Raw genomic sequence first — 57,671 nt, 5'->3', positions numbered from 1 at the left:
CAGCCTTGCCATGCTGTACATAAACAAATTCGACCTCCGGGTGCCAGTGCCAGTCGATACAGTGAAAATCGAAATCCCAGATGTCCTCATAATAGTAACTGAACGGATATTCTTCGCTGCCGTGACTTGCAGTTTCACGTAAGGTTTCGTCCGTTGTGATCCTGTCCTTTTTGATTTCATTTCCCATGTTCTCACCCGATTTACGATATTGTGTAATAAAAATGTGATTTTGTGTATTGAAATATTACGATATTTACTATATAATCTGATTATATCATTTGTAAAGGAGTTTGTCAATATGGCTGTGAATTACAGAAAAACACTTATATCCTGCTATCTTGGATTCATCACACAGGCAATAGCGGCTAATTTCGCTCCGCTTCTATTTCTCACATTTCACAATGGCTATGGTATTCCGTTTGGAAAAATTGCCCTTATCTCGTCGGTATTCTTTGTTACTCAGCTTATCATAGATGTGCTGTGCGCACGTTTCGCCGACAAGATCGGCTATCGGAAATGCGTTATCGGTTCGCAGGTGTTTTCTGCGCTTGGACTTATCGGGCTTGCTTTTCTGCCAGAACTGCTTCCCGATCCGTTTTCAGGAATAATTATAAGCACGGTCATATATGCAATGGGAAGCGGTCTGACCGAGGTACTTGTAAGTCCGATAGTTGAAGCCTGCCCGTTTGAGCACAAAGAAGCTGCAATGAGCCTGCTGCATTCATTCTACTGCTGGGGTTCGGTCGGAGTCATACTCATTTCAACACTGTTTTTTACTGCTTTCGGCATAGAAAACTGGAAGTGGCTCTCTTGTATCTGGGCGATAATTCCGCTGGTGAATGTTTACAATTTTTCAGTATGTCCCATTGCACACCCCGTCGAGGACGGCGAGGGAATGCGTATCTGTGACCTGCTCAGAGTACCGCTGTTCTGGCTTGCGATACTGCTTATGGTTTGTGCGGGAGCCTCGGAGCTTTCAATGGCACAGTGGGCGTCGGCATTTGCAGAATCCGCTCTCGGACTGACTAAATCAGTCGGAGATATTGCAGGACCGTGTATGTTTGCGGTGACGATGGGCATAAGCCGTACACTTTACGGGAAGTACGGCGAAAAGCTCGATCTTATGAAATTCATGATAGGTTCGGCGCTGCTGTGTCTGATCTGTTACACCACTGCATCCCTGTCGGGAATACCTGTAATCGGACTTCTAGGCTGCATAGTGTGCGGATTCTCGGTAGGTATCATGTGGCCCGGTTCTATAAGCATCTGTTCGGGGAAAATACCCACCGGCGGAACTGCAATGTTTGCACTCCTCGCCATGGCTGGTGACCTTGGCGGAGCACTCGGTCCTGCTATTGTAGGAAATATCACCCAGAGTGCAGGCGATGATATGCAGAAAGGTATGCTCGCAGGCTGCGCATTTCCCTTGATACTTATGATATCGCTCCTGCTGCTGAACAGAGTCAGACGCAGGAATAACTGATCGTATCCGGCAGGTTTATGCAAAGCTACAATAGGAAAAAAGGGGCTGTAAAAAAAGTTCCCAAGAAAAAAGGCTGCGATCTTGCCAAAAAGCAAGACAGCAGTCTTTTTTTGTGGTATAATTAAAGAATCATGAATAACCAACCACAAGAATATTATACACCATATCAATTAAAATTTCCAGTAGAAATTGAAAAAATAATTGAAACAACTGACCCGGTATATACATTTTGTGAAGTGATGAATCATATTGACCTAAGTAAATACCTGACGACTGAGGATCGCAGGACAGGCCGTCCAAGATATGAAGAAGAAATTTTGCTGAAAGTAATACTGTTTGCATTTATGGAAAACGGATACGAATCATTGCGAAAAATAGAAAAACTCTGCAAAACCGATATTCGCTTTATGTGGCTGCTGCAGGATAATCCTCCGCCAAGCCACTCGACAATAGGCAATTTTATGAACAATGTCCTAAATAGAAAAATAGATGAGATCTTTGCGGATATCAACAGTTACATTTTTACGGTGGAAAATGTTGACCTCAACCACGTTTACATAGACGGAACAAAGATAGAAGCCAACGCAAACAAATACAGCTGGGTATGGAAAAAGAGCTGTGAGAAAAACCGTCTGAAGGTATTTGCAAGGATAACAGAATTGCTTGGTGAAATGAATGATAAGATCTCTTCATTCTGCGTAAAATTCGGCATTCGTGAAGAATATGCTATTGAGTATTTAGAGCAAATACAGCAGCAATATGTAAAGCTTTGCGGCTTTGACCCGGAAACTGCAATTCGGGGACGGGGACATCATAAAACAATTGAACAGAGGCATTATGACAAGCTTTCGGAATACATTTCAAGGCTAAAAAAGTATGCAGAACACATAAAGATATGCGGAGATGAACGCAATAGTTACTCCAAGACCGATCATGACGCAACATTTATGCGTATGAAAAAGGACTATATGGGTAACGATCAGCTTCTTCCGGGCTACAATATCCAATTAGGTGTCTGTGATGAATATATCGCAGTATTCGACGTAAAACAATATGCGTCTGATATGGAATGTTTCAAGCCTTTGATAGAAAAGTTCAATCAGATATACGAAAAATATCCTGAATATCCGGTAGCAGACGCAGGATACGGCAGCTTTAATAATTATCTGTATTGTGAAGAACACGGCATGAAAAAATACATGAAATTTACTATGTATGAAAAGGAAAGCAAGGACAAAAAATATCGAGATGATCCGTACAGAGCAGTAAATTTTCCGATAGATACAGATGGCGATCCAATATGTCCTAACGGAAAAAAGTTTCATTATCTTTACAGCAGACCTGTAAGAGGAAACAAATATGGCAGAACAGAAGAATTTTATCAATGTGAAGATTGCAGTAATTGTTTGCAAAAAGAAAAATGCTGTAAGTGCAAAGGGAACCGTAAAATTCGCTTGAATGAAGAACTGACAAAGTTTCACAAGGAAGTTCTCTGCAACCTGAACAGCATTCACGGAGCACTGCTGCGTATGAACCGAAGTATCCAGTCGGAAGGTGCAAACGGCATTATCAAGTGGAACAGGTCATATACCAGAGCTCGCAGAAGAGGATCAAAAGCCTTGAATTTAGAAATTGCGATGATTTGCTGTGGTTTTAATCTTCATAAATTCCATTTGAAAAAGCCTGCAATAAAAAAAGCGGCATAAATTTAAAATATTTTCCACATTTTCAACACGGCAAAAACGCAGTTTTTTGTGCCGCTGTGTTTGCTATACCCAAAATTCAGCCAAAATAGTTATTTTTGCGATCTGGCATAAAAAAAGAGTCGAGATTTCCAAAAAGCAGGAAATCTCGACTCTTTGAGCGCTGTTTTTTTACAACGCCTTGCTTATATTTGGGTATATTACTTCTCCTCAGACTTGCCGTGGATAGCCTCGAACTTTTCTGTTCTCGCCTTGAGCTTCTTCTCAGCGTAGCCCTCTTTGATAGTTTCTCTGCCACGCTCGATAGCAAGTGCGTTGTCAGGGATATCAGTTGTGATAGTAGAGCCTGCCGCTGTGTATGCGCCCTTGCCGACTCTTACAGGTGCAACAAGGTTTGTGTTACAGCCGATGAAAGCATTGTCCTCGATAACAGTTCTGAACTTTTTGTCACCGTTGTAGTTTACTGTTACAACGCCACAGCCGAAGTTTACATTTGAGCCGACGTCAGAATCGCCGATGTATGTAAGATGTGCCACCGCTGTGTATTCGCCGATAGTTGAGTTCTTTATCTCCACAAAGTCGCCTATCTTCGCACCCTTCTTGATGTGTGAATTAGGTCTGAGCTGAACATAAGGTCCTATCTTAACGTCGTCCTCGATAACGGACTCGTAAGCCTGAACATTGTTGAGGTTTACGCCGTTTCCTACAGTTGTGTTCTCTATTATGCAGTTGTTGCCGATATTGCAGTTCTCACCGATAGTGGTGTTTCCTCTGAGGATAACTCCGCTGTGTATCTTTGTTCCATGACCGATAGTAACATTGTTTCCGATAGAAACACCGTCTGTGCAGCAGAACTCGATACCCTCGTCAAGCCACTTTCCTATTATCTCATATCTTGCGATATCATTGAGTGCAAGCAGACCACGTCTGTCATTTGCACCAAGCGCAACATGAGGATTTGCAGAAATAAATGCGTCAGCCTTTTTGCCCTTTGCAATAAGCAGCTCGATGCAGTCTGTAAGATAATACTCGCCCTGAGCGTTCTCTGGCTTGATGTCGAAAAGAACTTCCAGCAGATCAGCCGTCTTGAACCAGTAACAACCTGAGTTTATCTCAGTGATAGCAAGCTGCATAGGTGTGCAGTCCTTGTGCTCAACTATTCCTGAAATGCCATTCTCAGTGCGGATTATTCTGCCGTAGCCTGTAGGGTTCTCAACTCTTGATGTAACAACAGTTACGCCGCAGTCCTTTTCAGTATGAAGCTCCAGCGCACCCTTGATAGTTTCTGCGTCGATAAAAGGAGCGTCGCCGTAAAGTATAAGTGTGTTTCCCTCAGCGTGAGCTTTAAGGAAATCAGCCGCCTGCATAACAGCATGACCTGTGCCAAGTCGCTCTTCCTGCATAACAGTGCAGATATCAGCCTTTGACTTTCTCTGTGCAAGATAATCCTCTATCTGCTGACCCTCGTAGCCTTTTACAACGCAGATATCGTCAAGCTCTGCATTCTCGCAGGCTGTCAGCACCCACTCAAGCATAGGCTCGCCGATAACATTGCACAAAGCCTTTGGCATATTGGTCTTCATTCTCTTGCCCTGTCCGCCGGCAAGAATAATAACATTGTTCTCCATAATACAAATTCCTTTCAGATACGTCCCCACAAAATAAGACTTGGCACTTTCGCACCATTTCCTTATTATTATAATACGGTTGGGATAAAAAGTCAACAGTTGGTTCATATTTTATCGCAATTTATTCTTTTGCTTGACAACATATTGCGACACTGCTATAATAAAATGTGTAGTTATCATGTTAATATATTGCAGTTTTTTTCTGCTTCAGATATGGGGGAAAATATATGCAGAAACAATTCTATCCTGTCATAGGAACTGAAAAAGCTCTGCCATTTTATATCATCGGCATAGGCGTGAGCTGCTGGCAGTTTCCTGTCAGCAGACCGGAGGGCTATGATTATCCTCAGCTTTTCGTCTGTCTTGATGGCGAGGGTGAGGTAACGGTAGACGGCAAGACCGTAAAAATAATGCCTGACAGCATTTTCTATATACCACCGCACTGTCCCCACGAATATAGAGCCATGACTCATTCATGGTATCTTGACTGGGTGTGCTTTGACGGCAAACAGGCTCTCGAGCTGCTGAAAGAATGGGATCTTAACAAATTTCATGTTTTCTTAAACTGTGGTGCAGATCGTATGCACAAGCTTTTTGACAGCGCATATTACACCATAAAAAGCGACAAGGCATACGGCAACTATTATGCCTCAGCACAGCTTTACGATATGCTTCTTGAATACCGCAAGCTTTCAGACGATAAGTTCCCATACAAGAGCCGTGTAAATTCCGAAGCCGTCGCAAAGGTCATGAAATATACCGAGGAGAATTATTCAAAGCCTATAAAGCTCGCCGACATGGCGGCTGTAGCAGGGGTGTCAGAACAGCACCTTTGCAGACTTTTCAAGAAAAATTTCAGCATAAGACCAATGGAATATTTAAACACAGTGCGCATAAGCCACGCAAAGGAGCTTCTTACCTACTCATCAAAGACAGTTGCGGAGATAGCTTCGGAAACAGGCTTCAGCGACAGCTCGTATTTTTATGTTGTATTCAAAAAGCACGAGAACATCTCTCCGGCGGAATACAGGAAGATAAAGGCATAAGGTGGCAATAAATATGGAACAAAAATATATCTATTCCTTTTCTCAGATAGAAGATAAGGTCAAAGCTTTGCATGAAACCAACACTGAGGCTGCAGCAGCCGTTGCCCTTTCATGGCTGGGTCTGAGCCGTGATGAGCTTAAAACACTCAGGGTATCAGACTACAACAGCACAATGCGAATGCTCCACTCTGCAGGCAGAGTGGTGTACGTCCGTGAAGATCTTATAGCAGATATGCTTAAAGCTATATGCGAGGAGGCTCCTGAATACAGCATGGGCTTTTTCATAACAGACGTGAACTCTGCATACGAAGCCGCAGAAAAGCAGGAGCTTTCCCCTATCAGCGTGCTTAAAATGAGATACTTCTATGAAAAGCACAGTGCAAAGCTTTCAGGAGAGCCTGAGGACAGAGTATTTCTCAAAGAGATACTGTGCTCAGTTGGCGAAAGCGAAGCTGATATGGAAAAGCAATTCGCCGAATACGAAAAGGACGCACCTGAAAAAATATAGGGCATTAAATAAATTAGATACTGTAAAATCACATCATAAAAACGGGCGAACGCTGTTCGCCCCTACGATTTGCGTAAATACGCTGTTTATATGTAGGGGCGACCTGAGGTCGCCCGTTGATTTTTTATACACCAACAAAAAAGAGCAAAACCGAAGTTCTGCTCTTTTGTAAACTATTCTGTTAGTCTATCAGATCGAAATTAGATAGAAGAATGGCTCTTTACATAGTCAACAACAGCGTCAACAGTTGTGTAAGCAAGACCTACGCAAGTGTCAGCACAGCCGTAGTAAATAGCAATTCTGCCTGTCTCAGCGTCGCAAAGTGTTGCGCATGGGAATGTTACGTTCTGAACATCGCCTACGCACTCATAGATCTCTCTTGGGTTGATGAGATACTCGCCGCATCTGTACTTAACCTTCCATGGCTGCTCCTTGTCAAGGATGCAAGCTGAGAAGCTGTATACAAAGCCGTTGCAAGACTCAAGAACACCGTGATAGAAGCAGAGCCAGCCCTCGTCTGTCTCTATTGGAATAGGACCTGCACCGATCTTCTTGGACTCCCAGCCCTTGAGAGGTCCCATAACGTGTCTGTGCTCGCCCCAGTACTTCATGTCAGGTGACTGTGAAATGTACATATCACCGAATGGTGTGTGACCTGAGTCAGAAGGTCTTGAGAACATTACATACTTGCCGTCGATCTTTCTTGGGAAGAGTACGCCGTTTCTGTTGAATGGGAGGAATGCGTTCTCGCACTGATAGAATGTCTTGAAATCATATGTATAGCCTACGCCGATAGTTGGCTTCCAGCCGTATGCATTACACCATGTTACCCAATATCTGTCTTCGATGAAGCATACTCTTGGGTCATAGCCGTAGCCCCACTGATTTACTTCTTCTGTAGACTTTTCAGCCTGCTCGAACATGATCCTTGTAGGGTTGATGTTCCAGTGAATACCGTCCTCAGAGAAACCAGCATGGAGAGCCATGTTTCTTTCCTTATCGTCAACACGGAATACACCTGCGAACTTACCCTCGAAAGGAACTACCGCACTGTTGAAGATAGAGTTTGATGTAGGAAGAAGATTTCTAGGAATGATAGGGTTTCTGTTATCTCTCCAGATCACTTCATTGCAGTCAGCCGGCTTATCCTGCCAAGGCATATTTGGGATAGCCTGTCCGTTGATTACTTTAACGCTCATGTTAAAATCCACCTTTCATAATATAAAAATTGATTACTTTTTATTTTTCCCCCGAATACATATGCGAATATATCCTCCGCTTATTCAAGGCGATGTCATTCGGCTTGCCATTTTGGTAAAACGCCGTTGTTACTATTAAAGCATACTTTAAGAAAAATTTCAAGTCCCTATTTTTGCTGAAAACGTTTAGAATTTGAATGTAAACGTATTCTTCTTAAATTTAACATTTTATTAACACTTTGCATGGTTTCATATTTTTGCATCACACTAAAAAACTGCGGTTTTCTGTATCTGCAAGCTCAGTTAGGTCTAGCAAAACAAAAAATGGATCATTAATAAGCGTTTTGAATGTAAATTATAAAAGTTGCCCATAATGGCCATATTCGCATAAGCATATTCGTGCAAGTTTCTGATTTTTTGCAGGAACAGCAAAAAGCACTTGCAAAAACAGCAAAAAGGGTATACAATATAAGTAAGGATATCGGATACGTTCGGCAGAGTGCGGCGAAAGTCGGGATTTGCCGAATTGTTCTGTATAGTAGTGTACTATAATTTATAATTTACAAGTGGAGGACATTGATATGAAACTAACAGAAATGTCTGCAGAGGAACTGGCAGCATTCAAGGCGGAAGTCCAGAAAGAATATGACGATTTCAAGGCTCAGGGATTGTCGCTGAACATGGCAAGAGGAAAGCCGTCTGCCGAACAGCTCGACCTGACAGAGGGTCTGCTCACAGCAGTAAAGAGCAGCGAGGATTGTTTCGCTGAGGACGGCACTGACTGTAGAAACTACGGCGGTCTTGACGGTCTGCCTGAAGCTAAGGCGCTTTTCGCACCAATGCTTGGCGTAACGCCTGACGAACTTATCATTTGCGGAAACTCAAGCCTTAACATCATGTATGACACTATCGCAAAGTTCATGCTTTTTGGCACAGGCGACGGTGAGAAACCTTGGAAGGATACAAAAGTCAAGTGGCTCTGCCCTGTTCCGGGATATGACAGACATTTTCTTATAACAGAAAAAATGGGCTTTGAGCTTGTAAACATTCCAATGGACAAAAACGGTCCTGACATGGATATGGTAGAAAAGCTCGTTGCCGAGGACGATACTATCAAGGGTATATGGTGTGTTCCAATGTACGCTAACCCTACAGGCACAACATACTCTGACGAAGTAGTAAAGCGTCTTGCAGCCATGAAGACAAAGGCTAAGGATTTCAAGATATTCTGGGATAACGCATATTGTATCCACCACCTTTCTGATACGCCTGACACACTGCTCAACATTCTTGACGAGTGTGAAAAGGCAGGCAACCCTGACAGAGTTTATATGCTCGCATCAACATCAAAGGTAACATTCCCTGGTGCAGGCGTTGCAATGATAGCGTCATCTGAAAAGAACATCAAGTACCTCAAATCCATGATGACAGTTCAGACTATCGGCTATGACAAGATAAATCAGCTCCGCCACGTTAAGTTCTTCGGCACATATGAAAACCTTGTGGAGCATATGAAGAAGCACAGAGCTATAATCGAGCCTAAGTTCAAGATAGTTCTTGACACTCTCGAAAAGGAGATAGCACCTCTGGGAATCGGAAGCTGGGAGAAGCCAAACGGCGGTTACTTTATAAGCTTCAACGCTCTTAACGGCTGTGCAAAGAGAATTTGTCAGCTTTGCAAAGAGGCAGGCGTAGTCCTCACAGGTGCAGGTGCAACATACCCTTACGGAAAGGACCCTGACGATTCAAACATCAGAATTGCTCCTACATTCCCGCCTGAGAACGAGCTTAAAATTGCAGCCGACGTGTTCGCTACAGCAGTTAAGCTTGCAAGTGCAGAAAAGCTTCTTGCAGAATAATTCAACAAAGTCAAGATAACAATACTCTCTATATAAAAAAAGCGATGACCTTGCAAAAGGCTCATCGCTTTTTTGTTTGCCTATAAAGCAAAAGCGGTATCGACCTCCTAAAAGGTCATACCGCCTGCTATGGTAAGGAAATTAAAGGCAACACCGCACAAGGCACGCCTGTCGGCTTTGCACGCAATCTGCTTGCAGATTTTCCGTCATATAGCACAGAAATTTCTTGACATACGTCAGTATGCCTGCAAAATTTCTGCACTATCTGACAAAAAATCTGACTGCGCATCTTACGCACAATCCTTGTGCGGTGCTGCCTTAAAATAGAAATAAAGCTTATTCTTTTACAGCTCCCGAAACAAGTCCGCTGTAAATGTACTTTTGCAGTAAGAGGAATATAATAAGAGTCGGAATGATACAAATTACGATTCCCGCAAAAACTACCTCCCACTGTACAGAAGTGGCATTCATAAGATTGTAAAGCACAGTTGAGATAACAACGTGGTCATCATCAGGCATATAAAGCTTTGGAGTGTAGAAATCGTTGTAGATACCAACGAACTTGATGATAAGCACTGTTGCTATTGCAGGCTTAAGGTTAGGGAGAATTATGCTGAAATATACCCTTGGATAAGAAGCGCCGTCCATAATAGCACTTTCGTCCAGGGAATATGATATCTGCCCCAAAAACTGAATGAAAATATAGATAGAAATAATATCAGTACCGATATTCAAAATGATAGGTGCAAGCATAGATCTGTAAAGACCAAGCTTGTAAACTATCTGGAATACCGTTACCTGCATTGTGATATTAGGCAGAAGCGTTGCAATAAGAAACGCTGTCTTTACTACTCTTGAAAAATAGGTGTTGAAGCGCTGAACGACATAAGCCGTCATCGTACCTGTTATTATCGAACCAACGCAGGATACAACAATGATTATAGCCGTGTTTTTGAATGCAAGAAGAATGTTCTGTGTAAAAAATGCTGTCTGGAAGTTCTCCCACTGAGGCACTTCTGGAAGAGTGAACACCGTGGTGTTTGAAAGCTCTTTGTAGGTTTTCAGCGAGCCTATGAGCACAACAAGTATCGGTACTATTACTATAAGACAGCAGAGTATAAGAAAAGCATACTTTAAAATGTTCAGTACCCTTGAGCCGATATAAAGCGGCTTTGAATCTTTGTTTTCATTCTGTGCCATTATTTCACAGCCCCCTTTCTGCTCCTTTTGTTCTCCTTAGGGGTCTTGTCGTCCTCACGGAAGAAGTATTTTTGTATAAACGTTACGATTATCGTTATGATAAGCAGCACGATACCCATTGCCGAAGCAAGACCCACCTTTTTCAGCGAGAACGCTGTGTTGATAGTCTTGATAACGAATGTGGTAGTGCCCATCATGCCCTTTGTTGTGATATATGGTATCTCGAATACTGAGATAGCACCCTTTACAGCAAGGATAAGCTGCAATGAGATGATAGGCTTTATGCTTGGAAATACGATATATCTGAAGTTCTGCCATGGATTAGCACCGTCAAGGTCAGCCGCCTCGTAAAGGTCAGGGCTGATAGACTGGATAGCACCGATATACATGATGATATCAAAGCCTATGTATTTCCATATGGAAATGAACACCAAGCAGCAGTTTGCAAGAAACGGCTTGTCAACATCGAACCACAGTATCGGGTCAAGACCCAGTGTTGTAAGGATAGTGTTGAGCGTTCCGTCAGGGGTAAGACCCTTTTGACCTTTGAGGAAAAATCTTTGGAATATGATAGATACCGCAACGCCGTTCATAAGATAAGGGAAGAAAAGTATTCCCTTGAAAAGCCCCTTTGCTCTTATCTTTGAGCAGAGGATAGACGCCAGCAGCAAAGCCAGTGCCTGCTGAATGAATGAACCAACAAGATAATAAAGGCTGTTCTTGAAAGTTTCAAGATAGTCCTTGTCGGTGAATATCGTTACATAATTTGAAAAGCCTGCATATGTAGGGTTAGTGCCGTATGGATCTCTGTTCTGAAAACTGAATATGACCATATCCAGAGCAGGGATAAAGGTAAACGTTACAAGCAGGATTATCGGCAGTGCAAGAAACAGTATAGAAGTATAGAACTTTTTACCCGCATAAGTCTTTGACCACTGTGCAATGCCTTTTCTATTGCCGTTTTGCATTTGAGGTCCTCCTGAACACAATTATCAGGCACAGGAACAATGCCTGTACCTGATAAGGGATTTATCTTAAGTCTTAGCCGAGAACTTTATCTCTTGCAGCAGCCCACTTCTTGTTTACATCAGCGATGATCTCGTTGAAACCGTCGTCGCCCTTGCCTGCGAATGCTGCCTCAGCAAGCTTGATCTTGAAGTTGTCCTCGTCGCCCTGCCATACGCCAACGCCTGACTCCTTGTCGATCTCGTCGAACTTACCAACGAGGTCATCAGGACAAACAGCCTTCTCGAAGAATACAGCGTCCTTGAATCCTGACAGTGTGCTTGGAAGCTCCTTGTTCTGAACTGTTGAGATCATACCCTCCTGCTCAGAGAAACCTGAATCAGAAACGAACCACTCAACATATGCCTTTGCAAGATCCTGATTCTTAGAGTTTGCACTTACGCCGAGAGTATAGTCAGGGCCTTCCTCTGCGTATACCTTTCCGTCAGCCGCAGTGATAGGAACGGGCATATAACCGATATCGTCAGGGTTCTCAGCCTTTTCCATGAACTGTGAAACTGCCCATGAACCCATTACCATTGTAGCGATCTTGCCCTCACCGAACCATACCTTTGATGACTCCCACTCTGTGTTAGCGTGGTCTTCTTCAAGAAGGTCAGGCTTTGAGAACAGATCATACATCAGCTTGTATACTTCATAATAGCCGTTGCCCTCTACAAAGAGGTCGCTCTTATCCTGAAGGAGCTTGTTTTCAGCTTCAGCACCGCCTGCTGCTGAAATAACAAGGTTCTGCCACTGAGTAATAGTCCAGCTTGCATCCTTGAAGTTTGTGTAGTAAGGGATAGCGTCTGTGTTATCCTTGATGAGCTGAAGATCTGCAAGGAACTCGTCAGGAGTCTTAGGAGTTTCTGTGATACCAGCCTGCTCCCATATCTTCTTGTTGTAAAGAACGCCTGTAGCTGTTCCGCCTACCGCAAGTCCGTAAACATTGCCGTCAGCCGTCATCTTCTTGTCTGACCAGCGATATGTGTCCTTGAACTCGTCATAAGTTCCGAGAGATACGAAATATGTAGGAAGTTCCTCAAGCTTAAGGCTTGAAGGGATACAAAGAACATCGCCGTAATCATCTGTACCCATTCTTGTTGCTACATCTGTATCGTAGTCCTTGTATGCAGTGTATTCAACTGTGCAGTTGTAAGCTTCCTCAAACTTGTCTGTGAGAGCGTCGAGCTTGCCGTCCTCTTTTCTGTCAGTTCTGTTTGTAAGAACTTCCAGTTTTGCACCCTTTGCGTCGAATGAGTCTTTGATATCAGCCTGTGATACTTCAGGTGTAACAGCCTTGCTGCTTGAATCTGTAGAGCTTCCGCAGCCTGTGAACGCACTCATTGTTCCCATTGACAAAACCAGTGCCATTGCACCGGCACATATCTTCTTTGCTTTCATACTTGATAACCTCCGAATTAGCTTAATTTTATTAAGTAAATTAATTTGTCTTTAGCGACAATATTAAGTATACAGCTTAAATAAAATTAAGTCAATATCTTTTTAGAAATTAATATCTTTTTAATCTCAATTTTGTAAACAAACATAAACTTAAAGGCCTGAATTTTAGCAATATGCACAAAAAAGTGGCGACAGCCTTAACAAAGACTGTCGCCAAGATCAGACAACCGACACAACCGACGGGGTCATGTCGCAAACAATAGAAAATCATAGATTAGAAAGGTGCACTTAATAAGTACAGTTATATTATAACTTAAAATTACTCATTTGTCAATAGCAAAATAAAAAAAGATCAGCAACCGCCATGCTGATCCTTTTGTTATATTCGCTAATAAAACACCTATATTCTCTTTACAGAGTCCTTTATAACGAGGTCGCCCTCGATAGTTATTATCCTTGGCTTGCCGTCAGGTTCTTCCATTCTATCCATAAGTGTCATTACCGCAAGGTCTGCCATATAATCTGCGTCAACGTTTATAGTCGTGATAGTCGGGTCTGAAACTTCGGAGATCAAATAGTTATCATATCCCACAATGGAAATATCCTCAGGCACGTTATATCCCATGCCACGGAGCTGTCTTATTGCACGGTAAGCCACCTCGTCGCAGTTGCACACGAAAGCCGTTGGCATATCGTCCTCAGGGAAAGTCATAGTGATAAAATCACGCTTGTCACGATCGTCGATACACCACTTTTCGTTGACCTCATAGCCATGCTCTATCATGGCCTTTACATAGCCCATATATCTGTCAAAAATACTCGTTGTGGCAAATTTACTTCCTATGTATCCTATCTTTTTGTGACCCATTTTTATAAGATATGAAGTAAGCTTGTAGCCTCCGCTGTAGCCATTTGTCACAACAGCGTCCAAGTCTAAGGACGGCACATAATAATCAAGCAGTACAAGATCTTTCACATTGTCATTAAGAAGCTTTGCATAATTCTTTGAAAGCTGTCCCAGTGAAATAAGTGCTGAAACCTGCTTGTCCTCGATACAATGCGGGAGCATGAGCCTGTCCTCGTCCTCCTGATCTAAATTTTCCATTATGCAGAACATATTCTCTTTTTTGAGCCTTGTTACAAGAGCGTTATACAATGCCCAATAAAATGAACCGTTAGGATTGATAAATTTTGATGGGATAAGCACACCGATAGTATTTCCTCCCCTGTTCTGAGTGCTTTTCACGCCCACATAACCCATTTCGTCAGCGACCTGCTTTATCTTCTCTCTGAGAGCATCGCTAACTCCGCTTTTTCCTGCAAGGGCTTTTGACACAGTGACATTACTTGTGTCACAGGCTTTGGCTATATCTATAAGTGTAACTGCTTTCTTCAAAATTCTCACCGCTTTTTCTTCTTAATGAACTCCTTAAAATAAACTCTGATAACATTCTCATTCAATTATATCATTTTATGACATAAAGTCAATAGAATATTGCAAAATCTCACATTTACACAAAAACGCAGACCAAAATCAGTTGATAATGCTCTCAACAGGAGCGTTATCCCTCTCTCTTTGCAGTCTTTTTCGCTCAATGAGTTTTCTTATTATAGTGCAGATGAGCAGAGCCGCTGATATGACAGCAACACCTATTATAGGATAAAATCTCCACATATATTCCTTATCCATATTCTGCAAAGACTGATCTACAGCCGAATTGCTCAGCTTGTCCTGTATCCTTTTTATAAGATATCCGCCCGCTTTAAGAAACGATATCATGCCCCCAAGGCTAAGTATAAAGGAAACGATATATTTTTTGAAAAACGCAAACAATATTCCTGCAAACATAACAACAACGCCTGCCGCCATTGCCCACAGCACCCACTTTGGCGGAACGGGCTCTATATACTTGCCCATGATGCCCACGATAGTTACACCGCCGTAGAAAAATCCCGAATACGCAAACGGCACTATCATAAGAAGCTTCAAAATAAGATAATAAACAGGCTCACCGTTCGGTTTTGTGTGTTTCGCCTTTTTCATCATCTTTTTCGCCGAGCGGCTCTGCCTTTCTCTGGCTTCCTCACGCTCTCTCTGTTCTTCAAGCTCCGCTTCTTTCCTGAGCCTGTCCTGCTTTTCTTTCTGTGCTTTAAGTCTGTCTTTTTTTGACATAATGTACCTCTTTTATGTATTAAAATATTATCGTATCATAGTGTTCTCATCAGATATTTTATTATATCATAGTATGCCACGAAATTCAACACATACAAATGAAATTTTCTTCCTTTGCACTGTTAAGAAGGCAGAATAAAATTGAAAAAGGCTTTCCAAGACAAATAATACTTGTGCCGACGGCTGAATTAAATTTCTCAGCAGGTCAACAATAAAAGCGAAAAGAAAAACAGAAAGGAACGTGAAAAAAATGTCGTCATTTTTCAAAAAAACAGCCTGCGTCACAGGGATAATACTGCTGGGGCTGTTTGGTCTTATAGGATTTTATTCCACAACGCTCCCCGATTTCTACCTTGTTTCAAAGGGCAGCGAGCTTAGCGTGAACTCCTTTTTCACCATATCCTCAAAGCCCTGCGAAAGCAAGGTGACAGTGGCGGTGTCAGGCGGTTCGTCAGGAGCGTCACGATACACAAAAAATATGCTCATGCTTTTTGGGGCAGTGCCGGTCAAGGAGGTTGAATCAAAGACAATGGAAAGACCAATGCTTTATCCTTGCGGACAGCCATTCGGCATAAAGCTTCTCACAGAGGGCGTAATGGTAGTCGATCTGCAAAAGGTGGATTCTTCAAGCCCTGCCAAAGATTGCGGTATCAGAGAGGGCGATGTTATAGTATCTATCGACGGAGAAAAAGTCAAAAGCAACGCAGACGTTGCAAAGATAATAAGAAGCTCAAACGGTGAAGCCTGCTCAGTGCGCATAAAGCGTGGAAGCAACGACCTGACCTTCAAACTCTGCCCACGCCTTGAGAGCGGAAGCTATAAAGCGGGAATGTGGGTGCGTGACTCCTCCGCAGGCATAGGCACTCTCACATTCTATGACCCTGAAAACGGAACTTTCGGAGGTCTTGGTCACCCCGTATGCGACGCAGACACAAAAGAACCCCTCCCCCTCTCCGCAGGCACAGTTGGCGAAATAAACCTCACCGGTTTCAACAAATCACGCTCAGGCTGTCCGGGACAGCTTTTAGGCGAGTTTGCGAACTCCGCCTCCACAGGTGATATCCTGAAAAACTGCGAAAGCGGCGTGTTCGGCACACTGAATGCAAATCCTTGCACAAATGCAAAAGAGTTTCCTCTCGGCTTCCGTCAGGAGATACACCCCGGCAAAGCCAAAATACTCTCCTCTATTGACAATGACGGGCCAAAAGAATATGAGATATCTATCGAGCAGATAAATCTCTCAGATTCTGCCGAGCATGACCTTGTTATCAAAATAACTGACAAGACGCTTCTTGAAAAAACAGGGGGCATTTTGCAGGGCATGAGCGGCTCGCCTATCATTCAGGACGGAAGACTCGTGGGCGCAGTGACCCATGTTTTTATCGAGGACACCGCCAAAGGCTACGGTATCTTCGCTGACGAAATGTATTCAAAGACCTCAGAGCTTGCCGAAAGCACCATAGAAAACGCAGGTTAGCGACCTTTGCCGATCGCTGTCGATTTATGAAAAGGCTTTGCATAGAGAAAAATATCATCTACAGTCGAACAATGCTTAATTATCTTGTTTTGGCATATTCACGCACTGATATTTGTACACTTTGCATTAATAAGTCGATAATTTGTTGACGATTTTTCTAAAAAACTATTGCATTTAACAAATAAATGTGTTATCATTTATCTTGTGAAAGGGAGTTAAAACAAACGCTCTCAAACAAAAATGACAGATTATACGACGGAGGAAATGACAATGACAAACAAGATCAAAATTCTTATTGGCGACGATTCGGCACAGTACGGGGTAGCATGTGCTTCCTCACTGAGAGCAATGGGCTTTTTCGTGATAACACGTCCCAAGGACGGACTTACTATCTATGACGCTATCAAAAACGAACAGCCGGACGTTGTTATCGCAGACGCAGTGATGCCGAGTCTTGACGCAATCGAGCTTATCAGAAAGATACAGAACTCGTCCTATCAAAAACCGCTTTTTATAATCACAAGCGCCTATGAGAACTCATTTATAGAAACACAGGTCATGAACGCAGGAGCATCATATTTCATGCTCAAACCATTCGACATAAAGATACTTGGCGAGAGGATAAAGTCCATGCTGGATATCGACACCGATATATCCTCCGACTCAAGCTATACGAAAAACAAACAGAGCATAAACCTTGAGATAATCGTCACAGACATAATCCATCAGATAGGTGTCCCTGCCCACATCAAGGGCTATCACTATCTCAGGGAAGCTATCATACAGTCCGTGAACGATAAGGAAATGCTTGAAAGCGTTACAAAGCTATTATATCCTGCAGTGGCAAAAAAATTCGCAACTACGCCCTCCAGAGTGGAAAGAGCCATACGCCATGCCATTGAGATAGCATGGGACAGAGGAGATATCGACACCCTCAACAGCTTTTTCGGCTACACAATAAACACAGGCAAGGGCAAGCCCACAAACAGCGAATTTATCGCACTTATCGCAGACAAAATAAGCCTTAAATTCAAGACCACCATGGCGGTCTAGGGGTCATAAGTCATATATGCAAAAAGAGCAGAACGCATTTTCACGTTCTGCTCTTTTGCCGTTTATTAATAAATGTAGGGGCGAACAGTGTTCGTCCGTCTTTGTTCGCCTGCTAAATTTGCAATAAGACAAACTTTTTCACTTTGGGTGTTACGTTGCATTTCCGAACACAGGCGACCTCAGGTCGCCCCTACACACAAAATACAAAAAAAGAGGGCGAAAATGATCCGCCCTCTGCATTTTCATATTATCACAGCTTTATCTCTTCGCTGTTCTTTTCGTCCTTGCTGTTGTCATGCTCTATCCTGTCACGGTGAGTTTCAAGAGGAGCCGAATCCTTTACGCCCTCTGTGGCTTCCGGTATAAAGCAGGTCTTTACCGTCATAAAGAATATTCTAAGATCAAGCATAAGCGACTGATGCTCTATGTACATAAGGTCAAGCTTCAGCTTGTCATAAGGCGTAGTGTTATACTTTCCCATTACCTGCGCATAGCCCGTAAGTCCAGCCTTGACTTTCAGCCTGTATTTAAACTCAGGCATTGTTTTTTCATACTTCTGCGCGATCTCAGGCCGCTCAGGTCTAGGCCCTACAAACGACATATCGCCCTTTAGTATGTTTATAAGCTGCGGAAGCTCGTCTATCCTTACTTTTCTTATAAACTTTCCTATAGGAGTGATACGGCTGTCATTTTTCTTTGCAAGGGTCGCGCCGCTTTTCTTTTCAGCGTCAACTATCATGCTTCTGAACTTGTATACCTTGAACACCCTGCCCCCTGTTGTGAGCCTTTTCTGAGAATAAAGCACAGGACCGCCATCATAAGCTTTTATTGCAATAGCCGTCACTAGCATGAACGGCGAAGCGATAACAAGCGCCGCTGCTGACAACAAAATATCGAGCGTTCTCTTTACCGCACGCTGTTCCCAGCGCAAGCCGTCATTTCTCGCCAGCAAAAGGGGCGTATCGAAAAGGTGGAAATCCTCCGCACCCCTTACGATAATATCTGACAGCTTAGGGTTTATATAAGTCCTGATAGAGTTTTCAAAAGTAAATTTCAAAAGCTTGTTTCTCAGGTCATTTGGAATATCTGAGATTATAACAGCCTCGTGTTTTAATATCTCACGCTCGATATCCTCAAGGCTCTCCTCACAGCTTATAGAAGCGCATATCCTGTATTTGTCATTTCTCACGCTCATTTTTGAAACAAGGTACTTAGCGTTCTTGTTTCCATAAACGATTATCATTCGCCGTGGAGGGTATACCGCCTGATATATCCAAGTGAAAACATAGCTCCACGCAAAGGCTATGGCCACCTGAATTACCGTCATAACAAGTATGGGCGCTATGTTGAGCCTGCCTCGTCCAATAAGAGAAACGAGTATAAATTCTATAAAATTCGCACCCAACAATCCCAGCACCTGCGAACCAAAAAGCCCCGTGAATTTATCATATCCAAGACGGAAGCCGTTAAAGGTCTTTGCCATGGATATATAGAGCACCGCATAGATAGCCACCATAAGTATGTTACCATTATGCCAGAACGGGTCACGCATCGCCTTGTTGTAAAAGTTGTTCCAAACCGTGTCGAAGCACTTCATAAAGGCACAGATTATAACAAGTGCGCTGAGATAGTTAAGTATCTTTTTGAACTGATCTCTGTTATTCAACAAAAAACCGCCTTTCTCTGCTGTTTTTGTTATCTGCTCAATGAGTAAAGTATAGCATACTTTTCGCCAATAATCAAGCATTACACACAATTTTCACCGACTGCCACCTTTTTTAGCCTGATTTTTCAAGATAATACCTGTATCTTCATTCGATATAGTTTTAAACTATGGCAGACCATAGAATAAAAATTATTGATTTACTAGGAATTTTGTGTTATAATGTACTTTACAGAAAAATAAAAAATATATTTTTATATAGATAACAGAAAAGAGGAAAATAAATGAAGACCTGCGAGCTTTTCAAGAAAAAGACAACATTATCCTTTGAGGTATTCCCACCAAAGAGTTCAACGCCTGTTGAGAGCATATACAGCACCATATCACAGCTCCAGCCACTTAACCCTGATTTTATCAGCGTAACATACGGAGCAGGCGGAAGCACGAACAATGCGACTATCGACATATGCTCGGCTATAAAAAATCACCACAAGATAGAGTCGGTGGCACATCTTCCATGCCTTTATCAGACAAAGGAGCGAGTATTAGAGCAGCTTGAAGAGATGAAGTCTGCGAATATCGAGAACATACTTGCTTTGAGAGGTGACAGAAACCCTGATTTTGAGCCGGCAGGTGATTTTCACTACGCTTCCGACCTTGTATCTTTCATAAAAGAACACAGCGACATGAACGTAATAGGCGCATGCTATCCTGAATGTCACCCGGAGTGCGACAGCATAGTAGATGATATAAAGCACCTGAAGGATAAAGTAGACGCAGGCTGTTCACAGCTTATCACCCAGCTTTTCTTTGACAACAGCACATTTTACGATTTCAGAGAAAAAACAGCCATAGCAGGTATAAACGTGCCTATCGAAGCAGGAATAATGCCTGTGACCAACAAAAAGCAGATACTTAGAATGACCACCCTTTGTCATGCGACCCTGCCGAAGAAGTTTCTGAAGATAATGGACAAATACGAGAACGACCCAATAGCAATGAGAGATGCAGGCATAGCCTATGCGGTATCGCAGATAGTAGATCTCATCGCCAATGATGTAGACGGCATACACCTTTACACCATGAACAATCCATATATAGCAGAGAAGATATGTGAAGCGGTGAAGTCGCTTTTCTGATTTACACAAACGCAAGCAGGCGGAGAATTGATCTCCGCCTGCTTTTTTGTTTTCCGCACAGACCAACTGTAGGGGCGAACAGTGTTCGCCCGTTTCATTTTTTCACGATCCTACTGATTATTACATTGTATAAACACTGCACCCAAATGTAGGGGACGGCGCCCCGACGTCCCCACATCGAAGCGTTAAGGTTTGATTTATCATAAAGCTGTGTAGGCAAACAAAAGCGGGTCAGAGCTTTATACTCCGACACCGCTTTATTATAGCTTATTATTCATATCTCAAAGCGTCGATAGGATTGAGCTTCGCCGCCTTTATGGACGGAATAAGTCCAAATACTATTCCAACTACCATTGAAAATACCACCGACACTACTATTGACGCCGAGGATATCGCCACAGGCACTTCTGCTACCTTCGCTATTACCTGTGAAAGCCCTATACCCGTCAGCACACCGATTATTCCGCCTATGCTCGTAAGCACTGCCGCTTCTGTCAAAAACTGTGCAAGAATTCTCTTTTTCCTTGCTCCAAGTGCTTTTTTCAGTCCTATCTCTCTCGTTCTCTCTGTTACCGACACGAGCATAATGTTCATTACGCCTATACCGCCTACCAACAGCGAGATGCTAGCTATCCATATAAGCATCTTATTAGTGGATGAACTCAGATCCTGCAATGACTTCGCCTGCTCCAGCAGGCTATCGCTCTTGTATTCCACAGAAGCGCTGGTTTCCTCACTTCCGCCCTTTACAGCCGAAACGTTCTCGTTAAGAATATCCGCCGACTTTTTGCCCGCATTCGTCATGGAGTCTGTGTCCACAGCCTTTACGATACAGTTTTCCGGTTCGTCATAGCGGAAAACTATCCCCCAATCGTTTGTGGGGATAAAGATAAGTCCGCTTGATGTCTGATTGTATGTGTAGTAGTCCTCCACGGAGCTTATAACAGGCTCAAAGCTTGAATTTTTCACAGCCACGCCTATTACAGTGAACGGCTCGCCACTTATATCTATGACCTTTCCCACAGGGCTTTCACCCTGGAAAAGACCCTCTGCAAGCGTCTTGTCTACCACTGCCACCTTGTCAAATTTGGTAAAGTTTCTCTCCGCAAAGCCCTTTCCCTCAACTATCTCGTATCCAACAGTGTCAAAATAATCCTTGTCTACTCCGTATATAGTTGACGAATCCATTTTGTTGTTAAGATAAAACAGATTGTCAGGATTGTTTCTTGTGCGGTAAAAAGTGCTTGACTCCACCTCTTTAAGCTCGTTGATACGTTTTTTAGTGTCCGATGTGAACATTGCCACATTAGACGGTGGCGCTTCATAAGAAAAGTCGCAAACAGTGTCGCCATTTGAAAGCTGGATCTTCACAGTGTTGTTTCCTGCGCCGATAAGATTGTTCTTTATCTGCTCATTTGTACCCTTGATAGTGGAAACTATAGCAATGATAGCCGCAATACCGATAATGATACCAAGCATAGTAAGAAACGAGCGTATCTTATGTGAAAGTATTCCCTTAAATGAAAGTCTGATATTTTCTATCATATTATCCGCCCCCTTTTAATACTCAGGATAAAGGACTTTGTCGGTCTCCTTTGTCCTTACGCCCTCTTTGACGTCCTTGCCGTATGGGAAGCATATCTTATCTTTCATAGAAAGTCCGCCCTTGACCTCGATATTAGTGCCATACATTATCTTGCCTGTTTTTATGTAGCTTTTCACAAGTCTGCCGTCCTTGTTGGCCTTCATTATATAGTAGTTTCCGTTTTCCTGCCTTACATAATGTATAGGCAGATAAACGCTGTCACTGGTCGTGGTGTCATTCACAAATGAAACGCCTACCCAGTCGCCCACGTTGAAATCCGTGCTGTCGCTGAGCTTAGCTTCTACAGTGTAGGTGGAGCTGTTAGGATTGTCACCCCAGTTGTTTGACGAGTATGACGTAGGCTCGCTGCTTATCTTTGTTATCTCAGCGTCAATGCTCATTCCCGTGTTGTATGAGTTCACCATAACAGTGTTTCCCACAGCCGCTCTGTCAAGATTAAGCTCGCCCACACTAAAAGTAACGGAAACTCCGCCCTCGCCCTCGATTATAGCGAAAGCGTCATCATCTGAGCTGTCACCGCTGTAGTCCATGCTGCTGTCCATAATGTCCACATCGTCCTTGCCGTCAACATCGTCCGAATTATTGTCCTCTGCGGCAGCGTCGCCTACAGTGCCTATCTTTTTAACGACTCCGTCGATATTAGCCACTACCTTGCCGTCTGTCTTTTTCTTCAAAGCGTCATTGTAGTCAAGCTTTGCAGACTTAAGGTTAAGCTTTAAGCTCTTTATCTCGTCCTCTTTTTCTGATATCATTTTCTTTATCTCTGCACGGCTGTACATATAGTCCTCAGAGCCTGAATTTGTATCGTCCGTCTGTGACGGGTCAGCAGGAGTGACATCTATGCCGGCATCATTATCATCATAATCACCGTCATCAGGTATATCCGCATCACCGCCATTGTCGGTATCATCAGTATCATCGCTATCGTCAGCACTGTCATCACTGCTGTCTGAGCCTACAGGCACAACGATAGAGAACTTGCCGAACTGCTCCACAGAAGTGTCAAGAGAAAGCGTACCGCTTTCCTTGTCCTCAGTTATCCCCTGTGAAACTGTCCAGTCTGCAAGAGCCTTTTTGCCCATTGTTTCACGGTTGACTATCCACTTGTATATAAAGTTTGAGTTATCATCATAAACGCAAAGCTCCGCATACGCCCCCGTTGTCTTTATCCTTTCAAGAAACGCTCTGGATACCTTTGTGTTAATGTTGCAGTTTATAATATAAGGATCGTCCTTTGTGCCTGCATTTTTCGTCTGGAAAACAGCCTTTACAACGTCCACAGTTTCCACAGGCTCAGGAGTTGGCTCAGGATCTGGAGTTGGCTCTGGTTCCGGTTCCGGCTCTGGTTCCGGCTCAGGCTCCGGATCGTCAGGCTCTTGCGGTGCGTCCTCAGAAGGCTTTAAAAGCTTGTATTTAGCAAGCTCCTTTTCAGCCATTTTGATGTTCTGCTCGCAGACCTTTACCTGATTTTCTTTCTGTGAAAGCTCCAGCTCAACCACCGTCATGTCATATTCAAGTATAGTGTCACCCTTTTTAACAGTGTCGCCCTTTTTCACAAGCACCTTTTTAACAAGCTTCTCGTTGTCAAGAGTAACTCTCTGAGTATTGGCAGAAACTATCTGCCCGTCCATGTTTGCCGAGTTGTCCCACTCGTACATATCCGCAGTTTCCGCCATAAGGTCAACAGGAACTACCGCCACAACAGTTTTCTTGTCCTGATTTTTCTTATATTTCATTGCTCCCGCATATCCGCCTCCGCCGAGGATAGCTATGCACAGGAGCGTTATTATTACCTTTTTCATTCCTGCTCACCTGCCTTTTCTCCATGAAGCTCGCCGTCACGGATATACATTATCCTCTTTGCACATCTTGCAATGTCAGGCTCGTGTGTTATCATAACGATAGTAACACCATCGTCATTAAGCTCCTTGAAAAGCTCCATTACCTGATCGCCAGACTTTGTGTCAAGAGCGCCTGTGGGTTCGTCTGCAAGAAGGAGCTTTGGATTGTTGACTATCGCCCTTGCAATAGCCACCCTCTGCTTCTGACCGCCTGAAAGCTGAGTAGGCTTGAACATCATTCTCTGTGCAAGCCCCACCTTTTCAAGAGCCGCCTTTGCTCTCTGACGTCTTTCTCTTTTGCCTACCCCCGCATAAAGCAGCGGAAGCTCCACATTTTCAAGTGCTGATTGTCTAGGGAGCAGATTAAAGTTCTGAAATACAAAACCTATCTTCTTGTTTCTTATCTCCGAAAGCTTCCTATCCTTTGCCTGCATAATGTCACAGCCGTCAAAAACAAAGCTTCCCTTTGTCTGCTTGTCAAGACAGCCTATAATGTTCATAAGCGTAGACTTTCCCGAACCTGACGGACCCATTATCGCCACATATTCCCCCTCTGAGACATCAAGGGAAATATCCTTAAGCACAGGCACAGCTTCCTTGCCCTGCAAATAATCCTTGTAGATATTTTTCAGTTCAAATACCATTGCAAGCCCTCCTTATTCAGCGAAAACTGCGTCAGCATCAGCAGCGTCGGCATTCTCACCGTCTGCATTTTCTGCATTTTCCTCTTCACCGTAAAGCTTGTTGAAGTATTCTTCTATCTCCTCGTCCGTCATGCTTGCAAGCATATCCTCGTCTATAGCCATGCCGTCCTCATCACTTCCGTCAAAAGCGATGTCCTCGTCACCGCCCTCGTTATCAGCGTCACTGTCCGTGTTGTCGTTCGGGTCAAGGTCATTAGGCGGAACAGACACGTCAGCCTCATTGGTGGTAGCCGTCATGCCCTCCTCGATAGATTTGTCAGGGTATGCGATATAATCGCCCTTTTCAAGACCTGACTTTATCTCGCAGTCACCATTATCCTCGTCCTTCTGACCTATCTCAACATATCTCTTTTCTATCTTTCCGTCCTCGTTCTTAGCCCAAACGTAGTTCTTCTTGCCGTCCTTGCAGATAAAGTCGGAATAGAGCCAAATTCCTGTTTTGTTTATAGAGGTGTCCTGACCGTTATCAATCTCGATAAGAACGTGCTGACCGAGCATAAGTCCGTCAAGGCTCTCAGGCTTAACATAGAAAGCGTAGTTTGAAGACTGGCTCATCTCATCGCTTGAACCGTAGCTGTACATATCTTCACCAGAATTTTTCTGCGGACTTGTGTCAACAGAAGTTATCTCGCCCTTCCAAGTGGAATCATCAAGCCTTGACTTTACGATAACAGAAGCTCCCTGCATGATATCTTTGCTGTTCTGCTCGTTGAATCTGCCCTTTATTCTGTAGTCGCCCTCTTCTGTTATCTGCATTATAACGTCGCCGCCGTCCTCCTGAAGCTTGTCCACCGTCTTGACGTTCTTTACAGTTCCGTCGATAGAAGCGGTGACGTATGCGTTCTTTGTGGAAGCCTCCAGCTTTTTGATCTCAACGTTTTTAGCCTTTATATCATATTCGTTCTTGGCATTGTCGCTCTGCAAAGAAAGGATCTGGGTCGTGTATGACACAGCAGCGTCCTGATCGGCGTTTTTCTTTTCCTTTTCAAGCTCAGCTATCTGATTCTTGTTTGAAGCTATCTCGTTCTGGAGCCTCTCCACCTCGAGCTTAGCCTGCTCAAGCTGAAGATTTATAGCCTCAACGTCATATGTAAGAAGCTTGTCACCCTTTTTAACAGAGTCACCGTTCTTAACAAGTATCTCGTCCACCGTCTTTGAGCTGTCATACTTTACGTCCACAGACTCCTGTGCCTCAACAACGCCCAAGAACGAGCGATTAGAAAGCTTGAAGTCCGACGCAGTGTTAAGTGACGATACCTTCTGCACATATACCTTCTGTGAGCTTTTTGAGCCTCCCTTGCCGGTCTTTTTCCATACGAAAAAGCCTCCCACACACACTGTGCAGACGATAACAAGCACTATTATAACAGTGCATATCCTTTTTTTCGTGGTCATTGCAATACCTCCGTTTGTGATTTTTCCAAAACAGCATAAAAAGATCCGCCTGACAGCAGCCGGACGGATAAAACAGCCCCACCTTCCCCATAAGGGTATAGCATGAGCGTATTATTCTTTGTTATCTTGCTGTCCTGTTGTCTTTTGTTCTTATCTGTTTTTATGTATACATTATACCATAAAAAGAGTATAAGTCAATAAATAAAGCCGTTGTTTTAAGAAACTCATAAGAATTCCCCTTATCTATAAAGACGTGCAATAACAAATAAAGTTGCAAACAAAAAAATCTCACACGCACACTATTCGCCCCCCTACATACAAACAGCATATTTACATCGCTTGTAGGGGACGGCGCCCTCGACGTCCCGCTTGTTTGACATTCTTGGCGAAACAGTGTTCGTCCGTTTCTGCTGTTTATTACATCTACCACCAACAACAAAAAAAGGGCAGCCCAAGCCGCCCTAATATGTATTATTTTTTCTTAGCCATAAGCCCTATCATTATAAGCACTACCACCGCACCGCCGCCGATACAGCCGAAAAGCACCCAATCGGTCTCCGTGTTCTGGGTGGAGTTTTTCTGCGCCTTGATGACCCCCTGCTCCGCCATAGCCTCCGCCGCAGAGCTTTCCGTTACAATGGAGCTGTCCTCCACCTGAGGGCTGTCCGCATACACCGCCCACGGTATTATCATCATAAGCGACATCACAGTCGCCCCAAGCCCCGACAAAAGCTTTCTCGTCCTCATATAAAAAGACCTCCTCCGATACGCCTTTTATCAACAGCAAAGCTTTATCACAGAGCTGCTTAAAGTTTTCCTCATTCAATTATACACATTTTCCAATAAAATTACAAGCAGAATTTTGTACAAATCATACATTAGTTTACACAACAATATACACAACACCTCACGAATTACAAATAAATCGCTGTAAATTTTGATTTATCAGTTTATTAATTGTGTATTGTCACAAAAATATATAGCAAAATTCATCAAAAATAGCATTGAAAATCTTGTTCATATGTGATATAATAACGAATAGCAACATACTGTTCACACTTTACTTGTAAGGAGGTCTTTATTTTGGAAGAACGTATGCAAATTATACAGGCAGCAGGCAACAGCAAGATACAGATAGGCGTTATACCGGGTCACTATGCAACTAACCACTCGCATATCAATTATTATGTAGATATAACATCTCTTAAAACTGGTTATAAAATGGCAAAGGAAGCCGCAAAGGCATTGGCAGCCACCTATGTTTCAACACATATCGACACTATCATATGCCTTGAAGGCACAGAGATCATCGGTGCCTTTCTCGCTGAAAGCCTTGGCGAAAGCGGCATAAACAGCGGTGCAGACGTAAATGTAGTAACACCTGAGCTAAACGCTGTAAATCAGATGATATTCAGAGATAACACTCAGAAGAAAATATGGGGCAAGCAGGTGCTTCTGCTTATCGCTTCCGCATCTACAGGAAAGAGCATAAACAGAGCTATTGACTGCCTGAAATACTATAACGGCAATCTTGTGGGAATAGCTTCCATATTCTCCGCTATCAAAGAGAACAACGGTATCGCTATCCATGCCCTTTTCACAGAAAAGGATATTCATGATTACATGACATATACATCATCAGAATGCCCAATGTGCAAATCAGGACAGAAGGTCGACGCTTTGGTAAACAGCTTCGGCTATTCAAAGATATAGCTTGTAACTTCATTCTCCATAAAAATAACGTTAAAGGGACGGAATTTGACTTCCGCCCCTTTTTCTTTTGCCAAAATGCGTAGGGACGACCTGATGTCGCCCACTTTGCTTATCACGCTTTTATGCCAATAAATTATCCAAACAAATGTGAAAACTTCTTTTTAAGCCCAGCCTTGTCAAAACCAAGACCAAGCACTATATAAAGTATCGAGCTTGCAAGCACCTGTATGCAGTAAGCAGGAGTCTGACCGAAAGCCGAAATTATTGCGCTCTTTGAAAAACCGCCTGCCATAAAAATTCCCTCATAAAGACTGTAGCATACCACGCATATAACAAGCGCAGGGATAATGCCGAGAAGATTTCTCACGCAGATTATCTTCTCTGTCTTTCTTGAAAAGCAAAGAGCAGTTATCGCCTTTATAACGATAGTTCCAGGAAGCCATACCACAAATCCCGAAAGTCCGTCTGCAAGACCTGCTCCGATAGCGCCTGCCGCCATTGCATAAGGCGTAGGAAGCATTGAAGCCGCAAGATAAATAAGTCCGTCACCTGCGTGTGTGTAGCCTGCACCCGTAGGAATGTGAAGCCATGCCGTAAGAACATATATCATTGCCGCAAAAAGACCTGTCACGCATATAAGCTGAATATGCTTTGTTGAATTTTTTACCTGAGCTGTTGTACTCATTTTTATCACTCCAATTTAATTATTTTACCATTTGTCGAAAAATTACATCATGTAGGGGACGACGCCCTCGGCGTCCCGCTCCTCACAATAGTACGATTTTAAACGTAATTTCTATATCCCCATAAACGCACTAATGCCTTTCCCCATTTTTCAGAGAAAAGACATATAATGCAATATTTGTGGTCGTCCACCATTATTCTTTATTTTCCGCTTATCATATCAAGGAAATACTGATGAACTGTCCTGTCCTCAGTAAGTTCAGGGTGAAAAGCCGCCGCAAGCTGGTTTTTGTATCTCACCGCAGTGATGAAACCCTCGTGCTGTGAAAGCACCTGGCATTCATCATCAAGCACCTTTTCGATATAAGGAGCTCTTATAAATACCTGGGTTATTTCCCTGCCCGCAAAATCTTCCTTGCATGAAAAGCTTCCAAGCTGTCTGCCGTAAGCGTTTCTTTTTACCCTCACAGGCAGTGTGCAGAAATTCTTTCTGTCATCATTGGATACCTCTTCTGCAAGCAGTATAAGCCCTGCACAAGTGCCGAAACAGTATCCGCCATTTTTGATGTATTCGCTCACAGGCTCAAAAAGTCCAAGCTCTCTTAACAGCTTTCCCATAACAGTGCTTTCGCCACCTGGGATAATGATGCCGTCAAAGCCGTCATCAAAATCACGAAGCTGCCTTATCTCTTTTACCTCTGCTCCTAAAGCAGTCAGAACTTTTTCGTGTTCCGCAAATGCCCCTTGCAGAGCCAGAACTCCGATCTTCATATTACTTGCCTCTCTCTGCCATGAGCAACTTGATCTCCTGCTCGTTGATACCTACCATAGCCTCGCCAAGATCTTCAGAAAGCTCAGCCAGCATCTTAGGATCATTGTAATTTGTCACAGCCTGAACGATAGCTCTTGCCCTCTTCTCAGGGTCGCCTGACTTGAAGATACCTGAGCCTACGAATACGCCCTCTGCCCCAAGCTGCATCATAAGAGCAGCGTCCGCAGGAGTAGCAACTCCTCCTGCCGCAAAGTTTACAACAGGAAGTCTGCCGTTGTCAGCAACATACTTAACGAGCTGATAATCAACTCTCAAGTCCTTTGCAGCCTGATAAAGCTCGTCCTTTGACATTGAAGTAAGTCTTTTTATCTCGCTCATCATCATTCTCATGTGGCGAACAGCCTGAACAACATCGCCCGTACCGGGCTCGCCCTTTGTTCTTATCATTGACGCTCCCTCGCTTATTCGTCTGAGAGCCTCGCCCAAGTCCTTTGCACCGCATACGAACGGCACCTTGAACTGCGTCTTGTCAATGTGATACTTGTCGTCAGCAGGTGAAAGCACTTCGCTCTCGTCAATGTAGTCTATCTCTATAGCCTCGAGTATCTGCGCCTCAGCAAAATGACCTATCCTGCACTTTGCCATAACAGGGATAGAAACAGCCTCCTGAATACCCTTTATCATCTTAGGGTCGCTCATTCTCGAAACACCGCCTGCGGCTCTTATGTCAGCAGGGATACGCTCCAGCGCCATAACAGCGCAAGCTCCTGCCGCTTCAGCTATCTTAGCCTGCTCAGGTGTAGTAACGTCCATTATAACGCCGCCCTTTAACATCTGTGCAAGATTTTTATTAAGTTCATACTGTTCGCTCATGATATTTTCCTCCGATAAATTAATTTCTATCCTTATTTTATACCTCCAGACTATGATTTGCAAATGCCTCAGTTTCACACTTTTTCCACCGCAGATTGTATCTTTTGCACAATCCAAAAGTCCTATCCGAACATCACATTTGTGCATCAAAGCAATACCATATCCCACAATAATTTTACAAGAACATGACAAAATCAATTATGCACAAAACCAAGCTGTAATATAGGTTTTCTTTTGTGCTATAGGTAGAAGATAAAAAGGCGTAAAAAAAGAGCGGTCATAGGCAAGACCGCCCCATTCTGCAAACAGACAGCTTAAAATCGCACAAAAAGCGCATAAAAAACGGGCGAGCAAAGCCCGCCCCTACAAAATATCAAATAACGTAATCATCTATCCTTGCATTTTCCTGATTTACAAGGTCCTGCAAAGTAATGCCGTCAACAACATCATTTATAGCACCGTAAAGCTTTTTCCATACCATCAGCGTTGAACAGCTGTCCTGACGCGGGCAGGTATTTTCTTCCCCCTCCAGACAAGCCACAGGAGCAAGACTTCCCTCTGTGAGCCTAAGTATCATTCCTACAGTGTATTCCGCAGGCGTTTTTGCCAGCTTGTATCCGCCCCCTGCACCACGAACGCTCTTTACAAAGCCCGCTCTTGCAAGAATGGATATTATCTGTTCAAGATACTTGTCGCTGATGTCTTGTCTTTCAGCGATCACTTTGATAGGCACATATCCGCTCTGCTCATGTAAAGCAAGGTCAAGCATAAGCCTCAGTGCATATCTTCCCTTTGTGGATATTTTCATCAGCGTCAGATCCTTTCATAAATCCTATAGAAAATCTATGATTAATTATATATCATATTTGTAAAAATGTCAAGCAAAAACCACCGCAAAGGGCGTATTTACAAAAAACTTCTTTTTACCCTCTTTATTTTTCTCAAAAAGTAGTGTATAATACAATTAAGTATACGAGTTCACAGCAAAGAAAATAAAGGGAGGTCAAAAGCTATGAAAAACAAGCTTAAAGTAAATATTTATAACCGTACATACAATCTGCTTTCCGAAGAGTCGCAGGAGTATACCAATAAACTTGCGTTGGTGATAAATTCAAAGATAAAAGGCATGATGAAAGCTATCCCGAGCCTTTCCGTTCAGGACGCCGCAGTGCTGACAGCACTTGATTGTCTTGACGAGCTCAGCAAGGCAAATCAGAATATCGAGAATATCCGCGCCCAGATAAAGGACTATGTTGACGATGCAGGCAGAGCAAGAAGTCAGGCTGACGAAGCTCAGAAAGAAATAAGAGAGCTTCAGGCAAAAGTCCATGACCTTGAAGAACAGCTCGAAGCACGCACAGTTGTAAAAAGAGAGCCTGAAGACGAAGTTATAAACGCAAACGAGCTTCTTTCGCAGGAGATAAAGAACGCTATTGAAAGACCTGTCCACCCTAATCAGCCTAACAACGGCAATTTTGTCGGCACAGTGAATTACAGACCCGAGGGAGGAAGCCATTAATGGCTCACAAAGCTGAGATACTTGCCCCTTGCGGTTCTTTTGAAACTCTCGAAGCCGCCCTTAGAAGCGGCTGTGACGCAGTTTATCTCGGGGGAGAGAAATTTTCCGCCAGACAAAATGCCGCCAATTTCACAGATGAACAGCTAAAAGAAGCCGTAAGGCTCTGTCACCTGCGAGGTGTAAAGGTCTATCAGGCGATAAACACTGTTGTCTTTGACGAACAGCTCGAAGAGTGCAAAAAAGCCGTCAAATTTGCCGCAGAAATTGGCGTTGACGGACTTATCACCCAAGACCTGACCCTTGTGAAAATATGCCGTGAATGCTGCCCCGACCTTGAATATCACGCCTCCACCCAAATGACCATCCACAGCGAAAGCGGCGTGAAAATGGCTAAAAACCTTGGTTTTTCAAGAGCCGTCCTGTCAAGAGAGCTTCCCGAGCATACCATAAAAGACCTCACCGCCCTTGGCATCGAAACAGAGGTCTTTGTCCACGGCGCACTTTGTATGTCCGTGTCAGGTCAATGCTATATGAGTGCGTTGATAGGTTCGAGAAGTGCCAACAGGGGACTTTGTGCTCAGGCTTGCAGACTTCCAGCCCAAGGGGATAAGATAACAAAGGGGCAGGAGCGTTACGCCCTCTCTCTGAAAGATATGTCCTATGTTGATAAGCTCCAAAGGCTCGAAAAGGACGGAGTTTTCTCTCTTAAAATAGAGGGCAGAATGAAGCGCCCCGAATATGTTGCGGCGGCAGTGAACTGCTGTAAAAATTCTCTCGAAAACAAGCCTTATGACCTGAAAGCCCTTGAAGCGGTCTTTTCCCGCGGGGGCTTTACAAACGGCTATTACAATGGCAGATTAGGCAGAGAAATGTTCGGCACAAGGCAGAAAGAGGACGTTTCCGCCACCGCCAAAATTCTTCCCGAGCTTCATGAGCTTTACCGCAGATGTGAAAAGCGCACAAAAGCCTTTTTCACCATAAAGCTTCAGGAAAATTCTCCGGCGGAGCTTTCTCTCCGTGACAGCGAGGGAAACACCGTGACCGTTTACGGTGATATACCGCAAAAAGCCTTAAAAAAGGCCTGCGACAGCGACTATGTAAAAAAACAGCTCTCCAAGCTTGGGGACACCATATATGAGTTCGGAGAACTTGAAGCCGCCATAGGCAAAGACCTTGCCTATCCAGCTTCCGCACTTAATGACCTAAGACGGCAGGCGGTAGAAAAGCTTGACCAGAAGCGTATAGACTTTTTCACCCATACTGCAGATTTTACCGACAAAGCACTTGCTGATTTCTCCGCCTTGCCAAAAGCCTATGAGCGCAAAAAAATACGCATAATGCTCTCAAAACTCTATCAGCTTGAGGGCGTTGACCTTGACAGAGCAGAGCTTGTGGGCGTGCCAATAGAGATAGCGTCAGAAGCGACAAAGATCGTGTCAGACAAAAGCAAGCTTATGATAATAATGCCACGCTTCACATTTGACGAGAAAGCCCTGTGTGAAAAGCTTTCAGCCGCAAAAGAAGCAGGCATAACAAAAATGCTCGCCATGAATATCGGCCACTGCCTTATTGCGAATGACCTTGGCTTTGAGCTTCACGCAGGCTATTCGTTCAATCTCTGCAACTCACCCGCATTGGACGAGGTAAAAAAACTTGGTGCAAAAGACTGCACAGTGTCCTTTGAGCTTAAAGCGTCGCAGATAGAAAAGTTAAAGAAGCCCATTGAGATAGGCTTTGTGGCATATGGCAGACTTCCCCTTATGCTCACAGCAAACTGTCCTATAAGAAACGATATGGGCTGTAAAAACTGCAAGGGCAAGCTTTTGGACCGCACAGGCAGAGAGTTTCCGGTGAGGTGTCCAAAGGGCAGAGATTGCGCAGAGATACTAAATTCCGATATTTTGTACCTTGCAGACAAGCTGACGGATTTTGACAATGCCGACTATATGGAGCTTCACTTCTATGAGGAGAATGCCCACAGGATAAACGAAATAATAAAAGCCTACAGTGGCGAAAGGGGCGCAAAGCCCGAAAACGCTACCAATGGCCTATACTACAGAGGAGTTTTATAAAATGAGATTACTTATAAAAAAGCTTAAGGAAAATGCAGTTATCCCTGCAAGACAAACAGAATTTAGCGCAGGCTATGACCTTTGTGCCTGCACAGACGCACCTGTAACCATAAAAGCAGGTCAGACCGAGAAAATACACACAGGCATATCAGCCGAGGTTCAGGGTGAGAAAAACTGCGTTCTTCTTATCTATGCAAGAAGCTCACTCGCATCAAAGTTCGGCATTGCCCCTGCAAACTGCGTTGGCGTTGTTGATTGGGACTACAGAGGTGAGATAATCTGCGCTCTCCACAACAGTTCAGACAAGGACTACACCATAAGCAGCGGCGACAGGATCGCACAGCTTGTGATAACCCCTGTTTTCACTCCCGAAATAGAGGAAGTAACAGAGCTTTCCGATACAGAGCGTGGCGCAGGCGGCTTTGGCTCAACAGGCAAATAAGAATGGTGAAAACTGCATATGAAAATTTACAACGTTAAAATAAAGACCATGGACAGCGACAGACGTGTTATTGAAAACGGCTGGGTGGAGATAACAGACGGCATAATTTCCGCCGTAGAAAGCGGCTCTCCCGAAGCTGTCACAGCCGAGGACATAGACGGCAACGGCAGAACAGTTTACCCTGGTTTTATCGACATTCACACACATCTTGGACTATCCACAAGCGGCGTAGGCATGGAGGGCGAGGATTTCAACGAGGAATCCGAGCCATGCACAGCTCATATCCGCATTGTTGACGGCATAAACCCTATCGACTATTCCTTTGAGCTTGCAAGAAAAGCAGGCGTAACTTGCTGTCTTGTATCCCCAGGCTCAGCAAACCCAGTCGCAGGCAGTATTGCGGCAGTAAAGACCTATGGCAAGCGAATAGATAAAATGCTTGTAGGCACAGTTGGAATGAAATTCTCAATGGGTGAAAACCCTAAACTCACCTATTCTGACAAAGAGGACGCCCCCTACACCCGAATGGCAGTGGCAGGCATAATAAGAGAAGCACTTATAAAGGCGCAGAAATACGGTGAAGCGGTCGAGCGTGCAATGGGAAGCGAGGAGGATATGCCTGAGTTTGACATGAAGTCGGAGGCTCTGCTCCCTGTTCTCAGAGGCGAAGTCAAGGCGCATTTTCACTGTCACAGGGCGGACGATATTTTCACCGCCATAAGGATAGCGAAAGAATTTGAGCTTGACTATGTGCTTATACACTGCACTGACGGTCATATCATAGCTGACGAGCTTGCAGAGGAGGAAGCAAGCTGTGTGATAGGTCCTGTAATATGCGACAGATGCAAGCCTGAAATGGCAAATCTTACCTCAGCAAACGCAGGCATACTTTCTTCTCACGGCATAAAGGTAGCAATCTGCACCGACCACTCAGAAGTGCCGGTAGAATATCTTCCCTTGTCAGCGGCTATTGCAGTAAAAAACGGTCTTGACTATGAAAAGGGCATTGAAGCTATCACCTGCACAGCGGCAGAGATAGCAGGCATTTCCGACCGAGTAGGCTCTATAAAGACAGGGCTTGACGCAGACCTCACCCTGTTCAGCGGCGACCCCCTTGATGTAATGGTATCACCTGACATGGTGATATGCGGTGGAAAAATAATTTGATATGATACTAATGCGGAACGGTTTTCGTTTCGCATTTTTTATTTGTACTTGTGTTATCCGCACTTTGTTATGCACTTTACAAACCATGTAGGGGCTGGCGCCCTCGACAGCCCGCACCTGTTTGCCTGCTCAATCCTGCGATAACCCCACAAATGGCGGTAGGGGCGAACAGCGTTCGCCCGCCTTTATTCGCCTACATGGTTTGTACAAATTCAACCTCCCGCAACTCCTCGAAACGGGACGTCGTGTTTCTGCAAAGCAGAAATTGCGCTGCTCCCCTACAGGTATTCGTGCAAGTTTCTGCCGCCGCAAAATCGCTCCGCTCTTTGCGGATATACGTTTTGCTTTGGGATAGAATAGCGGTGCAGATTGTGTTACTCCGATATTTCTTTTGTCTGATATCTTATTTCTATATGCTTTTAATACTACAATCTGCACCTAGTCGGCTATCGCCGAATGAGGCTCTGCCTCATACTCCGCTAGGGGCTTTGCCCCTAGACCCCACAAGCCCTCCAGCGCCGAGCTTGAGCGTGCGCTTTATCTCTCGCTTCGCTCGGTGCTTGGGGGCAGCTTTGCTCATTCCTCATTCCTAATTCCTAATTCCTCATTCCTAACTCCTCACTTGATCGTTTCTTTTACTTAAAATGCACAAAAATGCTTGAAAAATATCAAAAAATTTGCTATAATATCATTGATTATATCCGTATGCTTCAACAGCACCGAAAGGGAGTGACTTTTTTGCCGAAATTTGAAAGCGGTATGGAAAATATGGCGGATATGTTCGTCTTTGAAACAGGCGACCTTCTGGAAAAGTTGGACGAGATCCTTATGCGCACCGAGCAGGAAGACTCTATCTCCTCCGACGATATCAACGAGATATTCCGTACCATGCACACTATTAAAGGCTCTGCCGCCATGATGAGTATGCACAATATGTCTACCCTTGCCCACTCAGTTGAGGACCTCTTCTACATTATCCGTGAAGACCCTGCTGTGAAATATGACAAGCCTGCTCTCTATGAGCTTCTTTTCTCAGCCTCCGATAACCTTAAATCAGAGCTTGATTCACTCTATGACGACGCTCCGCTCACCGATTTTTCAGAGCTTGAAAATAAGATACACGCCTTTGCTGCCACCATGAAAGGTCAGCCTGCAGGCGATAGTCCCGATATCTCATCAGCCGATACCGCCACCTATGAGGGGCTTTTCCCTGATGATGAAAAAGAGGGAGTCCTCACCTATAAGATCACATATTCCGAAAGCTGTGCAATGCCTGATATGCGTGCATTGGTGCTTTTGCGTGCTTTAGGTAAAATGTGCGAGGTAATAAAAACTTTCCCTGAGGATCTTGACGCCGACAATGCAGGGGACGAAATATCCAAAAAGGGACTTTACATAAAGCTTATCACCGATGACCCCGACGGCGTTCTCGACCTTATGAAAAACGCCGTGAACGTTGACAAAGCCGAGCAGGCGAAAAAGCCTGAGCAACCTGCTAACGCAGCCAAAAAACCTCAGCCTGCCCAAAAGCCTGCTCCGAAAAAGTCAGCCCCAAAGCCTACTCAGCCTGCAAATACAGTCCCCAAAAAGCCTGCCGAAAAGCATGAGCAGTCAATGATATCCGTCAAGCTCGATAAGCTCAACAGACTTCTTGACCTTGTGGCTGAGATCGTTATAACCGAAGGTTCTGTTATCTCCTCTCCCGACCTGAAAAAAGCCGAGATAAACCTTGACCGCTTCAATAAATCCTCCCGTGAGCTGAAAAAGCTTACCGACGAGCTTCAGGACGTTGTAATGTCCATACGAATGGTGCCTGTTTCCACAGCATTTCAGAAGATGAACCGTGTTGTCAGAGATATGAACCAAAAGCTCAAAAAGAACGTTACTCTTGTGTTTGAAGGGCAGGAAACGGAAGTGGATAAATCTATCGTAGATATCCTCAATGACCCCCTTATGCACATTGTGAGAAACGCAGTTGACCACGGCATAGAAGACCCCGAAGTCCGTGCAAAAGCAGGCAAGACCGAGCCTGCCACAGTTACTCTGAGCGCAGGCTATGACTCCAACGAAGTGGTTATCTCCTGCCGTGACAACGGCGCAGGAATGGATACCGCAAAGCTTATGGCGAAAGCCAAGAAAAACGGTATGCTCACAAAGCCTGAGAATGAATATACCGACAAAGAGATATTCAATTTTGTTGTGGCCGCAGGCTTTTCCACCAATGATAAAATAACCGAATATTCAGGCAGAGGCGTGGGAATGGACGTTGTAAAGAAAAACCTTGAGAAAGTCGGCGGAAAGCTCTATGTTGACTCCAAGTTTGGCGAAGGCTCTGTCTTTACTATAAGGATACCACTTTCTCTGTCTATCCTTGACGTTTTAAGCGTTGACGTAGGTGGCGAGAATTTCTCTCTGCCTGTTTCCGCAGTTTCCGAAGCTTTCTCCTGCAAAGCCGAAAGCTTTATCACCGACCCCGAGGGCAACGAGTTTATAATGCTCCGTGAAAAATGTCTGCCTCTTATCAGAATGAGCGACCATTTTGATATACCAAATGCCGAAAAGGACGTAACAAAGGGCATAATGCTCTGTTGTAAAGACGGTGGCAAGGAAGCCGTCCTCATGGCAGACAGGATAACAGTTGACCAGCAGGTGGTAGTAAAACCGTTCTCACCTCTCCTTGACGCCTATCCCCTCAAAGAATCAGGCATGGCAGGCTGTTCGGTCCTCGGTGACGGCAGTATAACCATAATACTTGATATGAAAGAATTTCTCGGCAATTATGACTTCCGAAAGGGTGAATAAAGATGTCAGAACAGGATATAAACGAATTTTGTCAGAAGGGCGGAAAAATACTCTCCTTTGTTTCTGATGAAAAATATTACGCCTTTAAGGTAAAAGATGTCACCGATATAATAGGGCTTCTCCCCATTACAAGGCTCCCGAAAACACCGAAGTTCATAAAAGGCGTTATAAATCTCCGAGGAAAAGCCGTTCCCGTGATAGATCTCCGCCTGCGCCTTGGACTGCCTGAAGGAGAGTATGACAACAGAAGCAGTACCATAGTGATAGAAGTCGGCTCAAATCAGGCTGGCATAATATGCGATAAGGTCTTGGACGTTGAGGATATCCTCCCCCGGCAGACCGCCGTGTCGCCCGTAAAAAACAGCCTTGTAAAATGCTTTATAAACGCAAACAACAAAAACATATCCCTGCTTGACCCTGATATTCTGGTCAGAACAAACAGGTAAAACATAATAACAAGGAGGAAGAGGAATGCTGTCACGTCTTGAGATCTCTCAGTCAGACTTTGACGAGCTTACTGCATTCATAAAAGAAAAATACGGTCTTGACCTTGCAAGGAAAAAGTCTATCGTTGAAAGCAGACTGAGCAACTATGTATTGGACTGCGGCTTCAACAGCTTTTCAGAATATCTCAGCGCCGTCTACAGCGATGAAACAGGCAGAGAAACTGCCAACCTTATAAACCGCCTTACTACCAACCATACATATTTCATGCGTGAAACGGACCATTTCCAACACTTCATGGAAAAATTTCTCCCCTATGCCGAAAAAAACGTCCTCGATCATGATATGCGTATATGGAGTGCAGGCTGCTCATTCGGCAACGAGCCATATAATCTTGCCATGTGTATGGACGATTATTTCGGCTTTGACCGCCGTTTCTGGGACTTGAAAATACTTGCCACGGATATCTCCCTTAACGCACTGCGTTCTGCCAAAAACGGCATTTATACCAGTATGTCCATAAAGAATATCCCCGAAGATTGGCGTAAAAAGTATTTTCACTCATATTCAAACACAAAGGATCTCTGGCAGGTCAGCGATACAATAAGGCAGAATGTTGAGTTTCGCTACCACAATCTTATGGATGATTTCACTTTCAAAAAGAAATTCGACCTTATCGTCTGCCGTAACGTCATGATATATTTTGACGACGATACAAAAGCCGAGATATGCAGAAAATTCTATGACGCAATGGAGGAGGGCGGCTATTTCTATATCGGTCACGCAGAATCCGTGCCGAAGGATATGCCTTTTGTAAAAGTTGCCCCCGCAATATACCGCAAGCTGGGAGGGGATAAAAAATGACGCCTCTCTTTCTTGTGATAACCGAAAACAAAGCCTTTGCACAGCTTTGCAGAAAGGCCCTTACAAACGCAGGCTTCCAAAGCTCAAAGCTCGCCTCAACGTGCCTTTGCAACGGCAGAAAAAGCGTCACTGCCCTTTCTCCCGACTATGTTCTTCTCGACGGTGATTGTCAGGACAATATGGACGATTACATCATAAGCCTTGCTCCACGATATTCTGTGCCTATAATCTATCTTACCATTCAGCACAACAATAAATATCCCATGATGCAGGCAGGTGCCATAGACGTCGTATATAAACCTGACGGCACTCCGTCTGATAACGAGCGTTTTCAGAAACGCTTTACCGAAAGCATACAGCGCCTTGAAAAAGCAAGAGCTAATTCTGTCGTGCATATACCTGCCATAAATACCTACAGAATAATAGCCATAGGCGGTTCAACAGGCTCAACGGAAGCCCTGAAAGCTATACTCAAAGACCTCCGCCACGACCTGCCCCCTGTAGTGGCAGTCCTGCATATGCCTGCAGGCTATACAAGGATATATGCCGAACAGCTATGCACTGAAACCGGTCACAACGTTGTGGAAGCCAAAAGCGGTCTGTATCTCAGCCAAGGCATGGTGGTAATAGCGCAGGGCGGTCAGCACCTTAGATTGTTCAAGGATAAAAAAGGCTATTTTGTCACCTCTGAAGCAGGTGTAAAGGTTTCAGGTCACTGTCCGTCAGTTGACGTGCTTTTTGACTCTGTGGCATACAGCGCAAAGCGTAACGCTATCGGCGTTATCCTCACAGGCATGGGCTGTGACGGTGCAAAGGGTATGCTCAACATGAAGAAAATGGGAGCATATAATATCGGACAGAACGCAGAAAGCTCCATAGTCTATGGTATGCCCAAAGCCGCATATGAAAACGGCTCAGTGTCAAAGCAATGTCCCCTTGACAAGATAGCACAGGAGATACATTATCGCATCGACAGCGGCTTATGATAAAATATAACAAGGAGGGATAGCTGTGGAAAACAGCAGATATCTCATTTTCACCTCAGCAGGGCGAAGCTTTTCACTGCCCTTTGAGGAAATAAAAATAATCATAGCGGCGCAGACCCCAACTCCCGTGCCTGATTTTCCCGATTATGTGCCGGGAACAGTAGTGAACGAGGGTGAAGTAGTGCCTGTCATAGACCTGCGCAGACGTTTCCACTATGAGTCAAAAGAGATCTCCGACAGAGATTGCATAATAATCACAATGGGCGAAGAAGTTTCCGTAGGGCTTTTGTGCGACAGCGTAACAGGCTTCACGGATATTCCCGAGGATAAGCTGTGTAAAGCCCCAAACGTCAACGAAGAAGCCTGCGCAGATTTTCTAAAAGGAGAATTTCTTCTGGAGGGCAAGCCATGCTATGTCCTTGACAGCGAAAAAGTAATAAAGCTCAGCGACCGTGAAAAGGTAGCAAATACAGAGCGAAAGGATAAATAAAAATGAGAGAGATAAACGTTTCAGAAGTAGAAGAACTTGTAAGAGATCTGTGCATAAAAGCTAATCTGTATCTTCCTGAGGATATGGAAAGCTGTATAGAGTGCAACGCCAAGAAAGAGCAGTCCCCGGTGGGAAAGAACGTCTTTGCTGATATCCTTGACAATATGAGAGTAGCAAGAGAAGAAACTATCCCTATCTGTCAGGACACAGGCATGGCAGTTATCTTCATGACCGTAGGACAGGACGTGCATTTTGTAGGCGGCTCGCTGAATGAAGCCATAAATAAAGGCGTAGCAAGAGGCTATACAGAGGGCAGACTGCGCTGTTCCATAGTATCCGACCCATTGGAAAGAGTAAACACAGGGGATAATACACCGCCTGTTGTGCATCTTAAAATAGCAGAGGGAGAAAAGGTAGAAATAATGGTAGCACCAAAGGGCTTTGGCAGCGAAAATATGTCACAGCTCAAAATGATGACCCCGTCAGTGACCGAGGACGAGATAGTGGATTGGGTAGTGTCAGTGTGTGCAAAAGCAGGTTCTAACCCATGTCCGCCAATAGTCATAGGCGTAGGCATAGGCGGCGACTTTGAGAAGTGCGCATACCTTGCAAAGAAAGCACTGTGCAGAAGCGTATCAAAGAGAAATCCAAAGGAACGTTATGCAAAGCTTGAAGCGAAAATGCTGGAGAAAATAAACCTCCTTGGCATAGGACCGCAAGGCTTTGGCGGCACACAGACCTGCCTTGCAGTAAATATAGAGGAAGCACCGACCCATATTGCAGGTCTGCCGGTGTCAGTGAACGTAGGCTGTCATGTGACAAGACACGCAAGCGGAGAGATATAAGGGCATAATGTGGGGCGAACAGTGTTCACCCGCCTTTGTTCGTTTGAATGACTTCACGAAAAAAACAAAACTCACTACTTTGATAACGGGACTTCCGCCGCAAAATCGCTTCGCTCTTTGCGGATTTACATTTGCTAAGGGATAGGGAAAACGGTGCAGATTTTTGCTCCGATATCACCTTTGTTTAGTATCGGACTTTCATGTGCTTTTTTTCTCATTAAATCTGCACCTAGTCGGCTTACGCCGAATGAGGCTCTGCCTCAAACTCCGCAAGGGACTCTGTCCCTTGACCCTGCAAGCCCTCTAACGCCGGGCTTGAGCCTGCGTTTTACCTCTCGCCTCGCTCGGTGCTAATTTTTACTTTGTGCTTGTGCACAACTCTGGTCAGCTTTGCCAATTCCTCACTCCTCATTCCTCATTCCTCATTCCTCACTCCTCATTTCTACCTCTTTTCTCCACAACACCAATACCCCGATAACATTTGGCACTGCCATAAGTCCATTGAAAATATCCGACACTCCCCACACAAGCTCCATGCTCCACATCGTTCCAATGCACCCACAAGCTATCGCCATAATCCTATAGATCATATCGCTCCGAGGGAAAAGATATCTCCAAGCCCTCTCCCCTATGAAAAACCACCCTGCCACTGTCGCTAATGCAAAAAGTATCAGCGAACCTGACATGAAATACTTCCCCGCTCCACCAAGAGCAGCATTGTAAGCCCGCACTGCCATATCCTCCCCCGTGAGGTCAGTGCCGCTTATTATTATCACCACAGCCGTCAGCGTGCATATGACAAAGGTATCTATAAAAACCTCAGCCATTGCCCATGTTCCCTGCAATTCAGGCGACTTTATCCTGCACGAGCTGTGTACTGCCACCGTCGAGCCTAAGCCTGCTTCGTTTGAAAACGCTCCACGCTTTAACCCCTCCACCATGGAAAATATTATCGTCCCTGCTACCGAGCCTGTTATGCAGGCTGTGGGGCAAAAGGCGTTTTTTACTATCATTGCTATGGCTCCTGCGGCTTTTAATGGGTGAAATATTATCACTCCCAAACTGCCGCCTATGAAAAGCACCGCCATTATCGGCACAAGCTTTTCGCAAAGACAAGCTGCTGAGTTTTTTCCCACAGCTACTAAAAATACGAAAATAAGCACCACAAGTGCAAATATATATGAGGGTATCCCAAACCCCTCTCGGGCAGCCGCAGCCGCCGAACCCGTCTGCACCATGTTGCCCATTCCAAGGGACGCACCCACCGTAAAAACTGCAAACAAAACAGCCGTGAGCTTCGTTCTGCCTATCTTTTCGAGATAAGACGCCGCACCACAAAGCTTTCCGTCAGAGAATCTCACTCCCAGATAGTTTTCGCAGTAAGCAAGCCCCATTCCGAAAAATGCAGATACCCACATCCAGAATACCGAGCCTGCACCCCCTATCCTGATACATTCCCCCACGCCCACCACCGAGCCTGTTCCTACAGTTGCCGCAAGCGCCGTGGAAAATGTCTGAAACTGCGAGAGAGAATCGCTTTCGGAGCTTTCTTTTTTAAACAGCGTAAAAACCGTTTTCTTCATTATTTTTAAAATGTGTATCTGTGTAAATCCAAGCTTTATGCTCAGATATATTCCGCCCCCAAGCAAAAGTATCAAAAGCGGAACGCCCCACAAAAACGAATTTATCTTGTTTATTATAGCCGTAAGTTCCATAGCTTTCCCCCGAAAACACTTTTTTCGTGCAAATAATTGCCTTATAAATGATATGATATAAAAGGGAGATTAATTCTTGAAAACTGAGATAACCATACATACAAATACGCAAAAAAACAAACAGCGAGGTGAACGTCCTCAAATGCACAGATATAAGCCCTCAAAAATACCGCTTTTTATCTTCTGGGCTATCCTTGCGGTAATATTGTTTCTTATCCGCTATGCGGTCAATCTCATAGAAAAACTTATCCCATTTTCCGTGAATTATATCCTTATGCCACTGTGGATAATCGCCGCACTTTTTTGCCTGCTGGTGCTTCCCTTTTATTTCATCAGATCTTATTTCACCGTCAGTTCAAAAGAAGTCACCGCCTTTACAGGGCTTTTCTTTACCATGCGGCATTTTATGCCCACCTCGGCAATAAAGTCCGTCACAACTATCATAACCCCACTAGGCAGTATAACAGGACTTAACTTCGTTGTCTTAAACGCCTTGGGCGCAAGACTTCTTATACCTTTTATGAGCCGCCGTGACGCCATGGAAATATCCGCCATAGTAAACAGCTCCATACGAAACAGAGAACGCAAAGAAGACTAGATACCATAGACAGGAAAGGTTTAAATGAGCCGCAGAGAAACTATCAAGGAAAAAAGAAGCTGGCTGAAGAATTTCTTCGCCCACCGACAGCACCCTATAATGATATTATCTTATACAACTAAATATATGTGGCTTCTTGCTATCCCTCTTGCCAAGTATCTCATAGCCGCAAAATTCAACTTTCAAAGCTGGTTTCAGGCACATTGGGTCGATATCCTCACTATCACATTTATCTTCGGCTACGCTTTCCTGCGCTGGATATTTGTCTACTATGAGCTTGAAGAAGATTGCATCATAGCCCACACAGGCTATTTCGGCATAACACGAACTAAGGTCTATTTTGCCGAGATAAGCTCATTGTCACTGTCGCAAGGATATATTTCCAGACTTATACATTCCTGTGCCGTATACATAGACACCGATGCAAAATCACTGCAAAATGCAGATATAATGCTCACCCTTACAAAAAAACGAGCCTTTGAGCTTTATCATTTTGCCACTGCCAAATGCAAAAACAAACCTAAATATGTCTACAACTCAAAGAAAAGCCTGCTCGTTATATTCTCTCTTATCTTTTCATCAACTCTGTCAGGCATGATAATCGTGCTGTCGGTACTTTACGAAGCATATAGGATAGTAGGACGAGAGGCGGAGGAACAAATACTCCGCAGAGTGAATACGGAGATAGCAAAAGTTCCGGTGCTTGCAGAAGTGCCTGAATATATCCTTATCGCAGGCGGTGTGCTGGCAGGAGGCTGGCTCATATCATTTCTGTCGAATCTAATGCGCCACTGGAATTTTTCCTGCACACGCTGTTCCGACCTTTTCATAATCAGAAGCGGGATAGGCACAAGACGCAGACACGTCCTCTATAGAGATAGAGTAAACTATATCGACCTAAGACAATCATTGCTTATGAAGATATGCAAAATAACCTCAGTGTCTGCCCACTGTACAGGATACGGAAAAAGACGGCTTGAAATATCAGCACTTATACCGATAACGACAAACGGACAGGTTGACCGCTCCCTGAAGATGCTCATGCCGAAAATACCGCCGGTGAAAAGCGACATCTCCACAGGAAAAGCCGACCTTGGCAGATTTATAACGATACCGCTCATATGCACGTTTATACCCATCGTATCAGGAAGAGGAGCGCTTTACTTTTTTCCTAACTGGAAAAGAGAAATAACCATACTTGTTATACTAACTACCATACCATTGCTGTGGCTCGTGATAGTCAAGGCGGCGGCAGCGTTCACAACATCAATAGGCTTTGAAAACGGGTATTGTACATTGTCATATTGTAAATGGTATAGCTTTCATAAATCAATAGCCGCACTTGACAGAGTGTCAATGGTAACGGTCATGCAAAATCCGTTTCAGAAGATAAGCCATACTTGTGCCGTGAGAGTTTATACCAATTCGGAGAGTACAGACTATCATGCCGTAAAGGGACTTAATTATGAGAAGGTCATAAAATTGTTGAACAGGAATGGGTATGCGGTGTGAAAAATGAGAAATGAGGAATTAGCATAGCAGACCAAAGTTACCCCCTCAGTACCGGGCTAAGCGATTTTGCGGCGGTAGAACTTTGATGTAGGTGCTGGTGCCCTCGACAGCCCGATATCGGAGCGGCTAAGCTTGGAATTTTCACGAATGAAAAGAAGCAGACAATGTTGTGAATTGTTGCGCCGAACTTTGTGCGGATAACGCAAGCTCGTACAGGCAAATAGGAAATGGGCTGTCGAGGACGCCAGCACCTACACAGTTTGATAAACAAATATCATCAGGGACGACCACCTCGTCCCCGATTTTTTATTCAAAAAATTTTTTTCACTGCAACATTTCAGTGAAAAATATACACTTATATTATGGCGGACGACAGGGGGGATCAGATTGGACAAAAAGGGAAGAAAAAAGCTCGCAGAACTTGCGGTGAACGGCGATACGGACGCCTTTTCTAAGCTCTATGGAGAGATATATAAGGAGCTTTATTATTACGCCCTCGCTAATCTGCAAAATGCCGAGGACGCCGCCGATGCAGTGCAGGACGCTGTGCTGGACGGCTATATGAGCATCTCCTCGCTGCGGAAAAGCGAAGCTTTCGATAGCTGGATGTTCAAAATTCTGGTCGCCAAGATCAAACAAAAACAAAAGGAATACGCCCAAAGACGCTCTAACCTCGATTATATTAATGAAAGCGACGCAATAATCAAGGACGAAAACGGATTCGAGCGGTGCGAGATCTTAGAAGAGTTTGCTGATCTCAGTGAAGCGGAAAGACTCTGTATATCACTTCACTGTATAGCAGGCTACAAAGGCAGGGAGATAATGGAGATAACAGGTATTAAAGATACGACAGTCCGTTCCCATATATCCAGAGGTAAAGCAAAAATACGCAGTAAGCTGTTTGGAAAGGAGGTGACATGATGAGAAATTTAAGAAAACGCAGAAAGCTTATCAGACAAATGGAACAGGCAAACAAAATTCCTGATAAGCTCATGCCCCAGGAAATAAAAGATATGCTGGACGTGGCAGGCTTCAGACCCGTTATCGAAAATACTCCAAATAGTGCAGAGATAAAAATAAACAGCGGCAGAAGCAACGCCCTGAGATGTCTGGCTGTGGTGGCGGCTTTCGTCCTTGTGGTAGGCGGATTTGCTGTGCTTAGGTTCAGCAATACCCAGTTCGTCAAAAAATACCCCAATTCCGCTTCTTCACAGTCCGCTGACGCCTCAGGTCTTGACGGCCTCCGTGGAACGACCTATAAGGGTCTTTACAACTATATAAATAGCAACAGCAAAAACATAGAGGACTTTATAGTTGACAATAGCTATATATTCAAAAATATCGACACTTTGACTGTTGATGACGATGACTATGTGGCTTTGTATAAGCAGGCACTTAGAGATCACCAGCTCACCCCTAACCCCGCTGATATACAGCTCACTCGCTCAGGCGTGGATATCACCCCCACAAACAGCATAGATGAGCTGGAAACAAACATAACCTACGGAAATGCCCATTTCATTACTGACAATGGCGGTATCGACGTTTATATTACCCAAAACGGAAATATCACAAAGTCAGAACAGGATATCTTTGCGGAAACTTTCCTTAAAAAAGGTCTTGTTGACATTGCCGAATACGAACAGTACGGCTGTAAGTTTGCTCCAAGCGTTGTTGCAATGTATTTGGATAATAACGAGCTTTACGCTTTCTTCGACTTTATCTTACCCGTGAAGGCAGGAAAGAAAAACCTCGATATCGAATACTGCGGAATGTGCGGGTTTGACGTGAGCGACCCTGAGAATATCAAGCTCATAAGCGAGTTTGAACAACCCGGCGTGCTGGAGGGCATAAGAAAAGTTGACGGAAAGTTTTTCATCGTGTCACGCTACACCCGAGCAGCTTCACTGCTCTTAGATGACCAAAAGCCCGAGGATATCGCACCAGTGCGATACATCAATGGCGAAAAACAGCTTTTTGAAGAAAGTGAAATGTATATCACAGCCAGAGATAATACACCGTCCATGATCCTGCTTTCGTCCTTTGACGGAAAAAATCAAGGCTCATACATGGCTTCAAAGCTTATCGCCTGCGGTGAAAGCAGCATCTTAATGGGAACAGACAACATTTATATTTTAAGAGCATATGGCTTTGAAAAAACAGACGATGATTACAGCACAGTGCCAACAAGAGCGCTTATTACAAGAATAAACTACGGTGGCGGCGACATGGAGCTTAACAAAACCCAGACCGTCACAGGCGCAGACGCCGAGCATATAAGCCACGCCATATCAGGCGACGAGTATAACGGCAGATTGTCGCTGTTCTCAAACGACTCTGCAAACATTTACGATATCAGCACACACAATATCTATAGCGGCATTAATATCTGCACCCTGTGGCTTTTTGACAATGACCTTGGCGGCCCTGTGAAAAAGACCCTCACATACGAGGACACTGATTTCGAGAGTGCAAGATATAACACGTTCTATCATTCTATGCTGTATGTTTACAGAGATTATTCTTCCGCTTACAGCAATGATGACACTTATCAGGCAGCGAACAATATCCAGCTTGATGAAGTATATGATTTCTCAGACCCAAACAAGATAACTCAGGTGACCCCTGATGATAAAATGATAGCAGTGTCAACGGCAAACAACTTCTTCCATTATAGCCTGACAAACTATAATGACGATATCGCCGTGCGTACCGACAGCACGTCATTTGACTCTTTCAGCGTAAAGATACTCGACAAGAGCAAAACAGAAAAGCAAGAAACCCTTTTATACGGCTCAAGCGGCAAGGGCATAGCGAATGCTAACGGCACAGTGGATCAGGTGCAGGTTTATGACACAGAGGTAGTAAAGAAATTCAACTTCTTCAAGACTATACAGGAATACAAATATCACGAGAAAGAAATGGGAACAACAGTTGACGGAAAGGATATGACCCAAAGATCCGCAAGCACTGTTTTTTCAAATTCAATAATAACAGACAACGAAAACGGATATATAGCCATACCATTCAATGACATTACCACAGTAGGCAAGACCACCGACGGCTACAATTTGGACTATACCTATTATAATAAAACTGTGGAAAAAATGCTGGTAATGAAATATGACAGAGAAACAAAAACTTTCAGCGAGTGTGGAACTATAAAGCTTGACGAATATACGGATTATTTTGACGATTATTTCGATCATGCTAGCGAAGACGAGATCACGACTATGGTCAACGACAATGACCAGAGAGATCGTTACCGCAGTGCATTCGTTCAGGACGGATATATTTATATCTTCTCCGACAGACAGATACGCTCATACAGCTATGCCGATCTCTCAAAACCCACTGACAGTGTAGACATAGTTAAATAGCATTACACCAAATTTCCCCTTTAGCACCCGACGGATAAATTTCTGTCGGGTGCTTTTTTGCTAAAACGTTTTCGTTATTGCACACAAATAAAACCACCGCAAATTGTATAGTATGTACAATAAATGTTCACAGTAATATAACCAATTGAATTTCTGTTTGTGCTAAAATAATATGGTTTTAGGAATAAATATCAGACATAAACAGGAGAAAGAATTATGAAAGACCTAACGAAAGGAAATATCACAAAGCTTATTTTGATGTTCGCTCTGCCCCTTCTGCTTGGCAACGTTTTTCAGCTTTTTTATAATCTTGCCGACACCCGTATCGTGGGACAGACCCTAGGCAAAAATGCCATAGCCGCCCTTGGCGCAACTTCATCAGTGAACACCGTCATAATAGGCTTTCTGAACGGTCTTACAAACGGCTTTGCCCTTGTGACAGCACGCTTTTTCGGTGCAAAAGAGTTTGACCGCCTGAAAAAGTCCGTCGCCCACGCCCTTACCCTCGGTATCGCAACGGCAATAGCCCTCACTGCCCTCAGCCTTGCCTTTATCGACCCACTGCTGAAAGCGTTGAACACGCCTGACAACATCTTTAAGCAAGCAAAAACCTACATAGTCATAATCCTTGCAGGAATGATAATATCAATGTTCTATAACATCTGCGCAGGTATCCTCCGTGCAGTCGGCGACACTGTTTCGCCACTTATCTTCCTTATAATATCAACTATCGCTAATATCGGGCTTGACCTTCTCTTTATCCTAGGCTTTAAAATGGGTGTTGAGGGTGCAGCCTATGCCACCCTTATCGCACAGGGTATCTCAGTTGTGCTTTGTATAATATACATCATTAAAAAACACAAATTTCTTATCCCATCAAAAAACGACTTCCGCTTTAACTTCAAGCTCGCAGGAGATATGTATGCAACAGGAGTTTCAATGGGACTTATGATATCTCTCGTTGGTATCGGCACTGTTATAATGCAGGGCGCAATAAATATCTTCGGCACTGACATAATAGTCGCCCACACCACCGCAAGAAAAATATCTGAGATCTTTATGCTCCCTATATCAGTTTTCGGTGCAGCTTCAGCAACCTTTTCAAGCCAGAACTACGGTGCAGGCAGGATAGACAGAGTAAAAGAGGGCGTGAAAAAAGCGACCCTCATAACATGGGGCTGGTCTGTTATCGTAATAGCCGCAACATGGCTTTTCACACCATTTTTCGCACACCTTATCACAGGTATCAGCGACCCTGAGATAGTGGGTACAGTGGAAAAATACATGAAAATAAACACAGCATTTTACTTTATCCTCGGCATAGTAATAGTTTTCAGAAACGCACTTCAGGGCGTAGGAGATAAGATAACACCTATAGCTTCAAGCATAATAGAGCTTTTGGGCAAGTTCGCAGTGGCAATGATACTCGCCCCACGCATGGGATATTTCGGCATCATGATAAGCGAACCCCTTGTGTGGGCAGGCATGGCAGTGATGCTCGGCATAGGCTTTGCCGCAAATAAGACCTTCCGTAAAGAGAATACTCCCAATACGGCAGAGCAAATGTAAATAGTTTGTTAATTTACATAAAACAGATAGCTCCCTATGTAGAAAAAAATAAGCCACTATTGATTTTATCAAAGAAACGTGTTATAATTAGTAAAAACATACAATCCACAAAAGTGTGGCTGACATACCATAGACGTGAAAGGGGGAAATGCCTGCAAACGGCAGGCATCACAGAAAAAATGCTTTCAAAAATATTGTCAAAAGAGGAATGTGCAAAGTGCAGGATATGCTGCTGCTTTGACAGCTATGATATATGGGAAACACCATATATCTCACAAACGCTTGCAAGCAAGATATTGCAGGAATATGCCCCTAAGCAGGAATTTATAAAGAAGGAAAACCATTTCTTGTTCAAAATGGATAAGGAACAGAATGCAGACCTGTATTATTGCCCAATGCTGGATAACGAGAAGGGCTGTATATTAGGCGACGACAAACCGTTCGACTGCAGGATATGGCCGCTGAGAGTAATGGCACTGAATGAAACTAAAGTAATAACATTGTCGCCGGTCTGTCCTACTATGAATGAAAAGTCCATAAAGGAGCTGACGAAAACGGCTAACGAATTGGCAGATCAGATATTTGAGTATGCAGACGAAAATCCGGAAGCCGTGAAACCGTACCTTGACGGCTATCCAATATTGGTGGTAGAGGGCAAGAAATATAAAGATACACTTGTATGATAAAAAGGGCAGCAAATTCGCTGCCCTTTTATTCTGCCTAAAACATATCCAGTGCGGTGTTTCTATTGTGTAGGGGCTGGCGCCCCCGACAGCCCCCACCTGCTTGCTGCTCAACCATGCGGTATATGCACAATGAACTGCACAATATTTTCCAACACGGGACGTCGTATTTTTGCAAAGCAGAAATTGCGCCGCTCCCCTACAGTTAGTTTGTGCGGTTATCATGAATTGCAAGCAGCTTATCGCAAAAACAAATAATAAATAAGCCCGTAAAGCACACTAGCCAAAGTGCCGTAAAGAATAACAGGTCCGCTGATAATGAATATCTTCGCCCCAAGCCCAAGAATATATCCCTCCGTCTTGAACTCAAGAGCAGGTGCCGCCACAGAGTTCGCAAAACCTGTTATGGGTACAAGCGTACCTGCACCTGCGTGCTTCGCTATGCGGTCATACCAGCCAAGACCTGTGAGAAGAGCCGATAAAAATATCAAAGTTATTGATACCGACATTGAGGCGTTATCCTTGGATAAACCTAAATATAAATACATATCCATAAGCGATTGCCCAATAACGCATATAAGTCCGCCAAATAAAAACGCCTTTGGTATGGTCACCCACCACTTAGTCCCGTGGGAAGCCTCTTTGTACATCTCGCTGTATTGCGCCTTGCTTAAATTTATATCCATTTCTTTCGCTCCTTTTTTCTATGGTGTTTGTACCTATTGTTCCTCAAAAGCCAAAGCTTATTCATTTTTTTAACTGCACTTTTTTCGCACAATTTGGTCAATATGTTGCTGTAAGGTTAATATTTTTATATAGTTTCAACAAGTTTTGTATAATGTAAACGATTTATCATAAGGAAATTTGTTTAAATAGTATCTTGAAAAAAATGCGAAAATTTTGTATCATATTCATTAGAGATATTCTATCTTAGGGGCAGTGTAACTGCCATTATTTTCAGGAGGTTATTATAATGAAAGCTAAAAAAATTCTTGCTGCTGTCACAGCTCTTTCTCTGACAACAGTAGTATTCGCATCATGCGGCGATTCAGCTGATTCTTCAAGCTCTACTGCTGCCGCAACAACAACTACAGCTGCTACTACAACTACAGCTGCAACAACTACAACAGCTGCTACAGAGGATTCTGCTGCAACAGGCGGCGGAGCAGGCGACTCTGCTGTAGCAGCAGACAGCACAGCTGACTCAAAGACAGAGGGCGGCGATTCAGATTACACACCTGTAAAGACATTCGAGGGCTATGATGCATTCCTTATGTTCGGTGACGGAGAGTGGCTCTGGGGCAACTGGGAAGGTCAGGGCGAACCTGAAGCTACTAAAGCATTCGGCGTTGACGCTGACATAACAGGCGACGGTGAGTACACAGTTTCTATCACAAACGCTTCTATCTCTTATGACGATCCGGACGAGGGCATCAACCCACAGATCGCTCTTGACGGCGACTATGCTGTTGGCGCTCAGGGTTGCGTAGTAATGTGCGTTGATATCATCGGTCTTCTTAACGGCGAAAAACTCAAGGGCACAGGCGATCCTAAGACTGATAAGGAAACTCCAGGTAAGTACAACGCTGACGATCTCAAGGTAGAGCTTAAGTCTATCAAGGCTGACGGTCAGGAAGTTGCATTCGATAAAGCTAAGATCAAGTATGGCAACATCGAGGACAACAACAACTGCTACAGAATTGAGATCTACAACGATTACGGCGATACAGCTAAGGATTCTCCTATCGACAAGGACAATCTTGCATTTGAGGACAGCCTTGAGATTACATTCTCTATCGAGGGTCTTTCTGAATAATTTTTCATGAAAACTAAGAGCAGACCGCAATATGGTCTGCTCTTTTGTATTTTTATACATTTTCCCAGTGACAAAAAGTGTGACAGATTTTTTTGAAATAGCTGTCACACTTTTATGTTGACATGAAACTAAGGGGAATATATAATAATAGTATTATAGTAATTCTATAATATCATCACATATTTTATTAATCCCCTAAGAAAAAAAGCCGTGGTACCCTTTCTTACCACAGCTTTTTTTCTTTTTTTATCCACTTTTGTTATCTATTCCGCCTGGCTTTCTGCCACCAGACCGCCGTTATCCGCCATAAGCTTGAATTTTATCTCAAACTCTTTCTCATCACCGCTGTCCGTCTTGCGATATACCTTGCAGACAACTTCATCTCCTGCCTGCTTTCCTGAAAACAGCGACGCTATATCCACCTCTCCTGCGGTGGACTTTCCGTCTATTTCCGTGATGATATCGCCCTCCGCAAGGTCTGTGTTGGCAACGTCACAATCAGGGTTTATAGACACAATACAAATACCCGGCTTTATGCCGTATATCTCAGCAGTGGTGTCGCTGACAGCATAATAAGTCACACCTATCTTTACTCTGCCTGCCACATAGCCCTTTTCCATAAGCTCCTCAATAACAGGCTTCGCCTCGTCAATGGATACCGCAAAGCCTATGCCCTCATAATCGCTTGAAGCAAGCTTCGATGAGGTTATCCCTATGACCTGACCCCACATATTGAACAGCGCTCCGCCTGAGTTACCGGGGTTTATGGCTGCGTCTATCTGTATGCAGTTCATTATTATTGACGAGTTTTCAAGCCTTATCCTGCGGTTCACACCTGACACGATACCCTTTGTCACAGTGCCGTAATAGCCAGCCGGTGAGCCGATAGCGACCACCTCTTCCCCTGCATTCACCTGAGTTGAATCACCGAACTCAGCCGCCTGCAAGCCTTGTGCCTGTATCTTTATCACCGCTATATCCGTGGCAGGGTCCTGCCCCACCACCTTGGCTTCATACTCCGAATTGTCGCTTAGAACAACTTTTATGCCCGACTCCGCCGCATTTACAACATGAGCGTTTGTGACGATATATCCGTCAGCAGACATTATAACACCGCTGCCCTGACCTGCCGCAACATATCCACCCGAATTTTTGTAAACCTCTATAGATACCACAGCAGGAGAAAACCCCTTTGCGATACCCTCGGCAGTGTATCTTCCGTCAGCCTGATAAAATTCATCGTCAAGCTTCGGCTTGTCAGCCACAGGAAGCGTAAAGCTTATCTTCTCGTCCCCTGTAACAAGATTTCTCACCCAGCCGCTTCCCCTTATGGAGGTTATTGATATGGCTATTCCGATGCCTACAAAAAGCACCATAAAGCACAGCCTTGCAACTGCGTGGTGCATACGCTCTCTGCGGCGGCTTCTTTTTCTTGCCGAATCAACAGCCGACCAAAAATCTTCGTCCACCTTATGAGCGGCTACCGCTCCCTCAGGCAGCTTGTAATGCCCAGTTTCTTGGGCTGTATCTTCATTTTCATCATGCAGACAAGGCTGCTCTTCAAACTGCTCCATATGAGCCTCCTAGTCGCCCTCCGCCTTGTTAGGCAGCGTGAACACAAATTCCGTATACTCGTTCTTAACGCTTCGTACCATTATCTTGCCCCCGTGGAGCTTTATGATAGAACGCACGATATTAAGTCCCAATCCAACGCCCGTCTTGTCAAGTCCTCTTGACTTATCGGTCTTATAAAATCTGTCAAACACCAGCGGAAGCTCGTCCTCAGACAGACCCTCACCGCTGTTTCTGATAGAAATGCTTGTCATATTGCCCTCAGGCTCAAAGTGAAACTCTATATATCCGCCCTTGTCAACGAACTTTATGGCGTTCTCTATGAGGTTATACATGACCTGATGAACAAGGTCGTTATCCGCATAAAGGGTCACTCTGTCAACGTCAAGACCCCTTATCTCTATCTGCTTTTCCTCAAGCCTTGGCTCAAAAGTCACAAGGGTATCGACTATCGGCTCAAGCACAGAGAAATACTGCAAATTAGGTTTAAGCTCGCCTGCCTCGATCTTTGCAAGATTGAGCATACTTCTTACGAGCCTTGCAAGTCTGTGTACCTCAGAGGAAATTATCTTAAGATAATATCTCTCCTGCTCCTTTGGTATGGTGCCGTCAAGCAGACCGTCCACAAAACCGCCTATAGACGTCATAGGCGTTCTAAGCTCATGAGAAACGTTCGCAAGGAAGCTGTTTCGCATGGTGTCATAGCTTTTCAGGCTGGCAGCCATATCGTTGAAAGCGTTGCTGAGCTGTTCAAGCTCCGAGGTAGAATAATCAGGCAGGGTGACAGAAAAATCTCCTGCTCCTATCTTCTTTGACACCTCCGCTATCTCTTTTATAGGTTCAGTAAGCTTCAGCGTCATGAAATATACCAGAAACATTACTATGACCAGAACTATTATAGCGGAAACTATAAATATTTCCATTATGTTGTAGGTATAGTCGTCCTGAGCCGCCTTTGAACTGAATGCAAGCACATAATATTCAGGTCCATTCGCTTTGAACGACTTACCTATCACATGATATATAGCATCGAAAGCTCCTCCGAGATCCGAATAAACATACTCGCAATTGTCAGAAAAAGCTTCAAGCTCATGGACAGATATATTATGAGGGCTGCACACAGGATCCTTACTGGAGTTCACAAGCACTGCTCCCGTAGAGTCGCACAAGATAAAATCAGCGTTGCACGCCATTGAATACTGCATCATCTCATCTGTCACCGACTTTTTCCAGTCGGCAGGCTGAGCCAGCATTTCTTCCTGCGTATATAAAGCAAGAGCCTTGGTGTTTTTCTCCAACAGGCTCTTTTTTTCGTCAATAAAATACCTTGAAGAAACCAGCAGTAATACCGTTCCTAAGCACACAAAGCTTATAAGTATTACTGCTGAACAAATTACAAAGTATTTAAAGAATATGCTTTTACGATTACTCATGCGGTGTTTCAGCGACTTCAAACTTGTATCCTACGCCCCATACAGTTTTAAGTGCCCACTTGTCAGAAACGCCCTCAAGCTTCTCACGCAGACGCTTAACGTGAACGTCGATAGTTCTCGAATCGCCGTAATATTCAAAGCCCCATACCTCATCAAGGAGCTGATCTCTTGTATAAACTCTGTTCGGATTTGAAGCAAGGTGGAACAGAAGCTCAAGCTCCTTTGGTGGTGTATCAAGCACCTGACCGTTTACTCTCAGCTCATATCTTGTCATATTAACTGAAAGCTTGTCATACTTGACTTCCTTTATCTCAGCTTCGCCTGATGACTGACCTACTCTTCTGTAAACAGCCTTTATTCTTGCGATAACTTCCTTTGTATCGAAAGGCTTTACGATATAGTCGTCAGCTCCAAGCTCCAGACCAAGCACCTTATCAAATGTTTCTACCTTTGCGGTTATCATGATGATAGGCACGTTGGACTTCTTTCTTATCTCACGGCATACCTGCCAGCCGTCTATACCAGGCAGCATAATGTCAAGCAGTATGATGTCAGGCTTAAGAGCGTTGAATTTTACCACTGCTTCCTCACCGTCATGTGCAAGTATTACTCCATAGCCCTCCTTTTCAAGGTAAAGCCTGAGCAGCTCGCAGATGTTCTTATCATCGTCTACTACCAATACTCGTCCAAGCGACATATTTCATCTTCCTTTCGTTTATTTACTTCTTTTCATGCCCATTATTTCAAATTTTCGCACTTCTGAAAATTTGAACAAAAGACAATAATTATTCAAATTGATATAAGTATTATAACAAATTCACAAACCCATTGTGTGAATATTTATTTAACTTTTTATTAAATATCATAATTTGCTCCAATTTTAAGCGGACGTCTGCAACAATATGTATATATTTAATTTAATTAATCAATACTTTTGGATTTTACTTACAAAAGCATCGAGGATATTATTTGATATTTGTAAACTATGTCATAAAATATTACCCATTCCATACAAACAGCCTCCGCAGGATAACTACGGAGGCTGTAAATTACATCAGATATTAGTCATGGGAGCTTATTAGTACATACCGCCCATTCCGCCTGCACCTGCTGCTGCGGCTGCCATAGCAGCGTCAGCCTGTGGGTCCTTCTTGTCTGCAACAAGGCTCTCAGTTGTGAGCACCATTGAAGCAACAGAAGCTGCATTCTGGAGAGCTGAACGTGTAACCTTAGTAGGGTCAACGATACCTGCAGGTATCATGTCAACATACTCAGAAGTATAAGCGTTAAAGCCGTAGCCGACCTTTCTTGAACGGATTATCTTGTCTATGATAACGCTGCCCTCAAGACCTGCGTTCACTGCGATCTGTCTAACCGGTTCTTCAAGAGCCTTGTAAACGATCTGAGCGCCTGTCTTTTCGTCACCGCTGAGCTTGTCAACGAGCTTCTTAACTGCTGGCATAGCGTTGATAAGAGCTGTTCCGCCGCCTGCTACGATACCCTCTTCAACAGCCGCCTTTGTAGCTGCCAAAGCGTCCTCTATTCTCAGCTTCTTTTCCTTCATCTCTACCTCAGTAGCAGCACCGACCTTGATAACAGCTACGCCGCCTGAAAGCTTAGCAAGTCTTTCCTGA

Annotated in this window: 50 protein-coding genes (2 of these 50 cut by a window edge); 26 read left to right on the top strand and 24 right to left on the bottom strand. The window is 44.1% G+C overall.

Going from position 1 to position 57,671, the window contains the following annotated elements:
• On the bottom strand, positions 1–187 hold the start of the coding sequence (locus tag DW938_RS03260; RefSeq protein ID WP_118123862.1) for an AraC family transcriptional regulator. 767 nt of this gene lie to the left of the window's left edge; 187 of the gene's 954 nt are visible here — the first part of the coding sequence; the start codon lies at positions 185–187; the stop codon falls past the left edge of the window.
• Between the two features lie 111 nt (positions 188–298).
• On the opposite strand from DW938_RS03260, the gene DW938_RS03255 reads away from it, so the two are divergent.
• Entirely contained in the window at positions 299–1,483 is a 1,185-nt protein-coding gene (locus DW938_RS03255) for an MFS transporter (RefSeq protein ID WP_118123861.1), read from the top strand.
• Positions 1,484–1,614: 131 nt separating this feature from the next.
• Positions 1,615–3,189, top strand: a complete 1,575-nt coding sequence (locus DW938_RS03250; RefSeq protein ID WP_118123860.1) for an IS1182 family transposase — start codon at positions 1,615–1,617, stop codon at positions 3,187–3,189.
• Positions 3,190–3,386: 197 nt separating this feature from the next.
• On the opposite strand, the gene glmU is transcribed toward DW938_RS03250, so the two are convergent.
• Entirely contained in the window at positions 3,387–4,814 is a 1,428-nt protein-coding gene (glmU, locus tag DW938_RS03245; protein ID WP_117896554.1) for a bifunctional UDP-N-acetylglucosamine diphosphorylase/glucosamine-1-phosphate N-acetyltransferase GlmU, read from the bottom strand.
• Between the two features lie 227 nt (positions 4,815–5,041).
• On the opposite strand from glmU, the gene DW938_RS03240 reads away from it, so the two are divergent.
• Complete coding sequence (locus DW938_RS03240; RefSeq protein WP_118123859.1) at positions 5,042–5,860, top strand: AraC family transcriptional regulator; 819 nt, start codon at positions 5,042–5,044, stop codon at positions 5,858–5,860.
• A gap of 13 nt (positions 5,861–5,873) precedes the next feature.
• On the top strand, positions 5,874–6,368 hold the full coding sequence (locus DW938_RS03235; RefSeq protein ID WP_118123858.1) for a hypothetical protein: 495 nt from the start codon (positions 5,874–5,876) through the stop codon (positions 6,366–6,368).
• A 200-nt stretch (positions 6,369–6,568) separates the two neighbouring features.
• Here DW938_RS03235 and DW938_RS03230 read toward each other — a convergent pair whose 3' ends face one another.
• Positions 6,569–7,567 carry a glycoside hydrolase family 130 protein gene (locus tag DW938_RS03230; RefSeq protein ID WP_022288676.1) on the bottom strand — a complete coding sequence of 333 codons (999 nt, stop codon included), beginning with the start codon at positions 7,565–7,567 and terminating at the stop codon, positions 6,569–6,571.
• Positions 7,568–8,148: 581 nt separating this feature from the next.
• On the opposite strand from DW938_RS03230, the gene DW938_RS03225 reads away from it, so the two are divergent.
• Positions 8,149–9,426, top strand: coding sequence for an aminotransferase class I/II-fold pyridoxal phosphate-dependent enzyme (locus tag DW938_RS03225; protein WP_118123857.1), 1,278 nt, complete (start codon positions 8,149–8,151; stop codon positions 9,424–9,426).
• A 336-nt stretch (positions 9,427–9,762) separates the two neighbouring features.
• Here DW938_RS03225 and DW938_RS03220 read toward each other — a convergent pair whose 3' ends face one another.
• The 5 genes from DW938_RS03220 to DW938_RS03200 form a co-directional block, all read right to left on the bottom strand.
• Positions 9,763–10,626 carry a carbohydrate ABC transporter permease gene (locus tag DW938_RS03220; RefSeq protein ID WP_118123856.1) on the bottom strand — a complete coding sequence of 288 codons (864 nt, stop codon included), beginning with the start codon at positions 10,624–10,626 and terminating at the stop codon, positions 9,763–9,765.
• Positions 10,626–11,594 carry a sugar ABC transporter permease gene (locus DW938_RS03215; protein ID WP_117877193.1) on the bottom strand — a complete coding sequence of 323 codons (969 nt, stop codon included), beginning with the start codon at positions 11,592–11,594 and terminating at the stop codon, positions 10,626–10,628. The genes DW938_RS03220 and DW938_RS03215 overlap by 1 nt, the downstream gene beginning before the upstream one ends.
• Positions 11,595–11,667: 73 nt before the next feature.
• On the bottom strand, positions 11,668–13,035 hold the full coding sequence (locus DW938_RS03210; RefSeq protein WP_118123855.1) for an extracellular solute-binding protein: 1,368 nt from the start codon (positions 13,033–13,035) through the stop codon (positions 11,668–11,670).
• Between the two features lie 400 nt (positions 13,036–13,435).
• Positions 13,436–14,431 carry a LacI family DNA-binding transcriptional regulator gene (locus DW938_RS03205; protein ID WP_118123854.1) on the bottom strand — a complete coding sequence of 332 codons (996 nt, stop codon included), beginning with the start codon at positions 14,429–14,431 and terminating at the stop codon, positions 13,436–13,438.
• Between the two features lie 138 nt (positions 14,432–14,569).
• Complete coding sequence (locus tag DW938_RS03200) at positions 14,570–15,208, bottom strand: hypothetical protein (protein ID WP_118123853.1); 639 nt, start codon at positions 15,206–15,208, stop codon at positions 14,570–14,572.
• A gap of 250 nt (positions 15,209–15,458) precedes the next feature.
• Between DW938_RS03200 and spoIVB the strand changes: the two genes are divergently transcribed.
• A complete protein-coding gene (gene spoIVB / locus DW938_RS03190) occupies positions 15,459–16,685 on the top strand; it encodes a SpoIVB peptidase (protein WP_118123851.1) in 1,227 nt (408 codons plus the stop codon).
• Between the two features lie 270 nt (positions 16,686–16,955).
• Positions 16,956–17,738, top strand: coding sequence for a sporulation transcription factor Spo0A (gene spo0A, locus DW938_RS03185; RefSeq protein ID WP_022288684.1), 783 nt, complete (start codon positions 16,956–16,958; stop codon positions 17,736–17,738).
• A gap of 250 nt (positions 17,739–17,988) precedes the next feature.
• On the opposite strand, the gene DW938_RS03180 is transcribed toward spo0A, so the two are convergent.
• Positions 17,989–19,404, bottom strand: coding sequence for a sugar transferase (locus DW938_RS03180; protein ID WP_118123876.1), 1,416 nt, complete (start codon positions 19,402–19,404; stop codon positions 17,989–17,991).
• A gap of 281 nt (positions 19,405–19,685) precedes the next feature.
• Between DW938_RS03180 and metF the strand changes: the two genes are divergently transcribed.
• Complete coding sequence (gene metF, locus DW938_RS03175) at positions 19,686–20,540, top strand: methylenetetrahydrofolate reductase [NAD(P)H] (RefSeq protein ID WP_022288686.1); 855 nt, start codon at positions 19,686–19,688, stop codon at positions 20,538–20,540.
• A gap of 270 nt (positions 20,541–20,810) precedes the next feature.
• Here metF and DW938_RS03170 read toward each other — a convergent pair whose 3' ends face one another.
• The 5 genes from DW938_RS03170 to DW938_RS03150 form a co-directional block, all read right to left on the bottom strand.
• Positions 20,811–22,085, bottom strand: coding sequence for an ABC transporter permease (locus tag DW938_RS03170; protein ID WP_118123850.1), 1,275 nt, complete (start codon positions 22,083–22,085; stop codon positions 20,811–20,813).
• A 15-nt stretch (positions 22,086–22,100) separates the two neighbouring features.
• Positions 22,101–23,948, bottom strand: coding sequence for a biotin/lipoyl-binding protein (locus DW938_RS03165; protein WP_118123849.1), 1,848 nt, complete (start codon positions 23,946–23,948; stop codon positions 22,101–22,103).
• Positions 23,945–24,631, bottom strand: coding sequence for an ABC transporter ATP-binding protein (locus DW938_RS03160; RefSeq protein ID WP_117856805.1), 687 nt, complete (start codon positions 24,629–24,631; stop codon positions 23,945–23,947). The genes DW938_RS03165 and DW938_RS03160 overlap by 4 nt, the downstream gene beginning before the upstream one ends.
• Before the next feature lie 12 nt (positions 24,632–24,643).
• Complete coding sequence (locus DW938_RS03155) at positions 24,644–26,086, bottom strand: efflux RND transporter periplasmic adaptor subunit (protein WP_118123848.1); 1,443 nt, start codon at positions 26,084–26,086, stop codon at positions 24,644–24,646.
• A gap of 471 nt (positions 26,087–26,557) precedes the next feature.
• Positions 26,558–26,833: a hypothetical protein gene (locus tag DW938_RS03150; RefSeq protein WP_117863626.1), complete on the bottom strand. Its 276-nt coding sequence runs from the start codon at positions 26,831–26,833 to the stop codon at positions 26,558–26,560.
• 336 nt (positions 26,834–27,169) lie between these two features.
• On the opposite strand from DW938_RS03150, the gene DW938_RS03145 reads away from it, so the two are divergent.
• A complete protein-coding gene (locus DW938_RS03145) occupies positions 27,170–27,799 on the top strand; it encodes an orotate phosphoribosyltransferase (protein ID WP_242989547.1) in 630 nt (209 codons plus the stop codon).
• A gap of 133 nt (positions 27,800–27,932) precedes the next feature.
• Here DW938_RS03145 and DW938_RS03140 read toward each other — a convergent pair whose 3' ends face one another.
• The 4 genes from DW938_RS03140 to DW938_RS03125 all read right to left on the bottom strand — a co-directional run bounded on the left by DW938_RS03140 (position 27,933) and on the right by DW938_RS03125 (position 30,936).
• On the bottom strand, positions 27,933–28,484 hold the full coding sequence (locus DW938_RS03140; protein WP_117896568.1) for a TIGR04002 family protein: 552 nt from the start codon (positions 28,482–28,484) through the stop codon (positions 27,933–27,935).
• Between the two features lie 200 nt (positions 28,485–28,684).
• A complete protein-coding gene (gene pdxT / locus DW938_RS03135; RefSeq protein WP_118123847.1) occupies positions 28,685–29,254 on the bottom strand; it encodes a pyridoxal 5'-phosphate synthase glutaminase subunit PdxT in 570 nt (189 codons plus the stop codon).
• Between the two features lies 1 nt (position 29,255).
• Complete coding sequence (gene pdxS / locus DW938_RS03130; protein WP_278278267.1) at positions 29,256–30,131, bottom strand: pyridoxal 5'-phosphate synthase lyase subunit PdxS; 876 nt, start codon at positions 30,129–30,131, stop codon at positions 29,256–29,258.
• 370 nt (positions 30,132–30,501) lie between these two features.
• Complete coding sequence (locus DW938_RS03125) at positions 30,502–30,936, bottom strand: Rrf2 family transcriptional regulator (RefSeq protein ID WP_118123846.1); 435 nt, start codon at positions 30,934–30,936, stop codon at positions 30,502–30,504.
• Between the two features lie 204 nt (positions 30,937–31,140).
• On the opposite strand from DW938_RS03125, the gene zapA reads away from it, so the two are divergent.
• The 10 genes from zapA to DW938_RS03075 all read left to right on the top strand — a co-directional run bounded on the left by zapA (position 31,141) and on the right by DW938_RS03075 (position 41,759).
• Positions 31,141–31,647 carry a cell division protein ZapA gene (zapA, locus tag DW938_RS03120; protein WP_118123845.1) on the top strand — a complete coding sequence of 169 codons (507 nt, stop codon included), beginning with the start codon at positions 31,141–31,143 and terminating at the stop codon, positions 31,645–31,647.
• Positions 31,647–33,719: a U32 family peptidase gene (locus DW938_RS03115; protein ID WP_118123844.1), complete on the top strand. Its 2,073-nt coding sequence runs from the start codon at positions 31,647–31,649 to the stop codon at positions 33,717–33,719. The genes zapA and DW938_RS03115 overlap by 1 nt, the downstream gene beginning before the upstream one ends.
• Position 33,720: 1 nt before the next feature.
• Complete coding sequence (gene dut / locus DW938_RS03110; RefSeq protein ID WP_118123843.1) at positions 33,721–34,161, top strand: dUTP diphosphatase; 441 nt, start codon at positions 33,721–33,723, stop codon at positions 34,159–34,161.
• Positions 34,162–34,179: 18 nt separating this feature from the next.
• Positions 34,180–35,328, top strand: coding sequence for an amidohydrolase (locus DW938_RS03105; RefSeq protein WP_118123842.1), 1,149 nt, complete (start codon positions 34,180–34,182; stop codon positions 35,326–35,328).
• Between the two features lie 738 nt (positions 35,329–36,066).
• Complete coding sequence (locus DW938_RS03100; protein WP_118123841.1) at positions 36,067–38,130, top strand: chemotaxis protein CheA; 2,064 nt, start codon at positions 36,067–36,069, stop codon at positions 38,128–38,130.
• A gap of 2 nt (positions 38,131–38,132) precedes the next feature.
• Entirely contained in the window at positions 38,133–38,576 is a 444-nt protein-coding gene (locus tag DW938_RS03095) for a chemotaxis protein CheW (protein WP_118123840.1), read from the top strand.
• A gap of 25 nt (positions 38,577–38,601) precedes the next feature.
• Positions 38,602–39,438, top strand: coding sequence for a protein-glutamate O-methyltransferase CheR (locus tag DW938_RS03090; RefSeq protein ID WP_118123839.1), 837 nt, complete (start codon positions 38,602–38,604; stop codon positions 39,436–39,438).
• On the top strand, positions 39,435–40,424 hold the full coding sequence (locus DW938_RS03085) for a CheB methylesterase domain-containing protein (protein ID WP_118123838.1): 990 nt from the start codon (positions 39,435–39,437) through the stop codon (positions 40,422–40,424). Before DW938_RS03090 ends, DW938_RS03085 begins: the two co-directional genes overlap by 4 nt.
• A 25-nt stretch (positions 40,425–40,449) precedes the next feature.
• A complete protein-coding gene (locus tag DW938_RS03080) occupies positions 40,450–40,914 on the top strand; it encodes a chemotaxis protein CheW (RefSeq protein ID WP_181984353.1) in 465 nt (154 codons plus the stop codon).
• Between the two features lie 2 nt (positions 40,915–40,916).
• Positions 40,917–41,759 (top strand): fumarate hydratase, encoded by an 843-nt coding sequence (locus DW938_RS03075; protein ID WP_117957284.1) that lies wholly within the window; start codon positions 40,917–40,919, stop codon positions 41,757–41,759.
• Between the two features lie 422 nt (positions 41,760–42,181).
• Here DW938_RS03075 and DW938_RS03070 read toward each other — a convergent pair whose 3' ends face one another.
• Positions 42,182–43,474, bottom strand: coding sequence for an amino acid carrier protein (locus DW938_RS03070; protein WP_118123836.1), 1,293 nt, complete (start codon positions 43,472–43,474; stop codon positions 42,182–42,184).
• A gap of 142 nt (positions 43,475–43,616) precedes the next feature.
• On the opposite strand from DW938_RS03070, the gene DW938_RS03065 reads away from it, so the two are divergent.
• From DW938_RS03065 to DW938_RS03040, 6 genes are all read left to right on the top strand, one after another.
• Positions 43,617–44,072: a hypothetical protein gene (locus tag DW938_RS03065; protein ID WP_038672833.1), complete on the top strand. Its 456-nt coding sequence runs from the start codon at positions 43,617–43,619 to the stop codon at positions 44,070–44,072.
• Positions 44,073–44,096: 24 nt separating this feature from the next.
• On the top strand, positions 44,097–45,584 hold the full coding sequence (locus DW938_RS03060) for a PH domain-containing protein (protein WP_118123835.1): 1,488 nt from the start codon (positions 44,097–44,099) through the stop codon (positions 45,582–45,584).
• A gap of 387 nt (positions 45,585–45,971) precedes the next feature.
• Positions 45,972–46,505, top strand: a complete 534-nt coding sequence (locus DW938_RS03055) for an RNA polymerase sigma factor (RefSeq protein WP_022288710.1) — start codon at positions 45,972–45,974, stop codon at positions 46,503–46,505.
• A complete protein-coding gene (locus DW938_RS03050) occupies positions 46,505–48,964 on the top strand; it encodes a hypothetical protein (RefSeq protein ID WP_118123834.1) in 2,460 nt (819 codons plus the stop codon). The genes DW938_RS03055 and DW938_RS03050 overlap by 1 nt, the downstream gene beginning before the upstream one ends.
• A 216-nt stretch (positions 48,965–49,180) precedes the next feature.
• Positions 49,181–50,533 (top strand): MATE family efflux transporter, encoded by a 1,353-nt coding sequence (locus tag DW938_RS03045; protein WP_118123833.1) that lies wholly within the window; start codon positions 49,181–49,183, stop codon positions 50,531–50,533.
• Positions 50,534–50,712: 179 nt separating this feature from the next.
• Complete coding sequence (locus DW938_RS03040) at positions 50,713–51,216, top strand: hypothetical protein (RefSeq protein WP_038672828.1); 504 nt, start codon at positions 50,713–50,715, stop codon at positions 51,214–51,216.
• Positions 51,217–51,455: 239 nt separating this feature from the next.
• On the opposite strand, the gene spoVAC is transcribed toward DW938_RS03040, so the two are convergent.
• Positions 51,456–51,902, bottom strand: a complete 447-nt coding sequence (gene spoVAC / locus DW938_RS03035; protein ID WP_158455015.1) for a stage V sporulation protein AC — start codon at positions 51,900–51,902, stop codon at positions 51,456–51,458.
• Between the two features lie 287 nt (positions 51,903–52,189).
• Here spoVAC and DW938_RS03030 point away from each other — a divergent pair, with 287 nt between their 5' ends.
• Positions 52,190–53,032, top strand: a complete 843-nt coding sequence (locus DW938_RS03030) for a hypothetical protein (protein WP_118123832.1) — start codon at positions 52,190–52,192, stop codon at positions 53,030–53,032.
• Positions 53,033–53,295: 263 nt separating this feature from the next.
• Here the strand turns inward: DW938_RS03030 and DW938_RS03025 are convergent, their stop codons facing one another.
• The 4 genes from DW938_RS03025 to groL form a co-directional block, all read right to left on the bottom strand.
• A complete protein-coding gene (locus DW938_RS03025) occupies positions 53,296–54,606 on the bottom strand; it encodes a trypsin-like peptidase domain-containing protein (protein ID WP_118123831.1) in 1,311 nt (436 codons plus the stop codon).
• A 9-nt stretch (positions 54,607–54,615) separates the two neighbouring features.
• The gene (locus tag DW938_RS03020) at positions 54,616–56,037 is read right to left on the bottom strand and encodes a HAMP domain-containing sensor histidine kinase (protein ID WP_038670254.1); all 1,422 of its coding nucleotides are present in this window, start codon (positions 56,035–56,037) and stop codon (positions 54,616–54,618) included.
• On the bottom strand, positions 56,030–56,734 hold the full coding sequence (locus DW938_RS03015; RefSeq protein WP_022288718.1) for a response regulator transcription factor: 705 nt from the start codon (positions 56,732–56,734) through the stop codon (positions 56,030–56,032). Before DW938_RS03015 ends, DW938_RS03020 begins: the two co-directional genes overlap by 8 nt.
• A gap of 381 nt (positions 56,735–57,115) precedes the next feature.
• Positions 57,116–57,671, bottom strand: partial view of a chaperonin GroEL gene (gene groL, locus DW938_RS03010; protein WP_117877148.1) — the 3' end only. 1,088 nt of this gene lie beyond the right edge of the window; 556 of the gene's 1,644 nt are visible here — the last part of the coding sequence; its start codon lies off the right edge, out of view; its stop codon occupies positions 57,116–57,118.

The sequence above is a fragment of the Ruminococcus sp. AM43-6 genome (assembly GCF_003461785.1).
Classification (GTDB): domain Bacteria; phylum Bacillota; class Clostridia; order Oscillospirales; family Ruminococcaceae; genus Hominimerdicola; species Hominimerdicola aceti.
The sequence above is the reverse complement of the archived record's forward strand: the minus strand, read 5'-3'. Positions and strand labels throughout refer to the sequence as shown.

Coding starts and splice junctions, on each gene's coding strand:
- DW938_RS03015 (WP_022288718.1), bottom strand. CDS start 56,734: ATGTCGCTTGGACGAGTATTGGTAGTAGACGATGATAAGAACATCTGC.
- DW938_RS03030 (WP_118123832.1), top strand. CDS start 52,190: ATGAAAGCTAAAAAAATTCTTGCTGCTGTCACAGCTCTTTCTCTGACA.
- DW938_RS03105 (WP_118123842.1), top strand. CDS start 34,180: ATGAAAATTTACAACGTTAAAATAAAGACCATGGACAGCGACAGACGT.
- pdxT (WP_118123847.1), bottom strand. CDS start 29,254: ATGAAGATCGGAGTTCTGGCTCTGCAAGGGGCATTTGCGGAACACGAA.
- DW938_RS03020 (WP_038670254.1), bottom strand. CDS start 56,037: ATGAGTAATCGTAAAAGCATATTCTTTAAATACTTTGTAATTTGTTCA.
- DW938_RS03065 (WP_038672833.1), top strand. CDS start 43,617: ATGCACAGATATAAGCCCTCAAAAATACCGCTTTTTATCTTCTGGGCT.
- zapA (WP_118123845.1), top strand. CDS start 31,141: ATGAAAAACAAGCTTAAAGTAAATATTTATAACCGTACATACAATCTG.
- DW938_RS03160 (WP_117856805.1), bottom strand. CDS start 24,631: ATGGTATTTGAACTGAAAAATATCTACAAGGATTATTTGCAGGGCAAG.
- DW938_RS03125 (WP_118123846.1), bottom strand. CDS start 30,936: ATGAAAATATCCACAAAGGGAAGATATGCACTGAGGCTTATGCTTGAC.
- DW938_RS03070 (WP_118123836.1), bottom strand. CDS start 43,474: ATGGAACTTACGGCTATAATAAACAAGATAAATTCGTTTTTGTGGGGC.
- DW938_RS03085 (WP_118123838.1), top strand. CDS start 39,435: ATGACGCCTCTCTTTCTTGTGATAACCGAAAACAAAGCCTTTGCACAG.
- dut (WP_118123843.1), top strand. CDS start 33,721: ATGAGATTACTTATAAAAAAGCTTAAGGAAAATGCAGTTATCCCTGCA.
- DW938_RS03235 (WP_118123858.1), top strand. CDS start 5,874: ATGGAACAAAAATATATCTATTCCTTTTCTCAGATAGAAGATAAGGTC.
- DW938_RS03240 (WP_118123859.1), top strand. CDS start 5,042: ATGCAGAAACAATTCTATCCTGTCATAGGAACTGAAAAAGCTCTGCCA.
- DW938_RS03230 (WP_022288676.1), bottom strand. CDS start 7,567: ATGAGCGTTAAAGTAATCAACGGACAGGCTATCCCAAATATGCCTTGG.
- DW938_RS03140 (WP_117896568.1), bottom strand. CDS start 28,484: ATGAGTACAACAGCTCAGGTAAAAAATTCAACAAAGCATATTCAGCTT.
- DW938_RS03210 (WP_118123855.1), bottom strand. CDS start 13,035: ATGAAAGCAAAGAAGATATGTGCCGGTGCAATGGCACTGGTTTTGTCA.
- DW938_RS03150 (WP_117863626.1), bottom strand. CDS start 26,833: ATGAGGACGAGAAAGCTTTTGTCGGGGCTTGGGGCGACTGTGATGTCG.
- DW938_RS03170 (WP_118123850.1), bottom strand. CDS start 22,085: ATGATAGAAAATATCAGACTTTCATTTAAGGGAATACTTTCACATAAG.
- DW938_RS03200 (WP_118123853.1), bottom strand. CDS start 15,208: ATGTCAAAAAAAGACAGACTTAAAGCACAGAAAGAAAAGCAGGACAGG.
- DW938_RS03215 (WP_117877193.1), bottom strand. CDS start 11,594: ATGCAAAACGGCAATAGAAAAGGCATTGCACAGTGGTCAAAGACTTAT.
- DW938_RS03115 (WP_118123844.1), top strand. CDS start 31,647: ATGGCTCACAAAGCTGAGATACTTGCCCCTTGCGGTTCTTTTGAAACT.
- DW938_RS03220 (WP_118123856.1), bottom strand. CDS start 10,626: ATGGCACAGAATGAAAACAAAGATTCAAAGCCGCTTTATATCGGCTCA.
- DW938_RS03025 (WP_118123831.1), bottom strand. CDS start 54,606: ATGGAGCAGTTTGAAGAGCAGCCTTGTCTGCATGATGAAAATGAAGAT.
- DW938_RS03075 (WP_117957284.1), top strand. CDS start 40,917: ATGAGAGAGATAAACGTTTCAGAAGTAGAAGAACTTGTAAGAGATCTG.
- DW938_RS03155 (WP_118123848.1), bottom strand. CDS start 26,086: ATGACCACGAAAAAAAGGATATGCACTGTTATAATAGTGCTTGTTATC.
- DW938_RS03225 (WP_118123857.1), top strand. CDS start 8,149: ATGAAACTAACAGAAATGTCTGCAGAGGAACTGGCAGCATTCAAGGCG.
- DW938_RS03040 (WP_038672828.1), top strand. CDS start 50,713: ATGCTTTCAAAAATATTGTCAAAAGAGGAATGTGCAAAGTGCAGGATA.
- DW938_RS03090 (WP_118123839.1), top strand. CDS start 38,602: ATGCTGTCACGTCTTGAGATCTCTCAGTCAGACTTTGACGAGCTTACT.
- metF (WP_022288686.1), top strand. CDS start 19,686: ATGAAGACCTGCGAGCTTTTCAAGAAAAAGACAACATTATCCTTTGAG.
- spoVAC (WP_158455015.1), bottom strand. CDS start 51,902: ATGGATATAAATTTAAGCAAGGCGCAATACAGCGAGATGTACAAAGAG.
- DW938_RS03050 (WP_118123834.1), top strand. CDS start 46,505: ATGAGAAATTTAAGAAAACGCAGAAAGCTTATCAGACAAATGGAACAG.
- DW938_RS03255 (WP_118123861.1), top strand. CDS start 299: ATGGCTGTGAATTACAGAAAAACACTTATATCCTGCTATCTTGGATTC.
- spo0A (WP_022288684.1), top strand. CDS start 16,956: ATGACAAACAAGATCAAAATTCTTATTGGCGACGATTCGGCACAGTAC.
- DW938_RS03045 (WP_118123833.1), top strand. CDS start 49,181: ATGAAAGACCTAACGAAAGGAAATATCACAAAGCTTATTTTGATGTTC.
- DW938_RS03095 (WP_118123840.1), top strand. CDS start 38,133: ATGTCAGAACAGGATATAAACGAATTTTGTCAGAAGGGCGGAAAAATA.
- DW938_RS03165 (WP_118123849.1), bottom strand. CDS start 23,948: ATGAAAAAGGTAATAATAACGCTCCTGTGCATAGCTATCCTCGGCGGA.
- spoIVB (WP_118123851.1), top strand. CDS start 15,459: ATGTCGTCATTTTTCAAAAAAACAGCCTGCGTCACAGGGATAATACTG.
- DW938_RS03060 (WP_118123835.1), top strand. CDS start 44,097: ATGAGCCGCAGAGAAACTATCAAGGAAAAAAGAAGCTGGCTGAAGAAT.
- DW938_RS03250 (WP_118123860.1), top strand. CDS start 1,615: ATGAATAACCAACCACAAGAATATTATACACCATATCAATTAAAATTT.
- glmU (WP_117896554.1), bottom strand. CDS start 4,814: ATGGAGAACAATGTTATTATTCTTGCCGGCGGACAGGGCAAGAGAATG.